This is a genomic window from Micromonospora sp. NPDC049171 (assembly GCF_040648275.1).
GTDB lineage: Bacteria > Actinomycetota > Actinomycetes > Mycobacteriales > Micromonosporaceae > Micromonospora.
This window is the reverse complement of sequence record NZ_JBEZDJ010000010.1, coordinates 61789-119459: the sequence shown is the minus strand read 5'-3', so window position 1 is coordinate 119459 and position 57671 is coordinate 61789. Positions and strand designations below refer to the sequence as shown.

The 57671-nt window shown below is 72.9% G+C and carries 29 protein-coding genes (1 of these 29 running past the window's edge); 4 read left to right on the top strand and 25 right to left on the bottom strand.

All coding sequences use genetic code 11. The features are described 5' to 3' along the window. From AB0B14_RS14970 to AB0B14_RS14915, 12 genes are all read right to left on the bottom strand, one after another. Positions 1 to 815: the 5' portion of a discoidin domain-containing protein gene (locus AB0B14_RS14970; RefSeq protein ID WP_357522745.1), read on the bottom strand. It extends 289 nt beyond the left edge of the window; 815 of the gene's 1104 nt are visible here — the first part of the coding sequence; it begins with the start codon at positions 813 to 815; its stop codon lies beyond the left edge, outside the window. A 358-nt stretch (positions 816 to 1173) separates the two neighbouring features. Continuing rightward, positions 1174 to 3285 (bottom strand): hypothetical protein, encoded by a 2112-nt coding sequence (locus tag AB0B14_RS14965; RefSeq protein WP_357073471.1) that lies wholly within the window; start codon positions 3283 to 3285, stop codon positions 1174 to 1176. 224 nt (positions 3286 to 3509) lie between these two features. Next, positions 3510 to 5948 (bottom strand): right-handed parallel beta-helix repeat-containing protein, encoded by a 2439-nt coding sequence (locus AB0B14_RS14960; RefSeq protein WP_357522744.1) that lies wholly within the window; start codon positions 5946 to 5948, stop codon positions 3510 to 3512. A gap of 55 nt (positions 5949 to 6003) precedes the next feature. After that, positions 6004 to 6309 (bottom strand): hypothetical protein, encoded by a 306-nt coding sequence (locus AB0B14_RS14955; RefSeq protein ID WP_357522743.1) that lies wholly within the window; start codon positions 6307 to 6309, stop codon positions 6004 to 6006. Further along, entirely contained in the window at positions 6302 to 6754 is a 453-nt protein-coding gene (locus AB0B14_RS14950; RefSeq protein ID WP_357522742.1) for a YbaB/EbfC family nucleoid-associated protein, read from the bottom strand. Before AB0B14_RS14950 ends, AB0B14_RS14955 begins: the two co-directional genes overlap by 8 nt. Beyond that, entirely contained in the window at positions 6747 to 7676 is a 930-nt protein-coding gene (locus AB0B14_RS14945; RefSeq protein WP_357522741.1) for a hypothetical protein, read from the bottom strand. The genes AB0B14_RS14950 and AB0B14_RS14945 overlap by 8 nt, the downstream gene beginning before the upstream one ends. A 3-nt stretch (positions 7677 to 7679) precedes the next feature. After that, positions 7680 to 10568 carry a hypothetical protein gene (locus tag AB0B14_RS14940; RefSeq protein ID WP_357522740.1) on the bottom strand — a complete coding sequence of 963 codons (2889 nt, stop codon included), beginning with the start codon at positions 10566 to 10568 and terminating at the stop codon, positions 7680 to 7682. A gap of 83 nt (positions 10569 to 10651) precedes the next feature. Next, the gene (locus AB0B14_RS14935; protein WP_357073452.1) at positions 10652 to 10954 is read right to left on the bottom strand and encodes a WXG100 family type VII secretion target; all 303 of its coding nucleotides are present in this window, start codon (positions 10952 to 10954) and stop codon (positions 10652 to 10654) included. A gap of 32 nt (positions 10955 to 10986) precedes the next feature. Then, complete coding sequence (locus AB0B14_RS14930) at positions 10987 to 11310, bottom strand: hypothetical protein (protein WP_357522739.1); 324 nt, start codon at positions 11308 to 11310, stop codon at positions 10987 to 10989. 129 nt (positions 11311 to 11439) lie between these two features. Then, a complete protein-coding gene (gene eccB, locus AB0B14_RS14925; protein WP_357073446.1) occupies positions 11440 to 12852 on the bottom strand; it encodes a type VII secretion protein EccB in 1413 nt (470 codons plus the stop codon). Next, a complete protein-coding gene (gene eccD / locus AB0B14_RS14920) occupies positions 12852 to 14240 on the bottom strand; it encodes a type VII secretion integral membrane protein EccD (protein ID WP_357522738.1) in 1389 nt (462 codons plus the stop codon). The genes eccB and eccD overlap by 1 nt, the downstream gene beginning before the upstream one ends. A 19-nt stretch (positions 14241 to 14259) precedes the next feature. Then, positions 14260 to 15123 carry a hypothetical protein gene (locus AB0B14_RS14915; protein WP_357522737.1) on the bottom strand — a complete coding sequence of 288 codons (864 nt, stop codon included), beginning with the start codon at positions 15121 to 15123 and terminating at the stop codon, positions 14260 to 14262. A gap of 202 nt (positions 15124 to 15325) precedes the next feature. On the opposite strand from AB0B14_RS14915, the gene eccCa reads away from it, so the two are divergent. Beyond that, a complete protein-coding gene (gene eccCa, locus AB0B14_RS14910) occupies positions 15326 to 19297 on the top strand; it encodes a type VII secretion protein EccCa (protein ID WP_357522736.1) in 3972 nt (1323 codons plus the stop codon). Between the two features lie 76 nt (positions 19298 to 19373). Here eccCa and mycP read toward each other — a convergent pair whose 3' ends face one another. From mycP to AB0B14_RS14870, 8 genes are all read right to left on the bottom strand, one after another. After that, complete coding sequence (gene mycP, locus AB0B14_RS14905) at positions 19374 to 20573, bottom strand: type VII secretion-associated serine protease mycosin (RefSeq protein ID WP_357522735.1); 1200 nt, start codon at positions 20571 to 20573, stop codon at positions 19374 to 19376. A 2-nt stretch (positions 20574 to 20575) separates the two neighbouring features. After that, complete coding sequence (locus tag AB0B14_RS14900; RefSeq protein ID WP_357522734.1) at positions 20576 to 21460, bottom strand: zf-HC2 domain-containing protein; 885 nt, start codon at positions 21458 to 21460, stop codon at positions 20576 to 20578. 130 nt (positions 21461 to 21590) lie between these two features. After that, positions 21591 to 23234, bottom strand: a complete 1644-nt coding sequence (locus AB0B14_RS14895; protein ID WP_357522733.1) for a S8 family serine peptidase — start codon at positions 23232 to 23234, stop codon at positions 21591 to 21593. A gap of 29 nt (positions 23235 to 23263) precedes the next feature. Beyond that, positions 23264 to 25021 (bottom strand): RICIN domain-containing protein, encoded by a 1758-nt coding sequence (locus AB0B14_RS14890; protein WP_357522732.1) that lies wholly within the window; start codon positions 25019 to 25021, stop codon positions 23264 to 23266. A 101-nt stretch (positions 25022 to 25122) separates the two neighbouring features. Further along, positions 25123 to 25680, bottom strand: a complete 558-nt coding sequence (locus AB0B14_RS14885; protein WP_357522731.1) for a sigma-70 family RNA polymerase sigma factor — start codon at positions 25678 to 25680, stop codon at positions 25123 to 25125. Between the two features lie 188 nt (positions 25681 to 25868). Next, the gene (locus AB0B14_RS14880; protein WP_357073419.1) at positions 25869 to 26819 is read right to left on the bottom strand and encodes a zf-HC2 domain-containing protein; all 951 of its coding nucleotides are present in this window, start codon (positions 26817 to 26819) and stop codon (positions 25869 to 25871) included. A gap of 38 nt (positions 26820 to 26857) precedes the next feature. After that, positions 26858 to 27199: a hypothetical protein gene (locus AB0B14_RS14875; RefSeq protein WP_357073416.1), complete on the bottom strand. Its 342-nt coding sequence runs from the start codon at positions 27197 to 27199 to the stop codon at positions 26858 to 26860. Beyond that, a complete protein-coding gene (locus AB0B14_RS14870) occupies positions 27196 to 27483 on the bottom strand; it encodes a hypothetical protein (protein ID WP_357073413.1) in 288 nt (95 codons plus the stop codon). Before AB0B14_RS14870 ends, AB0B14_RS14875 begins: the two co-directional genes overlap by 4 nt. A 122-nt stretch (positions 27484 to 27605) precedes the next feature. On the opposite strand from AB0B14_RS14870, the gene AB0B14_RS14865 reads away from it, so the two are divergent. Then, a complete protein-coding gene (locus AB0B14_RS14865; protein WP_357522730.1) occupies positions 27606 to 29102 on the top strand; it encodes a hypothetical protein in 1497 nt (498 codons plus the stop codon). A gap of 138 nt (positions 29103 to 29240) precedes the next feature. After that, positions 29241 to 31742 (top strand): hypothetical protein, encoded by a 2502-nt coding sequence (locus AB0B14_RS14860; RefSeq protein ID WP_357522729.1) that lies wholly within the window; start codon positions 29241 to 29243, stop codon positions 31740 to 31742. On the opposite strand, the gene AB0B14_RS14855 is transcribed toward AB0B14_RS14860, so the two are convergent. The 5 genes from AB0B14_RS14855 to AB0B14_RS14835 all read right to left on the bottom strand — a co-directional run bounded on the left by AB0B14_RS14855 (position 31727) and on the right by AB0B14_RS14835 (position 56071). Continuing rightward, positions 31727 to 34441: an AAA family ATPase gene (locus AB0B14_RS14855; protein WP_357522728.1), complete on the bottom strand. Its 2715-nt coding sequence runs from the start codon at positions 34439 to 34441 to the stop codon at positions 31727 to 31729. The two genes, AB0B14_RS14860 and AB0B14_RS14855, sit on opposite strands and share 16 nt — an antisense overlap. Continuing rightward, complete coding sequence (locus tag AB0B14_RS14850) at positions 34438 to 37098, bottom strand: helix-turn-helix transcriptional regulator (RefSeq protein WP_357522727.1); 2661 nt, start codon at positions 37096 to 37098, stop codon at positions 34438 to 34440. The genes AB0B14_RS14855 and AB0B14_RS14850 overlap by 4 nt, the downstream gene beginning before the upstream one ends. Before the next feature lie 65 nt (positions 37099 to 37163). Further along, positions 37164 to 37676 (bottom strand): hypothetical protein, encoded by a 513-nt coding sequence (locus AB0B14_RS14845; protein ID WP_357522726.1) that lies wholly within the window; start codon positions 37674 to 37676, stop codon positions 37164 to 37166. A 71-nt stretch (positions 37677 to 37747) separates the two neighbouring features. Next, positions 37748 to 53191, bottom strand: coding sequence for a toxin glutamine deamidase domain-containing protein (locus AB0B14_RS14840; RefSeq protein WP_357522725.1), 15444 nt, complete (start codon positions 53189 to 53191; stop codon positions 37748 to 37750). A gap of 237 nt (positions 53192 to 53428) precedes the next feature. Further along, a complete protein-coding gene (locus AB0B14_RS14835; protein ID WP_357522724.1) occupies positions 53429 to 56071 on the bottom strand; it encodes a hypothetical protein in 2643 nt (880 codons plus the stop codon). Between the two features lie 263 nt (positions 56072 to 56334). Here AB0B14_RS14835 and AB0B14_RS14830 point away from each other — a divergent pair, with 263 nt between their 5' ends. Continuing rightward, positions 56335 to 57420, top strand: a complete 1086-nt coding sequence (locus AB0B14_RS14830; RefSeq protein ID WP_357522723.1) for a hypothetical protein — start codon at positions 56335 to 56337, stop codon at positions 57418 to 57420. Positions 57421 to 57671 lie beyond the last annotated feature (251 nt).

Here is a 57671-nt window from a genome sequence, read left to right as displayed (position 1 = left end):
GTCGACGCGTCGCCGTCGACCGCGTACGCGGGGCTCCACCAGTCCTTCTCGAAGCTGGAGGCGGAGGCCGGGCGGTTCAACGCGAGGTTCCTGCCCGAGGGGTTCGCCAGGCCGGAGACGGGGCCGTTGGTCTTCGGCGCCGAGTCGCCGGGAGGTTTCGCGGCGCTGCTGGCGGCGGTGCGGCTTGTCGCGGGCGGTGCCGGTACGGGCAGTGCTGGTACGGGTGACGCAGACCCGGACGGCGCCGCCGGGGCCGACGCCGACCGGGTCGGCGCCGTGTTGGGCGGGCCGCTCCCGGGCGGCAGTGGCGGCCCGTAACCCGGACCCGCGGTGATCACGAACCCACCGTCCCCGGGCGGGGTTGTCGGATCATCGGCGCGATCGTCGGGCAGGCGGCTGCCGAGCGTGACCGCGGCGACCGCCACCAGCCCGACCAGGAGGAGCGACACGGACCAGGGCCGCAGCAGAGTAGCGAAGGGGCGGCTTCCGGTCGTGTCACTCTGCTCGGGCTCGGGCTCGGGCTCGGGCTCCGGCACGGCGGGCTCGGCGGTCGAGGCGGGCGGGGGCGGCTGCACGCGCGGCGTGTCACCAACAACGGGTGCCACGTCGCCCGGCGACCTGTCGACTGGGGCCGCTGGCGGAGCCGCCGACCTGTCGACCGGGGCCGCCAGCGGAGCCGCCGACCTGTCGACGGGGGCCGCGAGCGGGGCCGGCGGCAGGGCGGTCGGGCCGTCTGGTTGTGCCGCCGGCTGGCCGGTGGCAGCCTCCTGCCGAGCCGGCGGCAGGCCGGTCGCAGCGGCGGGAACCACCGCCATCGGCGCCGGAGCCTGCGGGAGGGTCGACGCCGGGTTGACCGGCCTGGGCGGCCGGAGCACCGTCGGTGCGGTATCCGATCGATCCGCGGCGGGCCGGCGCGCCGGCACCCGGGTCCGGTCGGCGATCGGGACCGGCGGCGCGGGCGGCAGCGCGGCCGCAGGCGAGGAATCGGCGGGCGGCGCCGCATAGGGTGGCAATCCGCTCAGCGCCACCGCTCGCTGCCCCGGGGGTCGGCGTTCGCCCTGGGCCGCTGGCACGTCCCCGGGGGCCGGGCCCCGGTCACCGGCCTCCGGCGACGGTTGGCGCGCCGTGGCCGGGCCGTCGCCGGCGGCCCCGGATTCCGGCGTCGCCCCTCGCTCAGGACTCTTCATGCTCGTGACTCTCCCGCTCCGTGAAGCTTCCGCGCCCGTCCTGGCCGGAATCACCCTCGCCACCGTCGACACGCGGTGGCACCGTGCACCATCCGGACGCCAGTGCGGCCGGCGGCGCGTCCTGCACCAGCCCGGCCCGCGCGCCGACCGGGCAGCCGAGGTAGTTGGCGAGCAGTCGCAGCAGGGGCTCCGTGAGCTGACCAGCCTCCACCCAGACGACGTCCCGCCCGCCGACCCAGCCCGGCCGCCGGTCGGCGACGACCGTGGCGAAGTCCCAGGCGGTGACCGGCTGGCCCGCCAGCAGGAACGGCCGCCGCCAGTCCGGGCCGCGCGCCGCCACCACGGTACGGAGACCGGCCTCGTGGGTTCGTTGCCGGATGTCCGTACCCTCGGGAATCCGGGCCAACGCCAGCAGTGGCTCGTCGTCGTCCGTGCCGTCCTGGACCCGCGGCGGCGTGGACCGGGCCGGTGCCAGCAACACGGTCAGGTCCTCCTCCCGAAAGGGAAAGGACGAGGCGAGACGCAACGCCGGGCGCGGCGTACGGTCCACCCGACGGGGCAGGCTGGCCCACCAGCCGTCCGTCCGCCGACCGATCGTCACGACCTGCATCTGGTCAGCCACCTGCTGCTCGATCTCCGGGGCGACGGGCGCGGAGGAGACCAGCAGGACCGGACGCGGATCGAACTCCCGGTACGCGGCGATGATCTCGCCCAGTTGCCCGGGTTCGACCTCGCCCGCATCGGTGTGCACCGTGCCGGTGCGGGCGTCGGCGGTGAGCAGGACCGCGAAGAGCCGGCTGTCGCGGCGCCACCAGCGCGGTGGTGTCGAGCGCTGTGCCGCGAGCACCACGTCGGGCCGGTCGACGGGGTCGGGCGCCAGCAGGTGGCTCAGCTCCTCCGGGACGAAACGCGTCCGGGCCCGCACGCCTGCCGGCAGGCGGTTCAACAACAGGTGCAGGATCGGCAACACGTCGTCGGGCAGGGGCAGACCCGGCAGGCCGACGGCGATGGTGAACCACTGTGGATGCCAAGGGCGACGGCGGACGTCGCCGGTGTGCTGGCCGGCGAAGGGGGGTCGCACCCACATCCCGAACTGGGTGGGCTCGACCACCCAGCGCTCGTCGAGCCGGAACGTGCCGGGGCCGGCCGGTCGCAGGTCGGCGAGGAAGTCGACAGGTCCGATCGGCATCGCCGGGACGCCCGGAGCGCACCGCAACCGTGCCACCGGGGGTGTCCACCAGGTGTCGCCGTCGGGATCGATCGCGACCGACACCAGCCGGTGCTCGTCATCCAGGATCGGCAGGCCGGCCGCGACCTCGACCGGACGCTCCCAGCGGTCGGCGATCGTGGCGGCCACGCGCACCGCCTCGTCCGCGGCCTCGCCGTAGGGGGCGATGACCATCGAGGGATCCAGCGCGTCGAGGATCGACAGCGTCGCCTCGACGCCGGGCGCGGCCGCCCCGGGACGCCCGAGCACCACCGTCACCTGGTCGGCGTCCATCGGCACCGCGTACGCCAGGTCGTCCGGACTCGGGGCCGGCAGGTCCGGGGCGTCCGCGTGCAGCCACAGGCCGGCCGGTACGCAGTGGGCTCTGAGGCCCGCGCCGACGTGCCGGACCAGGGTGTCGACCTCGGCCTCCCAGTGTGGCGGCGGATACCGGTGGCCACCGTCGGAGACGCTGCCGTCGGCCCGGAACCAGCGCCAACCGTCGACGGCGAACAGGCCACCTCCGGGTACGAGCAGGAGCTGACCGCTCGGCGCGTACACGTCGGCCTGGAGCTGTCGGGCCAGGGCCGCGGCCGGGGGCGGACCGGTTGTCGGGGTCGTGCCGGTGCCGCTGACCGCGAGGCGGGCAGCCGCCCCGGGCGGAACCGCGATCGGCAGAACCTCGGTGATCAGGGCCCAGTCGTCCGGGTCGACGATCTGACCGACCACCGTGACGACTCCGGGCTCCGACGGCAACAGGCGCGCCATCGCGACGATGGTGCCGCCCGGGTCGGGCCCGACGACCGCGAGATTGTCCGCGACCCACCGCAACGCGGTCGCGGAGCCGCGCCGTGGACCGCTGCCCAGCGGCGCCGAGGCCGCGGACATCATGGACGGCACCCGGGGCCACTCCGGAGCAACAGATGGGACCGCTCCCACGCGAGACCCACCAATCCTGTCTCATCTCGTTCCACCCGCACCCCACCCCGAGATCCACCACATAGTTGACTCGGGACAACCACATTGTCAATCGGTGGAGATGCCGTCCGCAGCACGCCCCCGGGGAATGCTAGAGCCCCGGTGTTTCCGGCATGCTGCGTCCGGCGGGCGGATCTTCACATCCCCGCAACACCCGCCCCGATGACGGCGGTCGGGAGATCCTCGGCGGTGAGCAGCGCCAACTCGGCGGTCGTCACGTCCGACGCGGTCGCCAACCGGGACGCCTGCAGGTCCGCCATCCGCTCGAAGACCTTACGGGCCTCCCGGCCGTTGCCGAAGGTGCCGTCCTTGGGGATCCGGTCGAAGTGGGTCAGCAGCGCCGACGCCGCGGCGGGGTCCAGCTGGTAGTCGTGCCGGACACACTGGTTCTCCACGATGGTGACCAGTTCCGCCGGCGTGTAGTTGGCGAACTCGATGGTCCGGCTGAAGCGTGACTCCAGGCCCGGGTTCGCCTGGAGGAAGCGTTCCATGTCCGCGGAGTAGCCGGCGGCGACGACCACGACCTCGTCCCGGTGGTCCTCCATCAGCTTCACCAGGGTGTCGATGGCCTCCCGACCAAAGTCCGGCCCGGTGCCGCCACGGCTGTTGCTGAGGGTGTACGCCTCGTCGATGAAGAAGACACCCCCGAGGGCCGAGTTGAACGCCTCGGTCGTCTTGATGGCGGTGCCGCCGATGATCTGCGCGACGAGGTCGGCGCGGGCGACCTCGACGAGGTGCCCCTTGCGCAGCACCCCCAGCTCGGCGAGGATCCGCCCGTACAGCCGGGCGATGGTGGTCTTACCGGTGCCGGGCGCACCGGCGAAGACCAGGTGCCGCGCCATGGGCGGGGCGGACAGGCCGGCCTCCAGGCGGCGCTTGGACATCTTGTTGAGGTTGATCAGTGACGTCACCTCCTGTTTCACCCCGTGCAGTCCGACGAGGGACTGCAACTCACGCAGTGGGTCGGAGCCGCGGGCGACGATGTGCCGCTCCCCCTCGGGCGTCGTCTCGGCGGCGGGGGCGCTCTCGGCGGTGGCAACGGCGGCCGTGCCGTACGCGTCGGGGAGCCTGTTGCGAGAGCTGACGAGTTCCTCGACCGTCAGTTGGCTGTCCGGCACGGTCTGCCGTACCCCGGAGCCCTGGTTGTCCCGCACCACGCAGCCGATCAGCCGCACCGAACCGCCGGTCCGCACCGCGATGCCGTCGCCACCGCTCGCGGTGAACTCCGAGTCGGTCACCGTCCCCCGCGACTCGTCGCCGAAGACGCATCCGCCCCCCTCGGCGGCGTGGACCCTGCACCCGGTCAGTGAGACGTCCCCACCGGCGCCCACCGACACACCGTCGGCACCCGCGTCGGCGATGTCGCAGTCACTGAACGAGGCTGTCGCATCGGCGACGACCACACCCGCGCCGGCACTGCCCCGCATACTCAGACCGCTCAGCGACGGCTGGGCGCGGCCGCTGACCGAGATGCCGACGCCACCGCAGCGTTCGATGGTGAGATTCTCGAACCGACCACGGGCACCACCGACGACCTCGACGGCCGCTCCGTCACAGCCGTGCACCTGCATCCGTTGGAAGAGCGGGTCCGCGCCGCCGTCGAGGTGCACCCCGACCTCGGTGCAGTCGCTGACCACCAGGTCGGTGAGTTCGGGTGTGCCACGGTCGCCGACGCTCACGCCGACGCCGACGATCTTCGTGGCGACGCACGCCTCCAGCCGGCCGCCCGCACGACCGGTGAACCGGAAGCCAGCGCGCCGGGCGCCACTGACCCGACAACGGCGCAGGACCGGTGTGCACCGCTCGTCGGTGAAGACCCCGTCTGCCGCGCAGCCGTCCACGGTGCAGTCCTCCAGCAGGCACGCCCCGGCGGTGGCCAGGTAGATGCCGACACCGTTGGTGTCACGGATACTCAGCCGACGCACGGTGGCCGCGGACTGCTGCTCGGCGGCGAGCGCGGGCTTGCTCGTACCGATGATCTCGGTGTCCTCGATGGAGATCCGGCCCTGCCCGTTGAGGCAGATGCCGTTGCCGCCGGCGTCCCGCACGGTGCAGGCACGGACCCGCAGCTCGCCGCGCTCGGCGACGACGACGCCCGAGGTGCCGAGCCGCTCGATGCGGCAGTCGTCGAGCACGCTGCCGATGGAGGAGGTCACCACGACCCCGGCGCCGACCTCGTTGCGCACCAGGCTGTCGCGCATGGTGAGCGAGCCGCTGTCCCGGACGAAGACGGCGGCCCACGACGACGCGACAAGCTCACACTCGGTGACGCTCAGTTGGCCCATCACCAGGGCCAGTGCCGGGCTGTCGGCATCGGTCGCGATGATCGACAGCCCGGACAGCGCGGCCGACTCCGCCGCGAGGACGACCGGGACGCCGGACGGCGCGGTCAGTCTCACGGTGCCCGGCCCGTCCTCGGCGGTGATGGTGACGATCTTCGTCAGCACCAGGTTCTCGGTGTAGCTGCCGGGCTGCACGCTGATCACCGACCCGTCCGACGCCGCAGCCAGCGCGTCCGTGAGTGTCCGGTACCCGGAGGCCGCCGACTGGGTGACGGTGATTCGCCGCTGGTTCACGCTCGTCCTACCTCCACAGACACCGAGACTCCCCGATGCGGCTGGTTACGCGGACCTACGAAAGGTTGGCGCTGTTGTCTTTGTCCTGGTCCACGAGAGCGTCGACCGCGCCATGCCCCTCACGGGCCAGCTCCCTGACCCCGTCACGCACCGTCGCAACGTAACCCAGCGTCTGTTCGGCGTTGGGCTCCCGCTGCTGCGCGAATTTGCGACCGTATTCGTCAGTGCCCCACGGCTCGTCGAGGCTCGCCCGGATGTTCCTGACCCGCGTCAGGGCGTCTTCGATGTCGTCGGCGACGCTGCCGACCACCTTGAAGAGATGGTGGGCCCCCTCCGGGTCGATCCTCGTCTCGTCAGCCATCGGCCCGGCCCGCCTCGTTCTTCGCGGCCCGGACGATCGACGGCAGGTCGATCGCGGAGGTCATCAGTGATCCGACGACCACGTCGAGATTCACCTTCCCGCCGGCCAGGTCGCTGAAGGAGACGCCGGGCACCACGTCCCGGCCGGCCATCTCGTCGATCTTCCCGAACGCCTCGGCGCGGCCCCGGCGCAGCGTCTCGAGCAGCAGGCTGCTCAGCTCGTTGGGTGCCATGCCGCGGTACTTGGTGTTGTTGAACGTCAGCTTCACCAGCTCGCCCCGGCCGTCGAACACGGCGCTGAGCATCTTGTTGGGCGACTCGACGGTGGTGCTCGCCGCGCGCATCTTGGCCTGGAACTCATCCAGTTTGCGCCGCTCCTCGGCGAGCACGGCGAAGACCGCGTTCAGTCCTGGGCCGCCTGGCCCGTGGTCGGTCTGGTCAGCCATTCCGGTCACCCTTCCTCCCGTCCCCGAGCTCCTTGCGAAGCCCTTCCCGAATGTGCTCGTCGACCCGTTCGCTGCGCCCGAGCACGTTCCACCCGGCATCGGCGTCCTTCCACACCGTCGGGTCGCCCTGGGCGAGGGTGCTGCTGCGACGCTGCCCACCGGCCTCGCTCTGCATGCCACCCATGCCACCCATACCGCCCATGCCACCCATGCCGGCCCCCATGCCGCCCATCGGCATGAGCGGCATCATCGGGAGGCCGCCGCCGCCCGCCCCGCCGCCGCCTCCGGACGGCGGAGCGGCAGCGTCGCCGGGTTGACCCGCCCGGACCGTCGGGGCCGCCGGGCGGAAGAGGTCGGCGGCAGCGGAGTCCGCCGCGAGCACGACCCCCGGCGGCTCGTCCCGCGCCGCCGCGAAGAGGGCGTGGCGGATCCCCGGCTCGTCGACGGCCTCGGCCGTCGGCGGGTGCTGGCCGCCGAGTCCGAGGCCGACATCGCGGTACGTCTCGGAGAGGCCCTGGAGTACGACCCGCGCCCGGCGGTCCCACTCGTCGTCGGAAGGACCGCCGTCCGCGGCTCGCTGCACCTGCAGGTCCCGCACCCGCGCCTGCCCGACACCGAGCGCGTTCGCCGTGACCCGCAACTGCTGTCCGCACTCGGCGTCGTCCAGGCTGTGCACCAACTGCCGGGTACGACGTGACGGTTCGCCAAGTCGGACAACTGTGGCCTGGGTGCTCCGCCACGCGTCGTCCAGCTCACCCAGCGCACGGTCGAACGACTCGGCGATCGCCCGCAGGCCACTCCGGGCCTCGTCGAAGAGCCGGGCGGACGTCTCCATGTCCGCCCGGGACGCCGCGTCGAGAGCGTGGGCGATGTCCTGCAGTGTCTGTGGCTGCCCGGTCGGGCCTCGTCTCGCGCTGCCCACGGGTCAGTTCCTCCCCACGGCCTTGCTGGAGACCGCTTCGCCGTCGTCGCCCCACATGCCGTCCTCGCCGACGAGCCAGGTGTTGCGTTCGCGGTCCCGATCGCCCTGGTTGCCCATGCCGCCACCCATCGGCGGGGACATCGGCATTCCGGACCCGACGCCCTGACCGGCCTGAGCGCCGGCCGACAACGCGGACGACGGAGAGTTGCCGGGATCTCCCGAGACCACCGGCGCCAGCTCAAGTGGGGCAGGCAGGTTCTCCCCGCCCCGGTCGCCGCCACCGCCGGAACCACCGCCATCGCCACCACCGCCGAAACCGCCACCCGAACCACCACCGGGACCGCCACCCGAGCCGCCACCCGAACCACCACCGGGACCGCCACCCGAGCCGCCGCCCGAGCCGCCGTCCGCGCCGGCGGTGGACTTGCCGTTGAGGTAGTCCGAGATGGACGAGTGACCGCCGGGCTCGTCGATCAGGTCGTCGATGGCCTCGTCGGCGGCCTCCTTGGCGTCGGTGAGCGCCTCCACCCGTGCCTCGCGCTCGGCCGGAGTGTCGCCCTCACCCTTGCCGGCCCGTTCGTCCTCGATCATGTCGTCGAGTGCGTCGGTGACGGACTCCTTCGCCTCGACGAGGGCACTGTCGCGGGCCTTCTCGGCGGCCCCGTCGCCCTTGCCGTCGCCCTCCTTGCCGCCCTTGTCGGACTGGCCGTCGCCCTTGTCGGGCTGACCGTCGCCCTTGCCCGTCAGATCCTCGATCGCGTCGTCGGCTGCTTTGCGGGCGTCCGCGAGGGCGTCCTCGCGGGCCTCCTTGGCCTCGGTGTCCGCGCCACCGCCCGTCGTGCTCTCGCCGTCGAGATCGTCAATGGCGCCGTCCACGGCCTTCTGCGCCTCGTCGAACGCCCGCTCGCGCGCCTCCTTCGGGGTGGTGTCGCCCGCGTCCTCGTCCTTCAGGTCCTCGATCGCCTCGTCCGCCGCCTCCCGGGCGTCCTCCAGCGCGTCCTTGCGGGCGGCGTCGACCTCAGGATCACCTGTCGGCTTCTCGATCAGATCCTCGATCGCCTCGTCGGCGGCCTCCTGCGCCTGCTCCAGCGCGTTGTCGCGGGCCTGCTCGGCGACCGGATCGGCGGTCGAACCGCCCTGCAGATCCTCGATCGCCTCGTCGGCCGCCTTCCGGGCATCCTCCAGCGCGTCCTTGCGCGCCTCCTCGGCGACCGGGTCGGCCGACGACGTCGGTGGTGTCCCGTCCTTCGAATCGCCGCCGCCAGCGAGGCCGTCGATCGCGTCGTCGGCCGCCTCCCGGGCATCCTCGAGGGCGTCCCGGCGCGCCTGCTCGGCGGCCTCACCCGGGGTACCCGAGCCGCCCCCCGCCTTGCCGGATTCGGAACCGGGACTCTTACTCCCGGGTTCACCGGACGTCACCGGGACACCGCCGCCAGCCCCGCCCAACAGGCCGTCGATCGCGTCGTCGGCCGCCTTCTTCGCATCCTTCAACGCGTCCTTGCGCGCACCCGCGCCAGGCGCAGCACCCGAGCCGGGGCCGCCGCTCGTGGGGGGCGCACCGGCACCCGCCGCGCCGAGTCCCTGGATCGCGTCGGACGCCGCCTTCTTGGCGTCCTCGAGCGCGCGGTCACGTGCGGGGTCACCGTTCTTGAGGTCATCGATGGCATCGGTCGCCGCGCCCTTCGCGTCACTGAGCGCCTTGTCCCGCGCGGCGTCACCACCGGAGGTCCCACCGCCGATCGGCGCACCACCGCCGGAACCGGAGGGCGCACCACCGCCGGAGCCGGAGGGCGCACCACCGCTGGAGGTCAGTGGAGCCAGCTCCGCCGGGGTCGTGATGCCGTTGGTCGGCGGCGCCCCACTGCCGGACCCGTTGGACAGGCCCTCGATCGCGTCGGTCGCGGCCTTCTTCGCCTCGTCGAGTACGGCGTCATGCGTGGGGTCACCGTTCTTCAGATCGTCGATGGCCTCGGACACCGCGCCCTCGGCCTCGTCGAGGGCCTTCGAACGGCCATCGCCCCCGCTGTTCCCGCCACTACCGCTGCCACTGCCACTGTTCCCGCCGCTACCGCTACCGCTACCGCCGCTACCGCTACCGCTACCGCTACCGCTCCCGCTCCCGCTCCCGCTACCGCTCCCGCTGCCGCCGCTCTCGTTCTTCTCGTCCTCCTTCTTGTCCTCCTTCTTGTCGTCCTTCTTGTCGTCCTTCTTGTCGTCACCGCTGCTGGTGTCGATCGGCTTGAGCACCGCGATGTCCAACTTGGGCAGCCGGCCACCGAGGTCCTGGTACGTCGTGGACAACTCCATCAGCCGTGCCCGCAGGTTGGACATGATCCAGCGCTCGCCGGCCTGGTAGGCCTGGCCCAGCCCCCGCTCCAGGTCCGCCTGCTTGGAGCTCTGGTCGTCGACTCCGGTGTAGATCCTGTCGATCTCGGAGGTGACCCAGTCCCGCAGTCGGTCGGTCAGCCGGTGGCCGGTGTCGATGATGTCCCAGAAATCCCGGCGGAAGCTCACGATGGCGTCGCCGACGTCGCCGATCTTGGTGCCGTAGGCGTTGCTGTCGAGGACGTTGTAGACGCCCTTCCTGCTCTTTCCGACCACCTCCGCGACATGGGTGTCGAAGGCGGCGGCGGCATCTCCGGCGAAGGCTGGTTTCGCCCCACCGGTCAGCTCTTTGGCCAGCTTGTCGAAATCTTCCAGGACGAGGTCGAGTTCGACCTCCGCCTTGTTGAACGCCTCCTCGGCCTCGGCCCAGCCGCCCTCGGCGTTGAGGCCGGGCTCGGTGATGTCCGCGACGAACGGGCCGATCTCCGTCCACACCGCGTAGTTGCGGAACGTCTCTCCCGTGGGTGGGCTCTTCTCGTCGAAGGACCCGACTTCACCCGTTGGCACGATTCCCCCACCGCTCGGACTCGTCACGATCTGCCGGAATGCGCCGAGGAGCCCGTGGGCCCCCCGGCGTCACCTCGAAACGCTCAGCGGTTGCCGAACCGGTTGCCGGAGCGGATGTCCTGCTCCTTCATGTCGTCGGCACGAATTCCCAGTTCCTTGGCCAACTCCGCGACGATGGTGTTCATGTCGGCGAAGTTGTCCTCGATCTGCTTCGAAAGCTGGTTGTAGTTCGCGGCCGCCGGCCCCGTCCAGGTGTCGAGCGCGTGGCCGGTCTCCTGGGACAACTTCTCGATGTAACCCTCGACGTCGCGGTTGACCCGCTGCATCTGCGAGATGCCCTCGAAGATCTGGTCGTACTGATAGCCGATGAGGCCGTTGCCGGACATGGCCGGTCCCCTTTCCGATCGCTTGTGCTGGCTCAGATGTCCTTGAGAATGCCCACACCGATGGCACCGACCTGGCCGGCGTTCGCCAGATCCTGCTCGTCGAAGTCCTGCACCGTGCCGTCCACGTTGCCGGCCATCTCGTTGAGGTCCGCGACGATGCGGGTCACCTCCTCCATCCAGTCGTCGCGCGCCTCCAGCAACGCCTTGATCATGGCGCCGTCGCAGTAGTCGTCCATCAGGTCGACAGCCGCACTGAACCTGTTCTTCGCGGCGTCGACGTCGCCGGCCGTCTGTCGGTGGTCCCCCGCGACCCGATTGGCGGTAATCGGATCGAGGGTGGTATTACCGTTCGCCATGGCTTCCTCTCCCTGCTCTGGACTGTGGTGATCCGGTATTTCTCGCCTGGTGGGGCTCATGCAACCAGCGGGTCTGGCGACAACACCGCCGCAGCGGGCCCACCGGTCCCTTCGCGGGGAAAACCCCCGTCAACCACCCCAGGTTTCGCTCACCAGCGCCGCGGCCGGATCCAGCGCCGGACCGGTCGGCAACAGTTCCAGCAACTCGGAAGGGACGTCGACAGGCGTCGTGCCGGCGTAGCCGAGCGCCTCCGCACCCCTGGGCGGCAACGGGAACTTCACGCCGTACTCGGAGACGAGATAGAGCGCCCCACCACCGCCCGGCGCGTACGGGTTGCGGGCGAGCACCCCCGTGCCGGCGGCGATCAAAATCCGGTCCACGATGCCGCCCGCCGCGACAGCGGTCCGCGGCACCGGCAGGGCGGACCGCGCCGCCGACGTCGAGATCCTGGTCAGGGTGACAGTCACCGCGTCCCGCGCCGGCCGGAAGCCCACGCACGGCAGCACTGACGCACCGCTCACCGGTTTCGGCGGCTCGGGCGGATAGCCGTCCACGAACTCGGTGCTACTGGCGACCGTGGCGCCGGCCAGTTCGTCCGGCCGCGCGGGAATCGGCGCTACCCCACCTCCGGGGTACGCCGCCTGAATCGCCGGATCAGCCAGGACCAGGGCTGCGGCGGTGCGGCTCAGCCGCACGAATCCGTCCGACCGGGACAGGAACAGCTCGGGGGCGTCGCCGACCGGCTTGCGTACCTCGTACACCTGGCCGAGCAGGCTGACTCGCCCGCCGATCGCCGGTCCCGGCCGCCCGCGGTCGCCCACCGCGGGGAAGGCGAGGTCCCGACCGGCCGGGATGGGGTTGAGCCACGCCGGTGTCACGAACACCGGTTCGACGGCCGCGTAGCCCAGCGCCACCGCGGCCTGGTCAGCCAGGTGGTGGCGGCGTCCCTGCCAGACCAGGTATCGCTGGCGGTCGGTCGTCTGGACCAGGAACCCCTCACGGTCGGTCAGTGCGACAGGCCTGGCGAGGTCACCCAGGAGCAGCGTGGTGGCGGCCGTACCCGAGGGCTCGGGTGGTTGGGCGCACACCGTCCACGCACCCGAGTAGAGCCGGCCCGCCACCGGCACCGTGTCGGGTGCGCCCGGTATGCCGATCGGGGCTCCCACCGGTACGCCCCGCAGGGAGTTGCGGGAGACCTGGACGAGACGTGCCGGGCTGCCGCTGCCCAGCACCAGGCGGGCGGTGGCGTAGTTCAGCACCGGTCGGAGCTGTCCCTCGATCAGCAGGTACCGCGCGCCGGTCTCCTTCACCGCGATGACGACACCCACCTGCCGCCAGGAGGAGTCTCCGCCGGGTCGGAAGATGCCGTAGATGCCGAAGCCACCGGCGACGACGATGGCCAGCAGGATCCCGATGACCAGACCGAGGAGCGGACGCTGGTTCGGCGGCTCGTGCGGGTCGGGACGACCCTGCATCACCGCCGAGTTGAGGCGGCTGACCGTGTAGAAGTAGGCGTGAACCTGATCCTTGCGGGACTCCATCAGCTGGCCCAGGCCCGGACCATCTGGTAGATCCCGAGCACCGCGCCGAGCACCGGGATCAGGGCCACCGCGAGAAGGATCTCCAGCACGTCCACGGTCCGCCCCCAGTACGGCCGCAGCCGACGGCCGGGCAGCGTGGACGCCGCGGTCAGGAACGCGCCGGCGACCGCCACCACGGTCGGCACCAGGACGGCGGCCCGCGCCACGGTCCCCTGGTCCGCGGCGTACCGGAGCAGGGTGAAGAGGACAAGCGCCACGGCCGGGGTCATCGTCGCCCAGCGTGCCACCAGGCCGCTCAGGTGCCGGGCTCGCATGCTCAGCAGGGTGGCCGCCAACAACGCCAGGATCATCTCCCAGCGCCCGCCGGCCACCAGCAGCGCCGCGGCCATCAGGACCTGCGCGGCGCCCACCCCGATCGTGAGCGCGGCCAGGTACGCGAGACCCGCGCTCCCCCGTTCCACGACGATCCGGTGCGGCTCGGGGTCGATGTCCTCGGACAGTTGCTCAGGCTTGCCGGGCAGCAGCGGCAACGTCAGCCCGCCGAGCCGGAACGCGGCCGGCGGCAGCATCAACGCCGCCACCATCGAGAAGACCAGCCCACACGCGGCGGCCTCCGGTGGGGTCACCGGACCCGCCGCGGTGAGCAGCGCCGGAACCGCGACGCTCACCGCGAGGGCGAGCGCACCGGCGAAGAGCAGGCCGGCGTCGGCCACCGCGGAGAGCCCGGCGGCGAGCGTCACCACCGCGGCCAGCGCCGCCAGGCAGATCCGCACCGAGAGTGCCGAGTGCGGGGCGATCGCGACAGCCCCGAGCCAACCGGCTGTCGCCGAGTATCCCGCCGCCGCCATGGCCAGCAGCGTCCCCGTCTGCGGGTCCGGGACCGCCCGGCTGACCAGACCGGCGGCGGCGAGGAGCACGACGGTCAGCGCCGCGGCGACGGTGGCACGCACCACCGCGGGCCCACCGAGCCAGAGCACCACCAGGCCCACCGCCAACAGCACCGCGCCGTCGGTGAGCAGCATCGCGCGGGTCCGGGCCACCGTCCAGCGCCACGGGCTGGTACGCGCCTGCTCCCCCACGCCGTCGACCAGGTCGTCGAAGTCGATCGGCGGCAACTGCTCGGCCCGGGGCAGCAGGTGCAGCGTCTCGCCGTCGAGCAGGTTCAGCTCGACGGCCGAGTGCTCCTCGTCCAGCGGCGGCTGGCCGACGCGCTGCACCACCCACCCGTCATGCTCGGCGCCGTGGTCGGCGGCCTCCGGGCTGAGTTGCAGCAGCACCGACGGCAGCAGATCGACGAGCGGCGCGTCCCCGGGCAGGGCCACGTCCACGGCACGCGAGCCGAGCACGAACCGGAGACGTACGGGTGCCGAGAGGCGCTGCGTGCTCAACCGTTCCATCTTGGGGGGGTCAGTGCTTGTACGGACGGTAGTAGCGGCCGTCGTAGGTGTAGGGCTCCAGGTTCAGCCACCAGATCTTCTGGCCGTCCGGACCGGTCTGCTGCTTGCCGTCGATCTCGTAGTACCGGTACGTCTCGCCCCGGAAATCGTCGTCGTTGCCCGGGTTGTGGACGACCTTCTCCCCCGACGGCTCGTGATGCGGATCGAAGTGCTCACCGGTGGGGAGCGGCTTCTCGTCCGGCTTCTTCTCGTCCGGCTTCTTCTCCTCCGGTTTCTCCTCGGTACTCTCCTCGCTGAGTCGCGAGTCGGGGTAGCCGTCGATGTCCTTGAGCAGCGGGCTCTCGCGGAGGTCGAGGTTCGTGTCGTCCTTGGGCCCGATGCCCTTGATGTCGAGGAATTCGTCCATGCCCTCGATGTCGCCGGGCTTGAAGGGTTTGATCAGGTCCTTCCCCGGGTCGATCGTCGACTTGTCCACCTCGGAGCCGTAGTCGCCGGTCTTGTAGCTGGACTGCTCCTGCACCTTGGTCGGCTCGAACTCGGCGTCACCCATGCCGCCGACCACCTTCTTGGCGTCCTTGTTGAACGTGGACACCGCGTCGGCGTTGCTCCCGTCGATCCGCTCGTAGTCGTCGGCGATCTGGTACAGGCCGGTGTTGATCTCGTCGAATGCCCGTTGCAGGTATTTCACGTGTTCGACGATTCCGTCCCGGCGGTCGACGAAGAGATCCTCCAGCCAGGTCGCCGCGTCGAACTTGCCGGCGTTCGGCTCCATCTTCGCCAGGTTGTTGAAGACCGACTGGTGGTCTTCCAGAAGGGCGCCGATCTTCTTGCCGATCTCCCGCAACTGATCCGGGGTAACGCGTGTCTCCGCCACAATCGCCCCCTCCTGCTATGGTCACTGCTGTTCGTTTCTCCGGCGCCGGGTCTGCCTCCACAAGCGAGACCGCGGCCTCCGACATCGCCTTCGGTTCGAGCGCCGAATCCCCAGGACGATAAGCCCGCTGCCGCGCGCCCGACGGGTGCTCGGCAGGCGACCGGGCCGATCGGAGGGAAACCCCTCACCGAAGGAGACGAACGTGGGCACGGTGCCGTACGTCCGCAGGGCTCGCCGCGCCGGCCCGGTCGCGCCGGCCGAGGAGATCGCGCTCCAGGAGCCACCGGTCATCCCCGAGCCGGCCGAGCGGGGGCTGAGCGCCGTGCTGATGCTGGCGCCGATGGCCATCGCCTCGCTCGCGATGGTGCTCATGTTCCTGCGACCCAACGCGGGCGCACTGGCCTATGTGGGCGTCTGCCTGATGGTGCTCTCGGCGATCGCGATGTTGATCGTGCCGCTGATCCGCAACGCCGGGCAGCACAAGCACCGGCTCAACGGTGAGCGCCGCGACTACCTGCGCTACCTCGGCCAGGTTCGGCGCAAGGTGCGCGCCGCGCTGACCGAGGAGCGGCGCGCCGCCCGCTGGCTGCACCCGGACCCGGGCGCGCTGTGGTCGATGGCGCTCAGTCAGCGGCTGTGGGAGCGGCGTACGGCGCACAACGACTTCGGCGAGGTACGCGTGGGGCTCGGCACCCGCCGCTCCACCGTGCGGTTGGCCGCACCGAACAGCAAGCCGCTGGAGGATCTGGAGCCGTTGGCCGCGCACGCCCTGCGTCGTTTCCTGCGGGCCTACTCCACCCTGCAGGACGCGCCGATCGGCATCTACCTGCGCGGCTTCGCGCGGATCGGGTTCGGCGGCGACGTGTCGGTGGCCCGGTCCACGGTGCGCGCGATCCTGGCCCAGCTCACCGTCGCCCACTCCCCGCAGGATCTGTTGGTGGTGATCGCCGCCGCCCGGGGCCCGGAATGGGACTGGGCCAAGTGGCTGCCGCACGTGCAGGACGACACCGTTCCCGACGTCACCGGCACCCGGCGGAGGTTCGCCACCGACGGGACCGAGATCGAGGAGGCTCTCGCCACGCTGAACGTGCAGGACCGCCCCGGCTACGAGCCGGACTCCCCGGTCACGGCCATCGAGCCGTTCGTGGTGCTCGTCCTCGACGGACCACGCCTGCCGACCGGCCACCGCCTCGGCGTGGAGGGCTATCGCAACGTGCTCACGTTGGACGTGGGCGCGACGCTGGGCTGGGAGGCGCACCCGCACACCCTGCTGGTGCGGGCCACCGAGCAGCAGTTGGACATCGTCTCCTTCGACCACCTCGGCAAGTCCAGCAGCAGCCGACTGTGCCGCCCGGACCGGTTGGGCGTGGTGGCGGCAGCGGCGCTGGCCCGGTCGATGGCCCGCTACCGGGTGGGCGCGGGCACCGACACCGAGGAGCCGCTGGCCACCGACTACGACCTGGCCGGCCTGCTCCAGCTCGGTGATCTGACCGCCCTGGACCTGACCGCCTACCGCGCCGGGCGGACGGCGGCGCAACGGCTGCGGGTGCCGATCGGCATGTCGGCCACCGGCACCCCGATCGAGCTGGACATCAAGGAGGCGGCCGAGGGCGGAATGGGCCCACACGGGATGCTGATCGGCGCCACCGGGTCGGGCAAGAGCGAGTTGCTCCGTACGCTGGTGCTGGCGCTTGCCGCCCGGCACACCTCCGAGGAGCTGAACCTCGTCCTCGTCGACTTCAAGGGCGGAGCGGCGTTCCTCGGCTTCGAGCGACTGCCGCACACCTCGGCCGTGATCACCAACCTGTCCGAGGAGTTGGAGCTCGTCGACCGCATGCAGGACGCGCTGACCGGTGAGTTGAACCGTCGCCAGGAGCACCTGCGGGCGAGCGGATACCCGTCCCGGCGCGACTACGAGAAGGCGCGGACCGAGGGCGTCGTGCTGGAGCCGATGCCGGCGCTCGTCATCGTCGTCGACGAGTTCAGCGAGATGCTCAGCAGCAAACCCGAGTTCATCGACGTCTTCGCGATGATCGGCCGGCTGGGCCGCAGCCTCGGCGTGCATCTGCTGCTGGCCAGTCAGCGCCTCGACGAGGGGCGCATCCACCAGATCGAGACCCACCTGTCGTACCGGATCGGTCTGCGGACCTTCTCCTCGATGGAGAGCCGCAGCGTGCTGGGTGTGCCGGACGCGTACGAGCTGCCCAACGTGCCGGGCAACGGTTACCTGCGACCGGACACCCAGACTCTGATCCGGTTCAAGGGCGCCTACTGCTCCGGGCCGTGGCGACCGCCGCACCAGCGCCGCCTCCAGGCGGTTCAGGGTGGTCTCGTTCCGTTCGGCACCGAGCACCTGCGCCCCGAGGTGCCGGTGACGCCGGAGCCGGACGAGGCGCAGGAGAACGAGGAGAAGCCGCCGGTCATGGCCGACGTGCTGCTGTCCGTGCTGCACGGGCACGGCCCGGCCGCGCACCAGGTGTGGCTGCCGCCGTTGACGGAGACCACGACGCTGGAGAAGCTGCTGCCTCCGCTGATCGACCACCCCACCCTCGGCCTGGCCCCGGTGGGCGGCTACGGCACCGGCCAGCTCGTCGCGCCGATCGGCCTCGTCGACCTGCCCGCGCAGCAACGGCGGGAGCTGCTGCTGGCCTCCCTGGCGGGCAGCAAGGGCAACGTCGGTGTGGTGGGCGGCCCACAGAGCGGCAAGAGCACCCTGCTGCGGACGCTGATCAGCGCGTTGGCGCTGACCCACACCGCCGCCGAGGTGCAGTTCTACTGTCTCGACTTCGGCGGCGGCGCGCTGGGGGCACTGTCGCGGCTGCCGCACGTGGGCAGCGTCGCGGGCCGGCTCGACCGCGACCGGGTGACCCGTACCGTGTTGGACCTGACGAACCTGATGGCCCGCCGGGAACAGATCTTCGCCCAGCACGGCATCGACTCGATGACCAGCTACCGGCGGGCCCGGCAGGCCGGCGGATACCAGGCCGAGGACCCGTACGGAGACGTGTTCCTGGTGATCGACGGGTGGTACACGGCGCGACAGGACTTCCAGGAGCTGGACGACCGCTTCGGTGAGATCGCCGCGCGAGGGCTGAGCTTCGGCGTTCACCTGCTCGTCTCCGCCGGTCGGTGGTCGGAGATCCGACCCTGGCTGCGCGACGTGTTGGGCACCCGGTTCGAGCTGAAGCTCGGCGATCCGGTGGAGTCCGAGGTCAACAGCCGGGTGGCGGCGACCGTGCCGGCCATCCCGGGCCGGGGCATCACCCCGGACCGGCGGCACTTCCTGACGGCCCTGCCCCGCATCGACGGGATCCCGGAGACCGAGGACCTGGCCGAGGCGACGGCCGAGCTGGTCGAGGCCCTGGACGTGCCCAGCGCACCGCGCGCGCCGCGGGTGCGACTGCTGCCGGAGGTGCTGCCGGTCGCGGATCTGCCGGTCGCGACCGCGCCCACCCGCGAGGCCGAGATCCGCGTTCCGCTCGGGCTCGACGACGTACGCCTGGCTCCGCTGTGGCACGACTTCGACGCCAACCCACACCTGCTGATCTTCGGGGACACCGAGACCGGGAAGACGAACCTGCTGCGGCACATCGCCCGCAGCGTCGCGGCGCACCACCCGCCCGCCGAGGCACGGGTGGTCTTCGGCGACTTCCGCCGCGAGCTGCACGACGCGATCCCGCAGGCGAACCAGATCGGGTACTCGATGTCGGCGGAGCGGCTCACCGCGACCATCGCCGAGGCGGGCCAGGTGCTGACCGGCCGGCTGCCCGGCCCGGACATCCCACCGAGCCGGCTGCCCCGACGAGACTGGTGGACCGGTGGCCGGCTGTTCATCATCGTCGACGACTTCGAGCTGATCGAGGGCGGCCGGGACTCGCCGCTGCAACCCCTGCTGCCGCTGTTGCCGCACGGCGCGGAGATCGGGCTGCACCTGATCATCGCGCGGAGCACCGTGGGCGCCTCCCGGGCGATGATGAGCCCGGTGCTGCGTCGGGCCTGGGAGTTGGGCTCTCCCGCGATCCTGTTCTCCTGCCCCCGGGAGGAGGGCACCTTCCTCGGCAACATCCGGCCGCGGACGCTGCCCACCGCCCGCGGCCAGTACATCGACCGCCGACGCTCGGTCCGCCTGGTGCAGACCCCCGTGGTGCCGGCGCCGGCGCAGCCGGCGCAGTGACGCCGTACGCCGGACCAGCCGGCGCAGTGACGAGCCGGCGCCGGAGCAGCCGGCGCAGTGACGCCGTACCGGGGCCTCAGGTCGTCGGGGTTCGGCGGACCTCGACGACGCGGCCGGGCCGCCAGCGGCGTCGGTGCCCGGCGGGCATCAGCACGTTGAGCAGGACGACGAGCCCGGTCAGCACGACGGCGAGCCCCGCGCCGAGAGTGACCAGGTAGCGCCCGATCGGGTCGGGGGGCGGCAGGTCGGGGTGGCGGGCGGGCGGCATGGGCAGGCCGGGCCGGGCGGCGTCCTCCTCCGGCAGCACGGTCGCCACGGCGGCGGCCGGGTTGACCACGCCCCAGCCATAGCCCGGGTGCGGCAACGCCACCGCCGGGTGGTCGGCCGTGACGAGCAGCCGGTGCCGCACCTCGGCCGCCGTCAGAGCCGGCCGGTACGCCCGGACCAGCGCGGCGACGCCAACCACGAACGGTACGGCGTAGCTGGTGCCGCTGCCCTGCCAGTGGCCCGGCCCGCCGGGGCCGATGCTCACCACGTCCACACCGGGCGCGGTCAGCCCCAGGTGCCGGCCAGTCTGCGAGAACCCGGCGAGGGTGCCGTTGGCGTCGATCGCGCCGACGGCCAGCACGGTGGGCAGCGCCGCCGGGTACGCCACCTGCTGGCCGTGCTGGGCGCCGTTGGCGGCGGCGGCGACCACCACCACGTCCCTGGCCTCGGCGTACGCGATGGCCTCGACCAGGCTGGGCTCCGGGGCCTGCGTGCTGGCGGAGATGTTGATGACGTCCGCGTCGGCGTCCACCGCCGTGCGGATGCCCTCGGCGAGCAGCGCCGCCGTTCCGTCGTCCGTGCCGGTGGCCACCCGGATCGGCAGGATCCGCGCCTCGGGTGCGACGCCCACGAAGCCGGTGCCCGCCGCCGGCGCCGCACCGATGATGCCGGCGATGAACGTGCCGTGCCCGAAACAGTCGTCGTCGGCGCGCGGCCGGCCGGCGGCGGTGAGGTCGACGCCGGCGAGCACCCGGCCGCTGAGTTGCGGGCTGTTCGTGGCCACGCCCGTGTCCACGATCGCCACGGTGACGCCCTGACCGCGCGACAGCGGCCAGGCCCGCTCCACGCCCAGCCGTTCCTGCGCCCAGGGCACACCGCTCTCGACGGTCTCCGGCGGACGCAGGCAACCGCCGGTGCGCGCCGGTGGGGTGGGCGCGGCCACGACCACCGGCCAGCCGGTGACGATGGTGAACGCCACGACCACCGCGCCGGCCAGGCCACCCGCCACGGCTAGCGCGGCGTCGCCGACCGCGACGCCTGGTCCACGACGGCGACGACCGCCAGGGACCCGTCGGCCGCGGTGACGCTGAACCGGTCGAGTCGGTCTAAGGGCACGGGGCAGCCGCGGGCAACCTCCTGCCGGAAGTCCGTACCGGTCACCACCGCCAGCTCCCAGCTCTGCCCGTCGACGTCGGTGACGAACAGCCGGTAGGCCGCACCGACCCGCAGCCCGGCCAGGGTGGCCCGCAGGTTCACCGCGCCGTCCTGCTGCGAGACGACCACCGACAGGGTGGCACCGCTGGGCGCGTCGGTGGCGTTGGTGACGAGCGTGAGGACGGTGTTCCCGCCGTTCGGGACCGCCAGGTCCGGGGTGGTCGTGGGGGTACGCAACGACTGGCCGACAAGCAGACCCGCGAAGACCAGCGCCACCACGGCGAGGCCGGCACCCGCGAGCTTCATCCGGCGCCGACGCCGCTGGCGGCCGGGCCGGGTGGTCGCCGTGGACGTCGCCCGCCCCGGGCCGGTGCTTGCCCGGTTCGCCGCAGGAGCACCGGTCGGCCCCACCGCACGGGCCGTGTCCGCCGGGGCGGGCAGCACGGCGGGAGGCACCGGCGGTGGACCGGGCTCCGGTTCCCGCTCGTCGACCGGCTCCGGACCGGCCACCACCGGGATCGGCGGTACGCCGAACTCGGCCACCAACTCACGGCGGTCGAGATCGGAGAGCAGGGCGAGCATCGCCACCGCCTCGCCCAGCGCGTCGGCCTCGGCGGAGCACGGGGCACAGGTGGCAAGGTGGCTCTCGACCGCGTCGCGCTGGTCCTCGGCCAACCCGCCGGCCAGGTACACGCCGAGCGCGCTGCGGAGCTGGGGCTCATCGCACACGTCGTCAGCCATGTCGCACCAAGTCCTCAATCCCTCGCCCGCGCGGCTGGTCGCCCGCGGTCCCCGACCTTCTAAGAACGGAACTGCCCACGGGGGAGTTCACGACCGGGGACGTCTGTGCTGTCACGAAACCGACCGTCGCTCAGTGCGCGCCGGTGAGCGTCGGCTGACTCGGCTGTTCGTCGGGCGTGGTCCCCGCCGGCCAGTCCGCGTCCAACCCATCGTCCTCGCCTCCGGTCTCCGTGTCGGCCCGCCGTACGCTGCGGCGCAGGCGAATCACGAGCAGCGCGCTGAGCACGAGCCCCGCCAGCACGGTCAGCAGGAACGCGACCCGGATGCCGTCGCCCCCGGTGCTCTGACCGGAACGCCGACCGGTGGACACCTGCGTCGCCTCCTCGGGCAGCTCCCGGGTCACCGCGGCCTCCGGATTGATCATGCCACCGCCGTACCGGGCATCCGGCTGCGCGTCACCCATCTTGTCGGCCGTGGCCAGAACCCGGTGGGCGACCTGCGCGGCCGACAGGTCGGGGTGGGCGGCACGCACCAGGGCGACCTCGCCGGCGACCAGAGCGACCGCGTACTGCGTGCCGCTGCCGACGAACTGCTGCGTGCCGTTGATGCCGATGCTGGAGACGTTGACCCCCGGCGCCACCACGTCGACCAGGTCCGCGGCGTACTCCTCCAGGAGCTTGCCGTCCACGCCGACACCGGCGACGCTGATCAACTCCGCCGGCGGGGCGGTGGCGCCCGGACCGGCCGGAGCGCCGGCCACCACGACGATGTTGCGGCTGAGCGCCGCCTCGATGGCCCGCAGCACGCCCTCGGCGGTGGCATCCACGTACGAGCCGAGCGCGATCACCGTCGCCCCGGCGGAGACCGCCACCTCGATCGCCGTCGCCTGGGCGACCGCGTCCGCGGACGGCACGTCGGTGACCACCCGCACCGGCATGACGACCGACTCCGGGGCGACACCCGCGAACGCGTCCCCGTCCACCGGCTGCGCGGCCACCAGGCCCGCCATCGCCGTACCGGTGCCCAGGCAGTCGCTGTCCCCGCGGCCGTCTCCGGTCACGATGTTGGCCCCGACCGACACCCGGCCGGCGAGTTGGGCCGCTCGACCGTCGACGCCGGAATCGACGATCGCGACGAGCTGCCCGACGCCTCGGGTGTGCGGCCAGGCCAGGTCGGCGCCCAGCCGCACGCTGGCCCAGTTCGACGGTGCGCTGGCGGCGGTCGCCGTGACGCATTTGCCCGGCGGTGCGGGTGGTGGCGGCGCGGACGGTAGCTGCGCCGGGCCCGGTGTCGGGGTGGGGATCGGCGGCGTTCCGCCGAGGGGGGAGGCCGGAGCCGACGGCCGGCCCGGAACAGCGGGTACGCCGGGAACGCCTGGTGCCTGCGGCGTGGACGCCTGCGGCGGGACGCCCGGAGCACTCGCGGCTGGTGCGGCGGCGGGAGCGGTGCTGGGCAACACGCCGTGCTGGAGACCCGCCCCGACCGCGTCCCAGGGCACGACCAGGTACCAACCGGCATGGAGGGTGTTCGGGTCGGTGAGCGCGCCGCCGTCCGGCTGCCGTCGTGCCGTGTTCAGGTTGAAGATCTCGGTGGAGCGCGACGAGTTGCCCAACAGCCGGCCGGCGATCTCACCGAGGTTCTCCGGCTTGCCCTGGTAGGCCGAGGTGACGGTGTAGTAGAGGACGTACTCGTCGACCGCGGCCCGCGCCGGCGCGGCGGGTGCGCCGGCGACGAGCACGACCGCCGCGACGATCGCCCCCACCCAGCCCCGCACGCCGCGTGGATCCGTGCCCCGCCTCCGTGTCATCTGCTGAGCACCCAGCGCTGGTCGACGGCGTAGCTCTGCCGACCCCATTGGGTGATCGGGGTGCCGTTCTTGCCGCAGCAGTCGTCGCCGAGGATGTCGACCGCCTTGCCGGAGTTGCGGTTGATGAGGGTGACCCACGTGCCGCCGTCGATGAACGACCACTGCTGGCTGGGGTTGTCGAACGCCGGGTCGACCTGCACCACCTCGGCGGCGTCCTTGATCGAGCCGCCGCGGATGCCGAGCGCCTTGTTGTTGAACGCGTTCGTGATCACGACGTACCTCGGATCGGCGGCCTTGGCGATGTGCCAGTACTGGTCCTTCTGGTGCAGGTTGTCATTGAGCTGGATGGTCGTCCCGCCGGCGGTGACGTTGTCCTTCCCCGGCACCTCCATGACCCGGCCGCTCAGGACGTTGGTGAACTGGTAGGAGACAGCCGGGTCCCATTTCGCCGGCAGGGCGGTGGCCGGCGGCGGGGGCACGGGCGACGGAGTCGCGGCGGGCGTGGGTGGCGCAGCCGGTTTCGTCGGCGCGGGGGTGGGCACCGCCGAGGGCGACGACGACGGCGGCGCGGACGGCGATGCCGAGGGCGACGGCGGCGGGGCCGGGCGACTCACCGACGGTGACGGGAACGCGCTGGCCAGTCGGCTGTCCGAGGTGTACGCGTTGAGGTAGAGGTCGACCGTGTCGACGAGCTGCGGAACGGCGGCGCCACGCGGCACTCCGCCCTTGGCCCGCACCGCCGTGACCCCCCACTGGTACGCCGCGAGCGCCAGCGAGTAGGGGTCGGTCTCCTCCCCCGACTGGCGCAGGTTCATTCCGGAGAGCTGGTTGCGCAGGTCGCACATCGCGGTGGCGAGGGTGGGGATGGCCACCTGCGGGTCCCAGACCGATGCGCTGTCGGACGGCTTGTACTCCTCCCACAGCGATGGCGTGAACTGGGCGATGCCCTGGCCGCCGCCGCTGCCCTTCAGGTTCGGATTGAAGGCGGAGAGCGACCTCAGCTGCGCGGCGATCCGGGCAGCGGACACGGTCGACGGGCAGACCTGACCGGCCTTGACTACCGCGTCGACGTACTCCTCGGGTATGCCCACCTTGTCCGCGGCCGGAGTGGCGGACGGCCGTGCCGGCTTCGTCGCGCCCGAGAACTGCGGCTGCTTGGCGTACCAGTTGGCGTACCCGGCCACCGTGTCGACGTACTCCTGGGCGGACGTCGGCACCCCCTTGGCCTTGACCACCGCGTCCAGACCGACCTTGTCGGCCGCGACGGCCGCCTTCCAGAGGTCGCCGCCGGCGCCGCCGGCCCGGACCTGGCCGATCGCCTCGCAGGTACGGTGCGCCAGCGCGAGCACGTTGGCGCGGACGTCGGCGCGCTGGGCCTGCTGCCACGGCGCCCACGTCTGCCAGGCCCGGGAGTCCAGTCCGGCGATGCCCTCGCCGGACTCGGACACGGCCGTCGCCTTGAACCCCGAGGCGGCCATCAGTTGTGCGGCGAGTCGCGGCCCGGTCAGCGCCGGGCAGGAGGTGGCGCCGACGACGATTGCCGGCAGCACGTCGGCGGGGACCGGTTCACCCTCGACTGTGGTCTCGGCCAACGCCGGCCCGACCTGGAGGCCGGCCGCCACGACGCAGACGACGGCCGCGGTGAAGGCGACCCCGGCCTCGATCCGCTGACGGGTCGTCCGCAGTGAGCCCCATGCGCGCCGGCCCGAGGTGTGCAGGTTGGCCAGGCGTCCGATCACCGATCTCAGTGTCACGGTTGCTTCCCTCTCCGACGGGTGTGCGCTGTGAACGAGCCGCGCGACCGGCTGGTTCACGGTTGGGCGGGCCAACTTCGGAACTTCTGCCGGCGGGCGACTCAGATGCTGAACCCCCGCCCGGCGAGGTCCTCGCGCAGTGCCCGCAGCGCGTAGAAGGTCCGTGACTTGACCGTCCCCTCGGGGATCGAGAGGTTGCGCGCGGCCTCGGCGACCGTGTGTTCCTGAAAGTAGATCTCGATCAGCGCGCTGCGCAGGCGCTCCGGCAACCTGGCCACGGCGTCACGCACCTCGCGGCCGTTGAGCAGGCGGTCGATGTCGTCCACGGCGGCGTGCCGCTCCTCGATGCGCTCGTCAAGCTGCTCGGACGGCCTGCCCCGGGCCGCCCTCAGGTGGTCGATGGCGATGCGTCGGGCGACGGTGAACAGCCAGCCCCGGCTCCACTGACCGTCGGTCGTCCGTGCCTCCGGATGGTGCCAGGCACGCACCAGCGTCTCCTGGACGATGTCCTCGGCGAGGCCACGATTACCCATCGTCAGACGCAGCAGGTAGTTGAGCAGGATCGGCCCATGTGTCTCGTAGGCGAGCCGCAGCGCGTCGTCGTAGGTTGGCTCTGGCGACGACGCACCCGAGAGCATGTTCCCCGCGGCCTGGTTCATGGCAGCGATAACGAGTGCATCGGTACCCGCGTTCAGTGTTCGTGGGGGTTTTCCCGAGGAATCTTGGCAGATCCTCGCGGGCCGGCTCGGCGTCGGAACCCCATTGGGTACGCTGACCTGCCGAAACATCGAAACGGACGGCGCGACCCGGTGCGGTCGCGATGGGACGGATCGCGCGTCGGCTCGACTCACGTCGGACCCGGCCCCCCGTCCGGTCGCGGCGACCCCTTGACCACGTCGGCCGTCACCAGAACCCCGCCGTCGACCTGACGGACGCTGAGCTGACTCAGGTCGTCCACCGACACCGCGACGTCACCGGCGTAGCCGCCGCGGCCCGGGTTGCCGTTCAGCCGACCGAGCAGCAACTCCTCGCCCGCTGTGGTGAGTGCCCACAGCTGGTACGACGCGTCCGGCGCCAGACCGTCGGTCGAGACCCGCAGGTTGACCTGACCGTCGTCGTCGTAGAGAACCGCGGAGAACTCCACGCCGCTGACGCCGTCGTCGGTGGTCGCCACCGCCACGACCGGGCCGGGCGAGTCAGTCGCGTTCCACGGCTCGATGAGCAGTGTCGTGCTGAGCGCGACGGCGAGCAGGCCGGTCAAGCCCACCACGCCACCGATGCGCCGACTGCGTGACCTGGGGCGGCGGTGCGAGTGCGGGCCACGGGACAACGGGCCCGTCGCGGGTCGTGGGGGCAGGAAACCCTCACCGGGTCCGGCGCGGTACCGGTCGGCCACACCAGGCGGGTGGGCCCGGGTCACCGGACGGACGTCGTCAGGGACACCGAGACGGGGCACCGCGCGGGTCTCGCGCAGGATCACGACCGGAGCCTCGGTGCGGGCGGGCAGGTCCCGCGCCAGGGCGGCGCCGGGTGCGCCGAAAAGATGATCACCTTGCGGGGTACGGTCCGGCTCGGCCGGACCCGCCCCGAAATCGGCGATCAAGCGTCGTACGTGTGCGGCGCTGAGCAGGCCAAGAGTGTCAACGGTGTGGTCGATCTCCTCCCGCTCGGCCCGGCAGCTCGCGCAGTGGTCCAGGTGACTGGCGACGTCGCGTCTCTCCACCTCGGACAGCAGACCGAGCACGAGCATGCAGACACTTGTCCGCATCGTCGCGTCGGCGCAGGTGGACGTGAGCATGGGAGGTCATTCCCCGCGGGGGGCGGCGGCAGCGGCCATCAGTCGCCACCCGCTGCCGATCCCCCGCGCCCGGCGGAAAGGCCGGACGTGCGCTCGGACCACCTGGTGCCGACAAGGTCCGGTAGGGTGATCCGCACCGCGTCGCTGATGATGCCCAGCACGCCGGTCGGGCCGAGCAGACCGTCCGTCGCGATGGTCCACTCCTCCGCCGGATCGAGGTAGTCGTGGCTGTCGGCCCACCGCGCCCGTGTCGGCTCCAACTGCTCGCGCAGCCTCGCGAGCCGCCTGGCGACATCGGTGGCCAGCGCGTTGATGGCCGGCCCCGGGTCGGCCGGGTCGCCCGCGCCGTCGGGGACCGGTGCCCACTCGGTGCCGCTCATCGGGACCCACCGGCGGCGAGCGCCAGATCGACCGGCCGGAGGTCGACCTCCGTCTGCAGGTCACCGGCGATGTCCTGGAGCGCGTCGTCGAGCATCCGGGCGTAGATGTCGTACCCGGTCAGCAGCGCGTCGCGACGGGAGGCGGACATCCGCAGGCGTGCCGGGTCGAGGCTCGCCAGGTGGGCGCGGAGCCGGTCGAGTTGCGTACTGATGCCGGCCGCGGCGTCGCGGCACGCGTCGGCGATATTGCCCTGGCCCTGCGGATACGGTGTAATTCCCCTCATAACGCCTCCGATCTCGGGAGAACATCCTGAGAACGATGGGTGGCACGCCCCGGTTCACCATTCCTCCGACGATCCTTGGATCGCGGCAGCACCCGACGACCCCGGCGAAGGACGATGCCACGATGAGACGACGGCTCGCGATGCTCGGCCTCTGCCTGCTCATGCTGGGCGTCAGCACACAGGTGATCGCTCCGGCGGCCGTCGCCGCACCCACCTCGGCGCTGCGCGCTCCGGGCGAGACCGGCAAGTACTACGTCGTCGGGCCTCCGGTCGACGGCCAACGGGAATATCTCTTCGCGATCGCGGCGAAGACACTGGGCAACGGCAATCGGTCCCCGGAGATCTTCGCGCTCAACGAGGGGCGACTCCAACCCGACGGCCGTCGGCTGACCGACGCGACAAGCCTGCAGCCCGGCTGGATCCTCGTCCTGCCCCGGGACGCGACGGGCCCCGGCGTCCAGATCGGCGCGCTTCCGGCACCGACGCCAGCACCAACAGCGGTGTCACCGTCCCCGCCGTCGACCGCGTCCACGGCATCCGCCGACCCGCCGGCACCGTCCACTGTCACCCTGCCGCACCTGTCCGTCCTGTGGTCCGCGACCGGACTGCGGGTGGCGTTGATCGCGCTCGCCGTGCTCCTGCTGCTCTGGGCACACGTGGCCCTCCGCGCACGGCATCGACCCGCCCGTGGCGGTGCGGCGCCGGCCAGCAGCCCGGTCCCGCCCGTCCCGACGACGACTCCCCCGGATCCACGGCCCGCACCGGTGACCGCGCCACCAGCGGAGCAACCACCTCCCCCGGCGCCCGCGAAACCAACCCTCGTGCTGCCACCCCCGGTCGCGGCCGAGCCACCCACACGGCCGCTCGTGGCGGTCACCACCAAGCCACCCGTCCAACCACCCGCGTGGGTCGCGGCCGAGACACCCGCCCAACCACCCGCGGCAGTCACGATCGGGACACCCGCCCAACCGCCCGTGGCGGTCCCGTTGCCGCGAGCCGTGGATCGCACCCCGGCCCGGGCGGTGCCCGACGTCCGGGCGGCCGGGCTTCTTCCGCTGGCCCGTCCCAACCCGTTCGCCACCCTGCTCACGGATCTGACCTGCGGCCCGGACCGGGCGACCGTGCGGCTGGTCGGCGCACGGCCGGCTCGCTGGGGATCGCCCTACGGGTGGCTGACCGACGGGCAGCGACCTCCACCGTCGAGTGCGCCTCTCGTGCTGGGCGACCGGGACGGCCATCGACTGTGGATCGACCTCGCGCTGGCCCCCGACGTGCTCACCATCGGCGGTGACCTGGCCGCCTGCCGCCGGCATGCGCTGGCCCTGCTGGACCAGTTCGACGCCGACACGGACGTGGTGCTGGTCGGCGACGTGCTCGGCGACGCGGCACCCGAGGGTTGCCGCCGGGTCGACGCCGTTGCCGAGGTGGCAGCCGAGGAACCGTCGACGAGGGTACGGGTGGTGGTGTGCGCGGGCCCCGATGCCGTGGCACGGTGGGGTCCCTTCCGCGCGCTGTCGCACAGCCCCCACCGAACCGTACCGATTGTCGTCGGCGCGGGACCCGCGGCACGGTGGTCGATGCGGCTGGACCCACCGGTCGCGGCCCAGACCGCACGGTGAGCTGGCCCAGCGTCGGGCGTACGCCCAGAATGGACGCCTCTCGGCCGGTGCCGGCCCGAGGCGGGACACAGAGCGAGGACTACGTTGCGACCCAGCCGACAGCGCACGCTCGGGGCAGGACCGGAGCAGGTTGCCCCGGTGGATCTGCCGCTATCCGTCGACGGCCTGTGCGACCTCGTGCTGGTTCGCACCGGGGACGGCGGGTTGGCCCGGCCGGCGGATGACGGCACGGCACTGACCGCGGACGAGATTGCCGAGTGCGCGCGGGCGCTCGGAATCGAGGGGGGGCGGGACGTTCGCGTCCTCGTCGACGACGGGGCCCATGACGCGGCCCTGTTCGGGCGGGTCGCCACCGCACTGGGCTGCGACGTCCTGGTCACGCCCGCCGGAGCGAGCGTGCGGCGCCGGACCGGCCCGGGCCTCGCCGGCCCTGCCGAGGCGGTCCCGGTCGACCGGGCGAGCGGGGCGGTGGTCGACTGGGTCCTGGTGCAGCCCACCGCACTCCAGACCACCCGGCCGGGATGGTTCGACCTGGCCGGTGGCCTGGTGCTGCCGAGGACGGGGCTGGCGACACTGCCGCTGGCGGGCGGCCTGGAGTTCGCCAACCGCGAGGACTTCGTCGTACGCCGGGCCGCGGCCGCCCGGCTCGGCGTCGGTCATCCGGACCTGGTGACGGTGGCCCTCGCGACTCGCGCCGGCCAGTTCCGGCTCTCGACGTACCGGCAGGACGCCGCCGGGGAGAGACCGGGCCGGTACTCCGGGCAGGACGTGGCCGCGGCCCTCTCCGCGACGTTCCTGTACGGCGGTGACCTGCGCCTCTGGTTGCGCTGGCCGGACGACACCGCACAGTGCGCGCGCCTCGACGCCGAGGTGACGGCCCTGGCCGAGGCGACCGGCGCGACGGTGTGGACCCCGGAGGTCGGCGGCGAGGCGGTGCTGCTGCGCGGCTGCCTGGACCTGGCCGCCCGGGACCGGTCCGGCGCGATCACCCGCTGGCGGGAATACCGCCCCCCACACGCACCGGGCGCCCCTCGCTTCGCGACCGATCGTGACGGACGGCTCGTGCCCGGTGGCGGGCCCACGGTCGTTGCCGCCGGCGGGGTGGCGCTGATCAGCTCGGAACGGCCGTCGGAGGTCACGTTCCTCGAACGGTACGCCGACCTGTCGGCCGAGCCGGGCATGACGCTCGTCGACCTGACCATTCTCGACGGAGGGCGTCTCGCTCTGCGCTACGCAGATGGCAGCCACCTCGCGGTGGGCGCGGTCGAGCTGCGGGCACTGTTGACGAACGCCGGGTGGCAGGGTGCCGACCTCCAACTGCTGACCCCGGTGGCCGACGAGTGGACCGAGGGCCTGCGGGAGCACCTGAGCGTGCTGGAGTCGGACCTCGGCGTCGAGATCTGGTCGCTGGCCCCCGGCGCGGTCGTCGTGGTCCGCGACGGCCTGGCCCGGGCCGTCGACGAACAGCGACGCCCGGCGCGCTGGTTGCGGGCCGCCGATGCGGATCTGCGGGCCGAGAGCGGTCGGTGGCGCAACGACGATGGTTGGCTGATCCCGCGTCGGCGGGGCGCGGATGAGCCGAGGACGCCTGCGCCGGGGCCATCGCCCGCCGAGCCGGCGGCCGGGCCATCGCCCGCCGAGCCGGTCGCAGCCGAGCGGTCGCCCGGCGAACCGGCAGCCGAGCGGTCGCCCGCCGCACCGGCGGCAGCCGCGCCGCCGCCCGAGCGGGTGTTGCCGGCACCGGGCCCGCGCCCCGCACTGACCGTTCCCGCACCCGGCAGCCGGCCACACGGTCTGCGGTGGTTGCCGGACCGCCCCGAGGTGAACGCCGACCCCGTGCGGGTCTGGCTGGCCAGCCCGTGGTCGCCGCAGCGGGTCGCGGTCGAGGGTGTGCCGTCGGCCGACCTGTTCCTCGTCGGCGACCTCGACGGCGAGCGGGTCGCCCGTGCCCACCCGTACCAGCATCTGCTGTGCCTGCGGGTCGAGGCCGGCGGCCTGGTGGACCTGGACCGGGTCGGTGACCTACCGGTGGACCTGGGCCACCGTGTTGCCGCGGCGGCGGGCAGGTTCCTGCTGCCGGCGGGCTGGCTCGACCAGGCGCGGCTACAGGCGGGCTACGACATCGACGACGCCGGGCGGCCACAGGAGGAGACCGAGCTACCCGGACATGACGTCGTGCTGCGCTGCACCGGGGCGCGACACGGCACGGACGGTCTCCCGGACGATGTGGTGCGCTGGCCCGCAGGCGGGCGGAGGGCCGGCGGCTGGGCGCTGATCCCGGCCGCCGGGGACGAGCCGACTGACGACTTCCTGCCGCTGCACCAGGGCCGACCGCCGGTGCGCGACGGATACCTGTTGGTGCGTCTTCGGGTGGCGGCGGGCCGGGCGATCGACGCGCGAGCCAGCGCCGCCGCGCTGGCCGCCCACACCTCGATCCGCTCGCGCCTGCCCGAGTTGGTGGCCGACGGTGTGACGCTGCTGTTGCCGCCGGGGTCCTACGACGACACCCGGGTGGAGCAGGTGCTGCACACCGACGGAGGTCGCTGGCGGCAGCGGGCGAAAGGAGTCGACCTGGCTCTGCCGAACCTCCTCGAGCATCGGTCCGCACCGGACCTGTGGCGTCCTCAGCCGATGCGATAGTCGCCGAGCAGCACGGCCGTGGCCAACTCCACCCGGGACCGGTAGCCGGTGCGGTTGAACAGTCGGGTGAGCCGGCCCTCGATGCTCTTCGCGCTGTTCTGCGTGGCGGCGGCCAACTGGCGGTTCGACAGTCCCTCCGCGACCAGGGCGGCGAGTAACCGTTCGCCCTCGGCAAGGGTCTGCGCCCGTCCCGGCACCGTGATCCCATGGTCGCGCATCGCCTGGCGGACCCGGGACCGGTGCAGGATCGCGCCCAGGTCGCCGAGGATCTCGTACGCCTCACCCAACAGCTCGACGCTCCGACCGGTCCAGCGGACCACCCGCTCGATCGCCCTGGCCACCTCGTGGGGCTGACCGACGACCCGGGCCAGTGCCACCAGGTCACCGGCCCGCACCCGGTCCGGTCGAACGATCAGTTGGGCGGTGGCGACCCGCAGCGCGCCGATGGCGGTGGTCTGGTCCGCCGCCGCCACGGCGGACGCGGCGGCGGTGCGGGCCGCTTCGCCGTCACCGCGTTCGGTCGCGAGTTCCGCGGCCACCAGCCAGAGTTCGTCCAGGCCGACGACCAGCCCGTGCCGGGTGGCGGCGGCCAGGGCGTCGCCGACGACGCGTTCGGCGGCCGGCGCGTCGCCGAGGATCCACTCCGCCTCGGCCGCCACGGGTGCCAGCAGGTACGGCAGCGGGGCGGCGTCGGTGCGGGCGGCGTCGAGCAGCGCTCGGGCCCGCACCGGCCAACCACGGGCGAGCAGTATCTCGGCTGCCGCCCGATGCACGGTGCTGTGTGCCACCGGACGGGTCACGGGGAGATCGGCTGCGATACCGAGCAGCGCGGCGTCCTTCGCGGCATCCCACCGGCCCGCACGCCAGTGGACCAGGCACCGCTCGGGCGCCGGCAGATCGGCCACCGTCAGACCGCCCTCCGTCAGCTCACGATCCGCCCGGTCCAGCGCACCGACGACCGCCGCCAGGCTGACCCGCGCGACGGTGTCCGCGAAACGGCGGCGGGCGGCGCCCCGAACCGACCCACCGAGGCCGTCACCGGCCGAAACGCCGGCCACCGGGGCTCCGCCGGCCGAGCCGTCACCAGCCAGAGCATCGGCCACCGGGACGCCGCCGGCCGAAGCCTCGGCCACCGGGTCTCCGCCGGTGCCGGCGGTGATCGGCGTGCCGATCAGCAGTTCGCTGTCGGAGCGGGTCGAGTCGGACGGCAGCAGGCTCGCGGCCTCGGCCCAGCGGTCCAGGAAGCAGAGCGCCGCGGCCCGGGTCGTCCGGGTCGGCACCCGACCGCCGGGCAGCCAGGGTTCGCCGGCCGCGACGGCCTGCACGTCAGGCGCCGCACGCGCGCCACGCGCGCTGGCGAGGGCGAGCAGTTCGGCCTCCTGCCGGGCGGCGTCGGGCAGGGTGTCGGCGTACTCGCCGAGCAGGTGGCGCACCTGCGCCTGGGCGACGGCGTACCGGCCGATGCCGAACTCGGCGACGGTTCGGGCCAGCAGGGCCTCGGCACGGTCCGCGGGATCGCCGCTGAGGTCGGCCGCGCCGCCCCACCAGCGTGCCGCCGCGGCGGGCGCGCGTACCGCCGCAATGTCCGCGTGCCGGCGCAGCAGCGCCGCCGCCGGCTCGGCGTCGACCAGGCCACCGGCGGCGGCGACCTGATCCGGCAGGTACGCCGGATCCGCGCACCGGACGGTGCCCGACCAGAGCGCCTCGACCGCCACCTGCGCGAGCCGGCGTCGTTCGTAGGGGCCGAGACCCGCGCGCAGGGCCAGTGCCAACGCGGGCACCCGGATCCGCCAGCCGCGCCGATCCTCCCGAACGAAACCCTCCGCGCGCAGGGCATCCAGGTGCCGGTGTGCCTGCTCCGGTGTGGTGTCGAGCGCCCGCCCGATCAGCCCGGGGACGGCCGCGCCCAACGGTTCGAGCACCGCCAGGGCACGGGCGACCGTGTGGGTGGCCGGGCCCAGCTGGCGTACCGGCCGGGTGAGGTCGTGCTCGGCGGGGATCCGGGGTGTGCTTGTCGGATCGGTCAGGTAGGCGCGGCGCTCGACGATCCGCAGGGCCGCCGAGGCGCGGTAACCCTCGACGACGGCGAGCACCGCGGCGGGCACACCCCGGCCGAGTCGGTGTAGCTGCGTCGAGAGGGAGTCGTGTGGCGTTGCCTGCAACGCCTGGCGGGCGAGCGCGTCGACGTCGGCACGGGACAGCGGCCGCAGCCGCTCGATCCGCACGAGCCCGCTCTGGCGCAGGCGGTCGAAGGCGGCTGACTGGTCCGGATCGGCACCGACGGCGTCGGAGCGCAGGGTGGCGACGCACCGTACGGGCACCGGGTACTCCTCGTGCAACACGTTCCGCAGGGCCTCGACGGACTCCGCGTCGGCCCACTGGGCGTCGTCGACGAGGAGCACCAGGCCGGGGTGTCGCCGCAGGACGCGGGAGAGTGCGTGCGCTGGCGGCTCGCCGGTGCGGGCGTGGCCACGACCGGCGGCCAACCGGGTGGGGGTCGGGATGAGCGCGGCGAGGATCCGCCCGGCGAGGTACCCCGCGTCGTGCCGACACTCCGGCGCCAACCGCAGGTCGAGAACGGGCCTGCCGGCCTGCGTGGCGGCGTTGCGCAGCGTGCGCAGGGCATGGGTGCGACCGATGCCGGCCGGACCGGTGAGCACGGTCAGGGTGGGCCCGTCGAGGTCGACCGGGAGATTCACCGCGACGCTCTCGACGCCGGACCGAGGATGTCCGTGGTGAGGCTCACCGCGGCCAGTTCGACACGCGAGCGGCAGCCGGTGCGCGCGAAGAGCCGGGTCAGGTGGTTTTCGACGGTCTTCTCGCTGATCCGCACCTGCGCCGCGATCTGCCGATTGGTCCGTCCGTGACCGATCAACTCGATGATGTGCGTCTCCACCGGGCTGAACCCCGTCCGGGGCGTACGGGTGCGGGGCTGGCGAACGTCGCGCTCCCGCATCGCGGCGGCGACGGCGGACCGCAGCCAACCAGAGGTCATCGTCTTCGCCACCGCCTGTGCCTCGACGAGCCACGGCCGAGGGTCCTCGGCGACCCGGCCGAGCGCCAGACAGGCGTACGCGAGGGCGAGGCGGTTCCCACCGGCACGGACGAGATCGACACCGCGTTCGGCGGCGCTCGCGTCACCCCGGCACAGCGCCTGGACCAGCAGCGTCGTCTGCCTGCTGAGCCGACGCCGAGGCTCGGTCGCGTCGGCGTCGACCGCCGCCGTCAACCAGGCCATCTGCTCGCCGAGACCGAACCGTGCCGCGAGGCCCGCCGCGCGTACCAGGAGGTGCTCGACGCCGATGCGGCTGCCGTGGTGCCGGTGGCTCTCGTACGCCCGCCGCCCGTCACCCAACCGCCGGGCCGCCTCCTGCGCCGTCTGGGCCTCCCCGGCCGGCCCGTTCGCGGCCCACCACCGAAGTGCCGCGTACGGCGGCTCCGCCGGGACCGAGCGCAGCCAGGAGGGCGCCTCCGTGGCTCGACCCAGCAGGCCGAGCGCCTCGGCCGCCCAGAGCCGGGCGAGACAGCGCGGCAGGGGCGCCTCGGCGCCGGTCAGGTCCAGCTCGCGGGCGGCCGAGAGCAGGCCGGAGAGGTCGCCGCCGGCCTGGCAGGTGTGCAGCCGGTGGTACGCGGACAGCAGCCCGTCCTTCGGCACGCCGTAGCGGTGCGGACCCAGGACCAGCCCCAGGAGTGCGGCCAGGTCCCCCGTCTCACCGGCCAGCAGCAACTCCTCAGTCGCCGGGCCGGCATCCGCCAGGCCGGGGCCGACGGCGTCGGCCAGGACGCCGAGTTCCGCCGGGTGCAGCAGCGATCCGGTGTCCGCGTGGGCTGCCGGCGGCATCGGCGCGGCGGGCGGTACGCCGGTGCGCCACCAGTCGGCGAAGGCCACGGTTGCCGAGGCCACCGGTGCTCCCCGCAGAGCGGACCGGATGGTGGCGGACACCGGCACTCCGGTGTGCACGGCGACGAGTGCGGCGGCGGCCGCGAGGTCCGCGGCGTGCCGGGACGACGCGCCGTGGCCTCGCTGGATGGCCGTGTCCACCACCTCGCCGAGGCGGACGACCTGGCCGGTGCGCACCAGCAGCCGCAGCAGCCGGGCGAGGATGTCGTCGCCGGCCCGCCCGCCGCCGGAGTGCCAGAGCGCGGCGCGCAGCCAGTGTGCCGCCCGGTCCGGCGCACGGTCGGTGTTCTCGTCGGCCGTGGCGGCGAGGGTCACCGCCGTACGCCTGTCGAACGGCAGGGCGACGCCCGCCGAGGTGACCTGGTCGGCCAGGGCCGCCCCGTCCGCCGGCCGGCCGGACGCGGCCCGGCGGAACATCGCCGCGGCGCAGGCGCGGTGCAGGCGGGCCACCGCGTCCGGGCCGGCATCGGTGATCAGGCGGGCGGTGAGCGCCGGGCTCTGCGGGAGGATCCCGCCCTGCGGCCCGGCGACGAGCAGGCCGTCGTCGATCAGTTCGTCGATCATCCAGCCGTAGTCGGACAGCCGGCCGCGGGTGGCGTCGGCGAACAGCGGCAGGTCGTCGATGCCGAACCGGGTGACGGCGGCCATGGTGGCCAGCCGGACGGCGACCGGGCCGCGCGCCCGCAGCGCGGCGAGCAGGCTGTGGTCCGTCGGCAGCGCGATCGGGGCGTGCGGGTCCAGCAGGCACAGGTGCCCCCGCACGACCGCGAGTCGCCCGGCCCGGGTCAACTCGTGTGCGATCTCCAGCACCGTGCCGGGGTGCCCGGCCAGCGGCCCGAGCGCGGTGGACAGGGCTGCGGGCACCGCGTCGTCGAGCGGCACGGCGTACCGGCGGGCGAGCATCGCGCGTACGGCCTCGGCGCTCAACGGCGGCAGGTCCACCACGACGTCGGCGAGCGTGCCGAGTCGGCCGTCGCCGGGCGCTCCGGCGGCCACCACGAGGCAACCGGCGCGGACGGCGGCGGCCAGTGCCGGGGCCAACGCGGGACCGGCGTCGTCGGCGATCAGCACCGTCGGCGCCCGCCGGCCGATCAGGGCGAACGCGGCGGCGGCCTGCTGGGCCAACGCGATGCCACGTCCGGCGTGCTCGCCGGCGGGCTTGTCGCAGAGCGCACCGAGCGCGCTCAGTGGGCCGGCCAGCGGCGGGTCGGCCAGCAGCTCGTACTGGTCGCGAACGGCGTTCAGCAGCGCCGCGAAGCCGGCGGCGGTGTCGCCCGGTGCGGCAGGTGCCACCCGGAGCACCACCACCCCGGCGGTACGCCAGGCACCCGCGGCCGCGTCCAGCAGCGACGTCCGGCCGCTGCCCGCCGGACCCCGGACGAGTGCGAACCGGCCACCGGTCGCGGCGGCCGCACGGGCCGCGTCGAGGGCGTCCAACTGCGCCGCACGGCCCACGATCGTCCGCCGTCTCGGGATGGCTCCCGGCCGCACGGTGCGTGGTCGCGGCACCTCCGGCGCGGTCATCCGACCGCCGCCCCGACGCCGGGGCCGCCACGCCCACCCGCTGCCGCACCGACGGCGTCCTGCCGGATCACCAGGAAGATCTCACCGGCCACGGCCAGCGAACGTACGTAGGACTCCTCGTCCTCGGTCTCCAGCCAGATGATCCGCCCGCCCGCCTCGCGGGGGCGATCCGCGCCGGCCTCGGCGAAGTGCGCGTCGATCAGGACCAGCGGCACCGGGGCCGACCACCGCTGCGGGACCCTGCGGTTGGCGCGCTCGTTGAGCAGGACCTGCATCTCCTCCGAATCGCAGTCGAAGGAGTCGTAGGCGTCGAGCACCCGCCGCTGGATCCGCCGCAGGGACAGCTCGGCGTGCTCCGTGCGGACCGCCCGGCGCCTCCCCGCCGGCACGGCCTGGTATCCCGGGATCAGGTCGGCGAGCAGCACCGCCGGGTCGTCGGCGCTGACGCTGCGTTCCCCCGCGGCCCAGACCATCCGGTAGCGCCGCTCTTCGTTCCCGACCCGTGCCACGTGCTCGCCTCCATCCACGCCCGACGGTGTGCCGGGCGTGCCTGTTCAAACGAGACGCGGCCCCGAGTCGTTCACGGTGTCTCCGGTGCGTCGGCGATGAGCAGGATCAGCCGGTCCACCTCGGGGAGACCGAAGGTGCCGCGTTCAGCCAGCTGGCCGAGTCGACGGGTCCAGTAGGTCCGGGACGGGGAGTCGAGTTGGTGCAGTGTCTGCGCAATGATCAGCTCTGCCGCGTCGACGTCGTTTCTGGCGGCGTGACCGAGCGCCGTCAGCATCGCGACGTCGGCCGCGGGCGGGGCGGCCACCTCGACCAGCGGGCGTAGCCGGTCGTACTCATCCGGGTCGGCCTTGGCCACCAGGTCGCGCAGCGCGTCCCGGCGGGCCTCGGGACCGTCGGCGGCGAGCAGCGCCAGCGCCTCGTTCCCGACACCCGCACTGGCGAGGTCGATGACTGTGGCCGCGGCCTGACGCGCGGCCGCGCCACCGCCGCCGACCGTCTGCCAGGGCAGGTCGTCGAAGTCGTCCGGCAGGAGAATCTCCTGGAGGAAGGGCACCAACTGTCGGCCGCCGTCGACGGCGAGGATGTCGTTGAGCGGTTGCCACTCCCGCGTCGCGGTCTCCCAGCTGGGCGCGCGCAGCCAGACGCTGATCAGCGGCATCGCGATCTCGGCGGCGAGAGCCAGCAACGGACTTCCGGCTTCCGGGCCATCCGCCACTACCCGCGTGTGGTGCAGCGACGTCAGCTGCCTGGCCCACTGGGCCCGCTGTCTGACCGTCAGGTGTCGGCGGGCCGGCTCAAGCGCGTCGAGCGCGCCCGGCAGGTCGTGGGCGAGGGCTCGGCTGACGGCTTCGAAGAGTGGTGCCACGTCCGCCCGTACCGGCGCGGCGGTGACGGGTCCGGCCTCCGGCAGCGGTTCCTCCCGCAGCGGTGGTAGGTCCTTCACCTCCAGGTACAGGTCGCGGGCCAGGCCGGCGAGTTCCTGGTACCACACACGGGCCTGCGCGACAGTGCCCCGGCGGGCCCCGTAGGACCGCACCTCCACCACTCCGAGCTCGGCCGAAAGGCTGCCGTCCGCCGTGTCGAGCTGGTCGTGCGTCGTCATCCCGGGGAACACGTGCTGCTGGTCGACCAGTTTCCCGTGCAGCGCCGAGAGCAGGTACATCATCGGCGACATCAGTGGTGCGGCGCGGGACGCGGTCCAGGGCTGTTGACGGCTCGACAGCCGCACACCGACCCCCGCGCCGGCCACGGCTCCGAGCTCGTCCAGGTAGCCGTCGTTGTGGTCGAGGTAGAACTGGGCGAAGCGGTTGTGGATCGCGTCCGCCTGATCGCTCAGGTAGAGCCGCGCCCACCAGGGCAACTGTCGGACGTAGAGGCCCAGCGCGGGCCGGGACAGGGCGGCGACGTGTGCCTTGGTCAGGCTCATCGGGGCGAGCAGGTATTCGGCGGCCCCGGCCGTGTGTGCGTACACCAGCGCGAGCACACCCTTGATCGCGTCGATCACCCGTGCGGTGGGCACCTGGCCCGCCTCGGCGAAGTACCGCAGGAAGTGCTCCGCCTCGCGATCACCGAAGGCGACCCCGTCCTGCTGGTTCTCCTTCGTGCGATAGGCGAGCAGACCGAGCGGGGCCGACTCGTAGGTGACAGAGCTGTCGCGCCAGGTGCGCTCCCCGACGTGCGCCAGGAACCGCGACAGGCGCTCGATCGGCGTACCCATCGAGATGTGCCAGTGCCAACCACCCTCGTCACCTCGCGGTGGCGGACCGATCGTCCCGCTGGCCGCCGGTTCGGCCACCACGTCGGCGGAGGCGAGAGTCGCGGGCAGGGCGACAGTGGGCAGGCCCGCAGGCCCCTGGACCGCCTCGAACCGGTCCTCCAGCTCCTGCAGCTGCCGCCAGAAGTCCTCGGTGTCCTCGATCCGGCCCTGCTCGCCGGGAAGGTTCCTGATGATTCCGGTGACCAGCTCGGGCACGGCGATCCACGCCGGGTCGCCGCTGGCCGGATCGTCGGGGAGCACATAGCCGCGGGGCTCGCCGTCCTCGGCCTCCTCGGCCGCGTGGTGCAGCTGCTTCGTCTCCACCACGACGTGGAAGCTGCCGTCGCGGGCACTGGCGAGGATGCTGCCCGGTGCCGCCTGCATCGAGGCGTTGCCGTAGAGGTCTATCGGCATGGTGCGTTCACCCTCCAGCCCGCCGCCGCGGTACCCCCGGCTGCCGACCGGATCCACCAGGGCCTCGGCCAGCGGCCGCCGGGACGTGTCGCCGCCGCGGACCACCCCGTCCGGACCGATCACCAGCGCACGGGCGTGGATGTCCGCGTCGTACTCCCCCGGTGTCTCCCGCGGCGCACCCGCCCGCGGCACCGCACCCGGATCTGTCAGGTTCAGCCACAGCACACCCTCGTCCGCCGTGTGGTACGCGGCGTACACGTGCCCGAACCCCGACCGCGTCCGCTCCACCAACACCACCGCCACCGAACGCCGGCCGAGGTCGTCCGCGCCCAGCCGCGCCGTCAGCCCGTCCCAGCCGTCGAACCGCTCCCAGTCCCGGCGATCCCCCAGCCACGCCTCCGCCGGCCGACCGAGATCCGAGTCGTCCCTCGTCCGGGGCACCCGGACCGCATGCGCCAGCGGGCCACCCGGGAACAGCCGCGACACCAGCGCCTGCACCACCGCGAGACAGTCCGCCACCGTCACCCGACCAGCCGGGTCGACGACGCGACCCGCGGCGACGACCTCGCCGAACAACCGACGCAGGCCGTCGCCGGTCAGGGCCGGAGACCCCTTCGGGGGTACGGTCGCCGACTCCGGCCGCGTCTCGTCGTCCCGGCTGACCTGGCCGCCGAGGTGGAAGAGCCGGGCCAGGTCACGTCGGTGTGCCGGCCCGGCCCCGACCTGGTCGATCAGGGCACGTGCGGCGGACGGGCGGGCAACGGCGCTGGGGCCCGGCGGTGCCACGATCGAGGTGTGGTCCACGGCCCGCACCGCCACCACCAGGGCGAGTTGCGCCTGGATGGTGCCGAGGTCCAGCCGCGCGGCGGGCATCCGCGCGGTGAGCGCGTCCGGCGTGAGCAGGAGGGCACCGGGCGCCGTGTGCGGATCGGCCGTCGCCGCCAGCAGCACGCCCCACTCGGCCGCGTACCCGTCGACGAGCGTGGCCAGGCCCTGCGTGTCGCCACTGGGGTCGAGAGCGGCCTGGATGCCGCCGTGCACCTGTCGTACGCCGGCGGAGCGCAGGTGGCGGACCAGCTCCCGCAGGTCGGTCCAGGTGTCCGTGGAGTCGTCGGTGATCCGCATCGTGACGGTGCTGCCGTCGGGCGCGATCGTGACGTTCCCCGGTCGACGCAGCCGCGCCGCCACGGCGACGCCGTCGACCGACGCACGCGCCGGATCCGCCGGGTCGAGGCCGAGGGTCAGGGTCAGCGCGGCGTCCGCGCCGGGCGCGATGCCGGACAGCACGCCACGAGTGCGGTACGGGAGGGGATCGTCACCCACGTCGAGACGGTGGCGCACGTCGTCCTCGACGGCCCGGAACTCGTCGGGATTGTTGACGAACCCGTCGTCCGGCCACCGGTGCGGGGCTGGCGCGGCGGGCCCTTCCCCGGCCGATGTCCCCGCCAGGACCGCGGCGGTGTCCGCCGCTGGCGGTGCGGCCGGCGGTGCGGCCGGATCGGGTACGCCCTCGGTGGTGGCCACGAACCGTATCCGGGACGGATCCGGGGGTGCCGTCGCGGGCTGGCCGGTCTGGTCGTCCCAGTAGGTGGCCTCGCCGTCGTCGTCGCGGAACACGTTGAACGCGTGCGCCACCTCGCCGTCGGCGCCGTTGACGACGACGATGCCGGCGGCGCCGTCCGCCGCGTTGCGCATCGCCTCGGTGACCGCGTCGAAGCCCGTGACGTCCCGCAGCGGATGCCCGGCGTACCAGGACAGCACGCCCACCTCGGTCGCCACCGACTCGGGGACGACGAAGGAGCCCTGGCCCCGCGTGCGTATCCGCAGGTCCGTCACGATGGACGCGAAGACGCAGTCGGTCCGCGGGTTGGTGGGGTCCGTGACGTCTGCGCGCAGATAGGGGTGCCTGGTCAGCACCTCGCTCGCCACCCGGGGCGGACCGACCTCGGTCCACCCGCTGCGGTCGGCAGGCGTCGCACCGGCCAGGTCGCCGCGCCCCGGCCGGGGGGTGGAGGGGCCGGCGGAGGAACCGGTGGACGGGCCGGCAGCCGCCGCGCTGGAATCCACCGATGGGGCCCAGTGCACCCTCCGGCGCTGCCCCGCGCCTCCGCCGTTCCCGCTGTCGCTGGCCTTCGGGCTGCCGCCGGCCTTCCCGCTGCTGCCGGCCTTCAGGATGCCCCTGGGTTTCCCGACACCGTCGGCTTTGCGTGCGCCCTCGTACGGCTGGTGGTCGGGCGGCAGCGCCCGGCTTGCCGTCGGTGCCGTCAGGGACACCGGCTGCGACTCCGTACGGACCGGAGCCGGCGGTCGGGTGTCGGCGCCGTACCGGTCGGCCAGCACGTCGGCGAGGTTGTGCGAGGGAAGATCCTTGCGGAACCGACCACCCTGGAACTCCTCCCAGTTGCGCGCGGCTCGCAGGCCCTCGCGGACCTCCTCGTCGGTGTAGCCGAGCACCTGGCCGTCCTTGTCGACCACGACATGCCGGTTGGCGAATACGGGACCAACCCACCCGCGAGACAGCTCCTCGACGAACGCCCGATCCGTCCCGGCCAACACGACCAGGGGCGACCTCCGGGAGACGCCCGCCGTCTCCAACGTGTCCAGAACCTGCGCGGCCGTCCGGCCGCCGATCGTGGTCGTACCGTCCACGGTGATGCCGCGGCCGATCACCATCGGCGCGTCCGGGTGACCCCGCAGCCCCTCGATGGCGTCCACATGGGTGTCGCGGTCGGCCGCGCCCGGCAGGTAGACGCCCGCGTCGACCTGCCGACCGGGATCCACCAGGGCGAACGGAATCCGGGTCTCCACGGTGCCGGCGAGCAGCCGGGTCCGGGTGGTCTTGCTCCCCACGGGGGCATCCGGGCTCAGCCGCTCGGCGAGGGCGTCGATGGACCCGCCGAAACCGGCCAGGTCCTCGACCCACTTGGCCGCGTCGCCGACGGTCTGGCCGGCGTTGCGGACCGTGTCGACGATGCCCTCCCAGACGACGCTCGACACCGTCGAGGTCTCGCCGGTGATCTCCAAGAGCACGTCGCGTTGGCGCAGGACGACAGGGTGCTTCTCCTCGTGGGAGCCGGTCTCGGCCGGCGCGAAACGCCGGCCGCGCCGGTCCGACCAGCGCAGTTGGGTGCTCGCACCGATGGTCTCGGAGCCGATGAACGACACGCCCAGGATGGTGAAGTTGATGAAGCTCTGGCCACCCGGGGCCGCACCGAACTCCGGCCGACCCGCCGAGCTGGTGCCACCGCCGCTGTCGCCCGACGCGTCGCCGGAGTCCAGTTGGCGCGGCGTGACAGTGGGCTTGCTCGCCGCCCGGACCCCGTCGCCCTGGTTCAGCGAGACGAGCGGGGCCAGCGCCACGGTCAGTCGTTGCTCGACCTGGCTGGTGGAGGTCAGGACCTTGCCGACGATCGGGAAGTACTCGAACACCGCTCTGGTGTCGTGGCCCGGCACGAAGTCGACAGGCACATCGGGATCGCCGGGGTTGGGCTTGTGCTGCTCGGCGGGAAGCCGCCAGGGCGACGCGGCGATCGTCTTGATGGTCAACGTGCCGTCGACACCGACGCCCAGTCCCCCGCTCGGGAAGGTCTGTTTGACTCCGCCGCGTTTGAGCAACGAGTAGAGGTTGCCCCCGCCGACCTCCCCGTCCACGAACCCGGTGAGCTCCCACTGGTTGACGCCGGGAAGCACCTCGAGCACCAGTTCCTGCAGCTTGGGGAGGTCGCTGAACCAGCTCACCCGGAACTCCGGTCCCAACCCCTCGGTGGGACGGAAGGACCGGAGCACGCCGAGGGTGAACCCGCCCACCTCGTTGTTTCGAGGGGTCGGGTTGATCCGGACCCCGTGCAGGGCCTCCCGCCCCGCCGGGTCGCCGAGCAACACCGTGACCGCGGGCGGGCGTCCCGTACCGTCCGGCACCAGCGGCTGGGTGGAACCGTCGGCCGCCATGAACTCCAGCACGGCACCGGCCTTCAACCACGACCGCTGGCCCGCCTCGCCGGCCGGATTGGTCCAGAGCGACTTCGCCCAGGAGAAGATGGTCGGCGTCACCGCCGTCATCAGCCAATCCTTCAGTGTCTTCACCTGCACGTCGACGCTGATCTCGAAGGGGTAGTACATGCGGGCCAGCCCACCCTTGGACTTGGTGATCACCCGCGGTTCCTGCCGGTCCCGCTCAAGGTCGGCCTCGCTCCGCTGCCGAGACAGCTCGATCTGCGGAGTCCCCCCGATCAGTCGCACCGGTTTGTTCCGCTGCGCCCTCGTGTGCACGGGGCCGGAGAGGCGACCGGTGTGCGACTTCACCCGTTGCGTCGCCTTGCCCCGGGACTCCAGGTGGGTCCCGTGCATCTCCATGTCGGACTCCGGCGCGGGTGCCGGACCGAAGGGGCGACCGTTCTCGTCGACGGCGCCGGTCGTGGAGGGGTCGATCTGGTGGGGGATCTTCCGTCCGTGCAGCCGCAGCTCGTCGTGCAGTGGGTCGGGGCGGGCAAGCAGTTTGTAGTCGACAACCATGGTGCCGCCCAGGTGGGTGATCGCGCGTTGGAACCGGGCGATCACCACCGGGCGCCGGGACGGCCCGGAGCTGAAGTACCGGCGGATGTCGCCGCGCGTCACGATGCTCGACGCGTGCAGGGTGATCCAGTCGTAGAGCCCGGCCGAGTAGCTGTTGGAACCCAGGTCGGTGGAGCCGTCGGCGTCCACCTTCAGGCTGCGCAGCGTGTGGTGCAGCAGCTCCCGACCGGCGGGAAGTCTGATGTCCAGCACCGAGGTGTCACCCAGGCCCAGCCGCTGGCTGATCCGTCGTGGTGGGTACACGGCGTCCGCGCCCGGTTGCTCACCCGGCTCGGGGGGCAACAGGTCGAGGGCGGCCTTGACCTGGGCGTGCAGCGCGGGGGGCAGACCCGCGATGAAGTCGACAGGCCGCTGGAAGTCGGCCGGCCTGCCGTCTATGTCGGCGAAGTCGTCGACGTCGGGCCAGGACCGTTCGAGATCCCGCCAGATGGTCGCCATGTCGAGGATGCTGACCAGCGCCTGGATGCCGTCCTCGACGTCGATCGCGCTGTCCGACGCCGTCGCCGGTAGTGCGGCCTCCCACATCCCGCCGAAGAGTGAGCGGAGACTGCTCACCAGGTTGCGGGAGGCGCCGGTGAAGGTGCCGACCATCGTGACCGGGATGGTGATCGTGTAGACGCGGGCGCTGATGTTGTTGATCCGGTAGTCGGTGCCCGCCAGCGTCTTGGTCTCGCTGACACGCTCACGCGTGGACGTGAGGTACGTGGCACTCGGCGCGTTGCCGTAGGGGTGCACCACATTGGCGCCTCCACTGTGGTACCGCGTCTCCTCCCGGCTCCGGGTGAACGCGCTGGTGCCGGTGACCGGGATCCCGTCCTCCACGTAGAGCTCGTAGTCCCGGGGCTGTGGCACGTACCGGGGCACCTGATGGATGTAGGCCTGCAACTCGTGCCGGCCTTCCGCGTCGGCGAGGAGGCCCGGCTCGAATGCCTGCTCCGAGGAGTGCGCGCCGCGCAGCACCACGTCCATCACCGCCAGCAGCCGCTCCTCGCTGGTGAAGACCCGGCGGGTGTGCGCGGACAGGGTGGTCGGCCAGCCGGGGTTGTTGCCGATCAGCTTCGACCACCGTGCGACGAGTATGTCCGGAAGGTTGCTGAGCCATTCCTGTAGCGGAGCGAACTGGCTCGTGGCGAGTTCCGCGAACATCTTGTCGAGCGCGGCGCTGCCGCGGACGGCGTCGATGCCCGCGAGGTTCGGCAGGCTGGGTCCGGCGCTCAGCATGACTCGGTCGAAGTCGGTCAGGGTCCGGTGACTGATCGGCTCACGCCGGGTCGCGGGTGCGCTCAGCACACGCATGTCGGGCACCCACGCCTCGTAGGAGATCGGCTGGTCCCCCGGTGCGAACGTCTCGTCCGGTGTGTCGTGGCCCTCGTCGTAGGCCTCGGCGCGAAGGTTCGTGGAGAGGACGAACTTGTGCATCGCCTGGTCCTGCTCGGTGTCCAGGACCACCGAGCGACCGGGGACCTGGCCGTACCCGAGGGAGGTGGTGTTCTCCCAGGTCTTGCCGATCACGGTGCCGCTGAGCACCGAGTTCGTCCAGCCGGGCAGCAGGTTCTTCAGCCACTTCCGGACCGGCAGGCTGAGGTTGGCGTCGAGCGCGGCGCGTTTGGACCGGAACATCGACCGGAAGCTGTCCAGCCGGAAGAACGAGTCGACGGTCATGTTGGCGCCGAGCTCGTCGGTGAGGCCCTCGTACCGCACCTTCGGGTCCTGGTCGGCGGGGACGAAGTACCTGATCCATTTCCTGTGCGTCCCGGAGGCGGTGATCTTGTCGTAGGGCACCCACAGGCCGGTGCCGCGCAGGGCACCGATCATGCCGATCCGGTGCGCACCGGAGCTGGTCTCCAGCAGACGCCTGTGGTTCTTCGCCAACAGCTCGGTGCTCGGCGCGGTCTTCGGCAGGTACCCCTCGCTGCGCAGGTAGTCCTCCACCTGCTTGTCCAGGTCCGGTCGCGGATCCGCGGCGGTCCCCTGGGGGGCCACTGTGAAGTTCTTGAAGACCGCCATGCCGGGCCCGTCACCGTCGACGACGCCGCGCGGTGGGTGGCGAACCTTGTCCGCGTCGCGCAGCGTGTACGGCAGGTATCGCACCCGGGCGCCATGGCCGGCGGAGTTCCCGGACCACTCGCGGAACGGCGGCGAGGCGCCCCGCTCCTTCCCGCCGGTGATCAGTTCGAGCTTCCACCTCATGCCGACATCGGCGACCATGCCCCGTCGGATCGCCTTGGTCGCCTTGGGGTCGGGTGCCATGCCGGGCCGTTTCGGGTCGGGTTCCCGGCCGGACCGGAACCCGCGGCCCACGAACGAGACAGCCCCGCTGTTGTGGCCGATGGTGACACCGGTCCCCAGGCCGAGGGTGACCGAGGGGCCGCCCGACAAGAACGTGCCGGGAGTCTTGGTCTCCTCTGCCGGCGCCTTCAGGATTGTCACGCCTCCGCTGACCGGCAGGTCGAAAGCGTTGCGCAGCACGACCGATCCCCGCTCGGTCATCTGTGCCTCGGTCAGGAACTCCAGCGAGTTGTCGCTGGCCCGGCTGACGATACGGCTGGTGTCGTCCTTGAACGGCACTGCCGACAGGCGCAGGACGCCGAGCAGTCTGCCGTTCGCGTCGTGGATCGGGTCGCTGTAGGCGGCCCCGTCGCGCACCCGCTGGAAGACGTTGTGCATGTTGCCGTGCCCGGCGAAGCTGAAAATGTGCTTCTGCGACCTCGTGTTGAGCGGCCCCGCGCGGTGCCTCGGCCGGGCACCGAGCCGGCGACCACGGCGGGGCGAGCGCACGGCCGGCGCGCCACGGCCGGCGCGCCGACCGCCGGCCTTCCTGCCCCCGGCGGCCCTGCTCCGGGCGCGTGCCTCCGCGATGAGACCGGGCAACTCGCTCAGGATGCGCAGTGGCAGCTCCGTTGGGTCGTGCAGCGTGTCCAGTGACATCGGGTACGAGGCGAGAGCCACGTCGTCCGCCACTGTGGTGTCCTCCGGAGGATCCGGCACGGCGATGTGCTGTGGAAAGAACACCACCAACCGCTCGCGTACGCTTTCCGGCTCCGGGCCGGCCTCGATGTCCTGCCAGGGGTCGTCAGGATCGTCGAGAGTGGGTCGCCCCGGTGGCGTTACCAGCCGGGGCGGGCGGGCCGCTGGCTCCGCCGTGACCCTCATCTCCCAGGTGTAGAAGTGCGCCAGTCCTGGTTCCCGCAGTCGCTCGATGGTCGCCGGCCCCGTCCCGGTCTCGACGAAGGCGGTGCGGGTCTGCCGGTTGTGGGTCAGCCGGGGCACCGCCGACACGTTGAGCACCCGCAGCGGGCCGGTCGTCCCCAGACCCAGGAACTCCTGGATGGGCAGCGGCAGATCGCGATAGTTGATGTTGCTGTGACTACTGGTGGAGGAGACATCCGAGAAGCGCCGCTTCTCACCCTGGCTGACCGCGGGCGGCGGGTAGTCCGGGGCGAGGTCCCGCTCGTCGTGTCGGGTGAGCGTCGAGTGGAACGTCAGCCGTACCGCGTGGCGGCCGCTTCCGACCACCCGTACCGAGCCGCTGCGCCCGGTGGAGGACGGCAGATCATCCACCAACGCCACAGGTGTGGTCAGGCGGGCGATGTCACCCTGGATCTCCGCCTCCTGAGTCCAGCGCCCCAGCGGGCGGACGGCAGCGATCGCCAGCTCCCGCATCCGAGCCGCGGCCTGCTCGGTGATCACGCCCTCGGCGCCGATACTCAGGTAGCTACGATCGCCTTCGGCCTCGTCACGATCGCCGAAGATCGTCAGGTCCGACTCGCGCTCGTCGGCGATGTCCTGCCACTCGTTGAGGGCCTCTCGGGCATCATCGGCTCGCGCCGTGGCCGTGTCACGCACCATGCCGGCGTCCCGGGCCGCCCGGGTCAGGCGGGTCGTGGTGTTCGCCAGGTCCGTCTCGGAGGGCAGGCGCTCGACCTCGGTACGCAGCACATCCCGTTGCGCGGCGGCCTCGTCCCGGCTCGCCGTGGCGACCTGGGCGGTGGCCCTGTTCTTGGTGTGCTCGTCCTCGGCATGGTGCAGGTGTGCCCGCAGGCCGTCGTCTCCGTCCAGGGCGGTGCGCTGCTCGCGCAGGCTCGCCGCCACCGATTCCAGACTCTTGTCCGTCGTGGTGATCGTGGCCCTGGCCTTGGTCAGGGCGGCGTCGGCTGCTCTGCCCCGGGCGCCCTGTTGCCGGCCCTCCCCAACGATCGCGTCGAGCCGTTCGTTGAGCCGGGCCTGTTCCGCCATGAGGTGGATGCGCCGCCGCTGACCGGCGGCACGCTCATCCTGGGCGAGCGTCGCGAGGCTCTCCTGGCTGAGGTTGTCGAGCTGTTCCTCGATCTCCTCCAACCGGTCCTGCGCCGTGTCCCGCTCGTCCTCCAGCCTGGTGATCTCGGCTCGCGCGGCGGCCCGGTCGGCCTCGGCCTCGGCGCGGGCCCGTTCGGCGTCCGCACGCGTCTCCCGCAGGGCGTCGTGCTGCCGCTCGGTCTGCGCGAGCTGCTCGGTCGCGTCCGCCAGCGCCTTCGTTGCCGCGGCCACCTCGTCCTGGCTGACCTGTAGCGCCCGCACCGCCGCATCCGTCTGCTGCTGTCGGTCCCGCACCTTCTGCTCGGCACTCGTCAGGTCGTTCCTGGTCTGCGTCGCCGCCCGTACCTCGTCCCGGTGGTCCCGGAGGCTCTTGTCGGCCTTGTCGGCGACGTGCTGGGCGTCCCGCTGCCCGGGTTCGAGCACCGAACTCAGGAGCAGCTTGGTCTCCCGGAGCACCGCGCTGATCTCCGGATTGGGGTAAAGCCGGCCGTCCTCGGGATGGTCGGCGACAGCCCCGGGAGTACGCGGGGCCGAGGTCGATCCGTCACCGCCGGCCCGAGCCCCGCCGCGGCTGTCCGCGCCCTTCCCACCGCCCGGACCCGACGGCCCCCCAGCCCCACCGCCCTGACCGTCCGCGCCCTTCCCACCACCCGGACCCGACGGCCCCCCAGCCCCACCGCCCTGACCGTCCGCGCCCTTCCCACCACCCGGACCCGACGGCCCGCCAACCCCACCGCCCCCGGCCGCCGACGAGCCCTGTCCCCCGGCGTCGCGGGTGTTCGACGACGCCTTGCCCTTCCCCTTACCGGTCGGTGTGTCGTCATCCGAGGTCGACGACAGCAGCATCGCCTCGACCGGCGGAAGCAGGTTCCGGTCACCGGTCAGCGCCAGCAGCCGGCCCTGGGCGACCCGATAGTCGCGCACCAGGTCGACGAGGCCAGCCCTCAGCGCCTGCTCGGACATGCCGGTCAGGCCCGCTTCCATGGCGGAGAGTCGCCGGCCGAACGCGGTGACGGCGGAGAAGGCGGCCGACGAGCCCGGCTGCCCCAGAGCGGTCCTGATGTCATCCAGCTGCTCGTCCCGGAGCGACACGAACGCCTGCACGATGTCCTGTCCGGTGCCCGGCAGCGCCGCCACCAGCTGCGCGGCGTCGTCGACACGGGCCAAACCCACGGTGTACGTCGGCAGCACGCCGGACGAACGGGGGGTCACGTCGGTGTCAACTGTTTCCGTCGCCGCGCCCCGCAGGCGTTCCATCGTCGGCACGGTCTCCGCGCCGGTCGCCCGGTTCACCTCGTAGCGGGCGTGGTCCACCTGGAGCAGCGCGTCGCGGAAGTGCTCGCGTGCCGGCCCCGAACGGCTCTGGTCCGAGCTGACCACACCGGCGAGCCCCTGTCGGGCCGCTTCGAGGACCGCCCTGGCCGTCTCCACCTGCTCGGTGCGGTCCGGGCCGTCCGCCGGGACGGCCCGGTCGGTCAGCGTCTCCCGCAATGCCGACTCGATCCGACCCGTCAACCCGTCGAGCTGGTCCAGGACCTCCTGTGCGGCGCGCCGCACGCCCTCGATGGTCGCCGGCACCAGATGGTCCACCCGGGCGACGGAGTTGGTCTGCACGCTCGTGAGCGCGTACACCCAGGGGTTTTTGGCGAAGCCGCCGAGATCCGGATCGACGACCAGTTCCCAACCCTGCGCGGTCGGATGGGACAGCTGATCGGATGACGTCGGCACCGCCGAGCGGTCTCCGCCCACCACCTCCGGGCGGCTCGGGCCGACAAGCGTGTCGACCGACGGCAGGAGCGCCGCGCCGGCGACGCTGCGCACCTGTTGGTGCGCTGAGTCGTAGGCGGTCAACACCCTCGCCATGTCGGCCCTCGCCTGCTGCTTCGACAGGCTCGGCAGCGACTCCTCCAGGTGCGTCAGCGACTGCTGGACCGACCGGACGGCGTCGCGGGCGGCCGCCACCTCCGGGGCACGGTCCGGCGGCGACGCCTGGAGCGCGCCGATGATCGCGTCCCGCGCACCCTCGAACGCGGCGCGGGTGTTCGCCACCACGTGCGACACATCCTGGGTCGACGAGGCCAGCAGGCGCTCCACATCGCCGCTGCGGGGATCGCTCCTGCCCACCGAGGCCTCTGCGGACTGCGGCAGAGCCGGGCCCGCCCCGTCCGACCGGTCGGTGCCGGATCCCAGTGTCTGCTGAACACCTGGGTCCGAGACGGTCCGCAGGTCGGTTGAGCTGCCCGGATCCGTGGTCGCCCGGTCGACCCCATGAGTACCGTCGCCCCCGACCACCGTGGTCGGAGGCCCCGATCGGGCGGTGCCGCCGTCGAGCGACTGGCCCGCGCCCACCTGTGCGCGCTGCTGCCCCTCCCCTCGGGCGCCGCCAGCGTCACCCACCGGTGACGCCACACCACCCGACGACGCCACACCACCCGACGACGCCACGCCACCGTCGACCTGTCCCGAACCTGACCCCACACCACCCCGCGACGCACCACCAGCACCACCATCAGCCTGCTCCGAACCCGACCCCACACCACCCCGCGAGGCACCACCAGCACCACCATCAGCGTGGCCTCCGGCCGCGGACTGGCCGCCGGTGATCTGGTCACCGGCGACGCGAGCGCCGTCCCGCTGCGCGACCTCGCCGGATTGGCCACCAACCGTGGTCTCGGCCGGCAAGCCGACCGACGAGCGGCCGGCATCCTCGTTCGAGCCGACAACCGAACCATCGCCGAGCCCGACGCCCGACCGATCAGCGACGCCGTCGCCGGTTGGCGTGCCCGCGACACCGCCGGTCACATTCGTCCCGCCCTGGCCTACGGAATTGCCAGCACCCTGCCCCGCACCCCCGTCCAGCACGCCACCGTCCGCCACACCCCCACTCGCCACGCCACCGTCCGCCACACCACCACTCGCCACACCACTCGCCGCACGGCCGTCCGCCACACCCCCACTGGCCACGCCCTCAGCCGCCGCGTGGCTGGCCGCTACACCGCCACTCGCCACGCCACCGGCTGCCGCACCACTCGCCGCACGGCCGTCCGCCACACCACCAGCCGCCGCGTGGCTGTCCGCCACACCCCCACTCGCCACGCCACCGTCCGCCACACCACCACTCGCCACGCCATCGGCAATCCCCGCCCCACGACTGACGCCCTCGCCCGCGTCGCCGTTGGACGGCTGAACGCCGGAGCCTGCCGCGGTACCCTCCGAAATGCCGCCGGTTCCCGCGTCTGTCGACGCCTGCTGATCCGCTGCGCTCGACGCGCCGGCGCCCAGCCCGGCGCCCAGCCCGGCGCCGACACCGCTGTCCCCGAGGAGGGACTGCCGAACCTCATCGGTGGCGGGCGACGTGTCTCCCGTCCCGGCGTCACTCTTCTCGTCGCGGACCAACTTCTCGTCGCCGACCAGCTTCTCGTTGTCCCAGTCGATACCGCTGTTGTTGTCGTCGACGGAGTAGGCGGGTGGTTCGGTCGGCGGCTCCTCCTTCTCGTTGTTGACGCCGGAGTCGCCACCGCCCTGCTGCCCGTCGCCACCCAGGGGGGCCGCCTCGTCGTACCCGTTGAGGTCCGGCAGGTTGAGGCCGTTGGCCAACTGCTCCGGAGTAGCGGCGTTGCCCTCGTACAGGCCACCGACGAAGGCGCTGGTCGCTGTCCCCCACCGCCACTCGATCGGCGCCCCCACCGCAGCCTGTCCGGCGGCCTCGGCCGGCATCGCCACAGCCGCCTGCGCCCCGCCCTTCGTGAAGAGGGCGCCGGCCCGGAACACACCATCGGTGATGTAGAGCGTGCCGTCGGCACCCACCCGGTCGACCTTGGCGATCCTCCCCGCCGCCCAGTCGACGACACCCGAAGCAGCGGAATTGGTGAGACCGGCAGCCGCACCCGCGATCACCGTCTGAATCAGAGACTTCTCGATCGCGTCCCAGTCGATGCCCTCCCGCACCCCATCGGCATCCTGCGCCGCCTGGATCACGATCATCAGCAGCGGCTCCTGAGCGATCTCCTGCCCGACCTCGACGAAGAGGTTGCGAAGAATCGCGGTGATGATGGCGCGAAACCCACCAACCACCAACGGAATCGCCAACGCCCCGAACAGCGACGCCATGAGCCAGGCCAACTGGATGGCCAACAGCGCCAACTGCACCACCAGCAGGATCTTCTTTTCCTGAAGCTCGGCCGCACCGTTCTTCAGGTCCTTCCGCATGCTCTCCGCAGTCGACCGCAACTGGTCGAGATAATCGACGAGGCTGTCCAGCGACTCCGTGACGCCGTCGGCGAACTTCCCGCTCAACACGGCCGGCACCCGAGAACGCTCAGCCACGAGCGTCTCCTGGGCCGCATCCAGAACGTCCCGAAGGTGCTCCCACTCCCCGGAGTGCGCCCGCATCCCGCTCTCACTGCCCGTCGGCCAGGTCGCGCCGACGAAGAAGTTCAAGATGTGGTTCAACCAGTCAGGAATGGGGGTGTCCATGCCGGGCCGCTCCCGCTATCCGCTGCTCGACGACGGCGCGCTGGCGCACGCCGAGCCATCGACGCTTCCCCGGCTGCCCACCGTCAGGTTGCCGCGCGGTCGCAGTGACAGCGTTCGCATCTCGGCTCCACCCCCCTGTCACACCCGCACCGGATGAGCATGCGACGGCGACCGCCGACGCAGCGGTTTCCGACGCCGTACCGGCGGAGTTGGGGGTTATCCCTCATGACCGGAGGGTCAGTCGGTGCCGGCACCGACGGACGCCCCGGCTTCCTCCACGTAACCGAGCGGTGGACCGAGCAGCCGCTCGATGGTGTGCGCGTCGGTGAGCAGGCGAGGCGAGGCCGCTCTCCGCCGGGTCAGCGCCCGCTCCAGGCGGCTCAGAGCGCTCCGGTCGGCGTCGTCCAGACCGGACGCGGACTGCTCGTCGGGCAACACCTCCCGCAACAGTACGGCGGTCGTCGGGATGCCGACCCGATCCGCCGCCACCGCTCCCTCACGGACGGCGAGCACCTTGAACCGGGCACCGGCCAGAAACACCGCCTCGTCCAGATCCTGCTGTTCGGCCAGCGCGCCGGCCTGCCGCGCCGTACGCGACCAGACCAGGTAGTCGACGTCGGCACCCTCCACGGCGAGGTCGGTGGCGCCGCTGACACTGCGGAAGCCGGGCTCCACCAGCAGGCCGCCCTCGGGGTAGAGGTGTCGCGCCTGGTCGGCCACCCGACCCTGGCAGAGCATCGCCCGGCGGTACGGCGGCAGGCGACGCAACCCGGACACCAGGCACGGCAGATAGCCAGGCAGGCTCGGTGCCCGCCCGGCACGCAGTCCCGCGTTGAGCCGGGCCGCCCCCGCCTCCGAGCGGCCGAAGAAGACGTGCACGGCGACGAAGTCCGTCTTCGCCGACGCGGAGATGCCCTGCCGCAGCGCGGGCCACGCGGCCAGGGCGGCGTTGACGGTGGTGATCGAGTCGGTGAAGGCCGGGCCGAGGCTGGCAGCGAGGTCGCGCTGTTCCGCTGCGGTGCTGGCCCGGTCCTCGACGGGGTCCGCCACGGCCGGCGCGTAACGGTGCACCGCGCGCCCGCCGGGGTACGCGGCGGGCGTGCCTCGAAGCGAGGGGGTGAGCGCTCCTTCGCCTGCCGAGGCGGGGGCGCTGGCGACAACCGGGCGTTCGGGCTCGCCCAGGTACGGCCCGGAGCTGGTGATCACCGGTGGCGGACCGGCGGCCGGTCGAGGCGGGGGTGAGGGCTCGCCGGTCAGGTCCTGCATGGCCGGTTGGCCGCCAGCGCTCGGCAGCGCCTCGGCAGCGGCTGCCGACCGTCTCGCGACCGGCAGGGACTCCACGCGTCGCCGCGCGGCGACGGCCGGGGCCGCCGGCTCCACGAACTGGTGCGCGGCCCCGGCCGGCACCGCCGGCTCCACCGAACGTTGCGCGGTCCTGGCCGGGGCCGCCGGGTCCACGAACTGGTGCGCGGTCGGAGGCGGCCAGTCCCGCGCCGGGGCCTCCGCCGACGTGGCCTCGACCGCCGCCGTCGGCGCACGCGGTGACAGCGGCACCGCCAGCGTCGCCTGGTCCGCGACGCCGCTGCGCCGATCGGTCGCCACCGGAGGTCGGCCGGTGCCCGTCGCCAAGGTCGCCCGGACGTCCACCGGCAGCCCCGCACGGGGTGCCGCCTCGGCGCGCAGCGCCGCTTCCAGGCGTACCCTCGTCGGCTCGCCGGTCTGCCCCACCAGGGTGAGGCCCGGTGCTCCGCCGGCCCCGACGAGCAGCCGGCACAGTTGGTCGACCAGCCGGTCGGAGTCGCGGACGTCGACCGCCAGCACCCACTCGGCGGGGTCGACGAAGGCCAGGCCGTCGGGCTGACGGCCACCAGCCGTGCGCAGCAGGACGCCGGAAGGGACCACCTCGGCGAGCAGGTCCGGCACGACCGCGTGGCGGTAGAGCCGGCTGCTGGCGCGTACCCAACCGTCACTCAGCACGGGTGGTGACTGGCCGGACGCCCATCGGTGCTGGCCCGGCTCGGGCACCCCGATGGGCTCGGCGACGGCGGCCGATTCGTCGAGGGCCGCCGCGAGTGCGGTCACCCAGTCGGCGCGCGGCGGCGGTGCCGTCGGGTCGAGCAGTGCGGTCTCGATCCGAACGATCGTCCTCGCCGGCAGGCCCGCGAAGATCCCGGCGAGTGACCAGGGATCCGGTGGTGGCTCGCCGACATGGCGCAGGAGCAGCGTCGGCCGGTGTCGGTCCACCGGCATGTCGTAGGCCGGGTCACCCACCGCAGCGGGTGCGGCGGCCGAGGCACGCAGCAGCACTCCGGCGGGGACGGGATCGGCCACCAGCCCGGGCAGCACCACCGCCTGGTCCGGCAACGCCGGCTCCCAGGACGGGGCCGGGTAGCGGTTGCCGACCACCGGGCTGCTGGCGCCCGGCCGGAAGGACCGCCAACCCCAGGCACCCGTGCCGCCCGCCGCGTAGAGGGTGCCGTCCGGTGTGGCGTGGACGGGACCGTCCGGGGCGAGCAGTTCGACGCCGGTGCGGGCCGCCAGCCGGGTCAGCCAGGAGGCGTACGCCTCGTCCGGCCGGCCGAGGCCGCTCGCGGCCACCCAGACCCGGCCGACGCCCCACTCCTGGGCCGCACCCTCGACCACCCCGCGTAGCACGCCACCGCAGGCGGCGCTGCGCACGGCGCGCTCAGAGGTCAGGACCAGCACGTCGTCGGACGCCGCGACGGCGGTACGCACCAGTTGCCACAGCAGCGACGGCGGATCGTCCCCGTGTGAGATCACCGCGGCCGAACCGTGCCACTCCACGAAGAGTTCGTGGCCGGGGGGCGGTTCGACGCGGACCGGTCGGCGGAGCCAGCGCGGCAACAACAGCAGCGCCATCCGCCTCTGCCCCCCAGTTCGTCGGGGTCTCGAACCAGCCGCACCCCGATGTGCTGAGACTGACGCACCGTCGCGGCCACGGCGTCGGTCACCGGCCGGCGGTGTCGGTTCCGGGGGAAATCCCCCGCCAGCGGCCAGGCTCGCGCGGCAGTTCGGTCAGGAGTGGCAGACAGCCGACTCCGCGGCACGGGGTAGCCGACTGTGATCATGAAATTACTGCGCGCACACTCGCTCCGGCATGTTCTCGTCGAGTGGAGGAACAGATGCGTCTCCGATCGTTCGTCACCGCGGCACTGGTCGCCGTCCTGGCCGCCGGGGCACTCGCGCCGCCGGCACCGGCCGCGGCGGCCACCGCCGACCGGTGGGGCTTCGCGTACGTCAAGGACCCCACCGTCGCGGTCTGGACCGTGCTGGACACCAGCCGGCAGTGGGGTAGTTGGAAGACCGCGTTCCCGGCCGCCTGGGCCGACGGCATCAAGCTCGCGCCCGGCCGGTTCCAGGTGCGTTTCCCACAGGTCGGTGCCGGCGCACGGGGTGTGCCGCACGTGACCCCGGTGAACCGGACCGGGCACTACTGCGAGGTGGTCCGCTGGTTCCAGGCCGGCGTCGACGAGATCGTCGACGTGCAGTGCCACAGGCCGGGCGGTACGCGCGAGGACACTCCGTTCACCGTGCTCTGGACGACCAGCTCAGGCGTACTGCCGGCCGGCACCTCCCACGCGTACGTGCAGTGGGGCGCCGGCGCGCTGGTGCAGTCGTACAACTCGACGGGCGCGGTGAACACGGCCGGACCGGTGGGCGTCGGGCAGTACCTGGTGCGGCTGCCCGGGGTGGGGTTGGCCGGGGTGCTCGCCGGCGACGTGCAGGTCACCGCCGGGCAGCCGAACGCCGGTCCCCGCCGGTGCAAGGTCTACTCCTGGAGCGCGGTCGGCACCGGCGTGCAGGTGTACGTCTTCTGCTACGACCAGGCCGGCGCGTTCGTCAACACCGACTTCACCCTCTCCTACCACCGTCGGCGGCCGGTGATCGGCTCCCTCGCCCCGCCGTCGTACTTCGGTTACCTGGGTACCGCCGTCGGCGGTCCGACGAACGACAACTCGGTGCTCGGTGTCGGCGCGAACACGGTGGCGCCGCTGGCGCCCGCCGGCCGCTACCTGGCGACCTTCCCGCAGATCGGTCTCAAGGAGACACACGCCCAGGTGGTGGCGCAGGGCGCCGGCAGCAACTACTGCCACCTCACCCAACCCTGGCCGTACACCACGAACGCCGACCTCGACGTGATCTGCTTCGACAACGCTGGCGTGGTCACCCCCCACCGCTTCCTGGCCACCTTCACCTCCCGGCTCTGACGCCGGGCCGTACCGGCGGCGACCCGTCCCCCGGGTCGCCGCCCGCCAGCGGTGACCGTCCCCCGGGCCGCCGCGCGCCAGCGGTGGCCGTCGGGTCACCGCTGGCGGCGGGTACGGCGAGCGCGCACGCCGGTCGCGGGGGGGGCGGGGGGGGGGGGGGGCGGCCCCCCCCCCCGCCCCCCCCCCCAGGGGGCCGGGGGGGCGCGGGCGGGGCCCCCCCCCGCCGGCGGGGTGCAGGGGGGCGGCCCCGG

Coding starts and splice junctions, on each gene's coding strand:
- AB0B14_RS14885 (WP_357522731.1), bottom strand. CDS start 25,680: ATGAACCAGGCCGCGGGGAACATGCTCTCGGGTGCGTCGTCGCCAGAG.
- AB0B14_RS14865 (WP_357522730.1), top strand. CDS start 27,606: ATGAGACGACGGCTCGCGATGCTCGGCCTCTGCCTGCTCATGCTGGGC.
- AB0B14_RS14935 (WP_357073452.1), bottom strand. CDS start 10,954: ATGTCCGGCAACGGCCTCATCGGCTATCAGTACGACCAGATCTTCGAG.
- AB0B14_RS14870 (WP_357073413.1), bottom strand. CDS start 27,483: ATGAGGGGAATTACACCGTATCCGCAGGGCCAGGGCAATATCGCCGAC.
- AB0B14_RS14955 (WP_357522743.1), bottom strand. CDS start 6,309: ATGGCTGACGAGACGAGGATCGACCCGGAGGGGGCCCACCATCTCTTC.
- AB0B14_RS14875 (WP_357073416.1), bottom strand. CDS start 27,199: ATGAGCGGCACCGAGTGGGCACCGGTCCCCGACGGCGCGGGCGACCCG.
- AB0B14_RS14835 (WP_357522724.1), bottom strand. CDS start 56,071: ATGGCGCTGCTGTTGTTGCCGCGCTGGCTCCGCCGACCGGTCCGCGTC.
- eccB (WP_357073446.1), bottom strand. CDS start 12,852: ATGGAGTCCCGCAAGGATCAGGTTCACGCCTACTTCTACACGGTCAGC.
- AB0B14_RS14950 (WP_357522742.1), bottom strand. CDS start 6,754: ATGGCTGACCAGACCGACCACGGGCCAGGCGGCCCAGGACTGAACGCG.
- AB0B14_RS14830 (WP_357522723.1), top strand. CDS start 56,335: ATGCGTCTCCGATCGTTCGTCACCGCGGCACTGGTCGCCGTCCTGGCC.
- AB0B14_RS14930 (WP_357522739.1), bottom strand. CDS start 11,310: ATGGCGAACGGTAATACCACCCTCGATCCGATTACCGCCAATCGGGTC.
- AB0B14_RS14880 (WP_357073419.1), bottom strand. CDS start 26,819: ATGCTCACGTCCACCTGCGCCGACGCGACGATGCGGACAAGTGTCTGC.
- AB0B14_RS14965 (WP_357073471.1), bottom strand. CDS start 3,285: ATGATGTCCGCGGCCTCGGCGCCGCTGGGCAGCGGTCCACGGCGCGGC.
- AB0B14_RS14900 (WP_357522734.1), bottom strand. CDS start 21,460: ATGGCTGACGACGTGTGCGATGAGCCCCAGCTCCGCAGCGCGCTCGGC.
- AB0B14_RS14840 (WP_357522725.1), bottom strand. CDS start 53,191: ATGGACACCCCCATTCCTGACTGGTTGAACCACATCTTGAACTTCTTC.